This window comes from Butyricimonas sp. DFI.6.44 (genome assembly GCF_022132345.1).
GTDB classification, from domain to species: Bacteria; Bacteroidota; Bacteroidia; order Bacteroidales; family Marinifilaceae; genus Butyricimonas; species Butyricimonas muris.
Genome location: NZ_JAKNJD010000006.1, coordinates 230,687 through 288,357 on the forward strand (window position 1 = coordinate 230,687; position 57,671 = coordinate 288,357).

The window sequence follows — 57,671 nt, forward strand, 5'->3', positions numbered from 1 at the left end:
GTAATCTTTCCCGGGGGAAGCCTGCCCGAAGTGCAAGGTCGAGAGATTGTTCCCGGTCGAGTACGCGGAACCAGCAAGGTGTCTTTTCCCAATAGCGGCGCATCTTGCCGATGGTTTGTACCCCGGTAAGGGCGAGTAGGTTGTGGGTGTGGTGTTGTTCAAGGTAATCTATGGCGTCGTCGAACGAGTCGCACCATACGAGCGATTCGTCCCGCTCGGGATAGAGTCGCTCTAAACGGATGACGGGGATGTCCAAGCGTTCGGACACGGCGGCTATATTGGCGTGCAGCTGAGAGGCGAAGGGGTGCGCGGCATCCACTATGAGCTGGATGTCATGGCGGGTGCAAAAGTCTTGCATCTCGCTTGTATCCATGCCCCCGGCAACACGGGTACCGTGTTTACACTCGATTTGTTGCGTGTCGCTTTTGGTCGAGTAGTAATAGGGGGAGCCTGCCTCGTCGAGTACCCGGACAGCCGTTCTGCCTTCTGTTGTTCCGCCGAATATGAGGACCATGATATTTTAGATTTATGATTTACGATTTATGATTATCTAATTTCTGAACAGGTGTTTGAACTGGTGTGAGTATAGTTTTGACAGTCCCTCGCGGTTGTCGATGGCATCGCCGACGACAATCATGGTGGTGAGGGTGAGGTTGTTCTCTTTCACGATACGGGCGAGGTCTTGCAATTGTCCCCGGAAGATGCGTTCGTCTTTCCACGTGAGGTGGTAGCATGCTGCCACGGGAGTGGTTGGCGGGTAGTGTTGCAGGAGTTCGCTTTGTACTTGGTCGACAATGGAGGCACTGAGGAAAATACACATGGTGCTTTGCGAGCGTGCCAGCATATGCAGTTTTTCTTTCTCGGGCATGGGGGTACGTCCTTCGCCTCGCGTGAGGATGATGGTCTGCACCTTTTCGGGTATGGTGAATTGCGATTGCAGGGCGGCAGCGGCGGCGAGGAAGGAAGAGATACCGGGTGTGATGTGGTAGTCCATGCCGTACTCGTCGAAGAATGCCATTTGTTCCTGTATTGCCCCGTATATGCACGGGTCGCCCGTGTGAAGGCGCACGACGAAGAGTCCCTTGTCGTAAAATTCTTTCATGAGGCTGAATTGTTCCTCGAGTGTCATTGAGGCGGAACTGCGCACGGTGGCACCGGGTTTGGCGTAATAGGTCAGTTCCACGGGCACGAGGCTTCCGGCGTAGAGGATGAGGTCTGCCGCTTCAAGGAAGTTTTTGCCTTTCACGGAGATAAGTTCCGGGTCACCGGGTCCGGCACCCACGATTTCGATAAATCCCCGGCGTTCAGCCGCCCGGTCGAGAGCCACGGCAAAGGTGAAGTCGTTGCCCTCGGATAGCTTGTGCTTTTGTTTTTCCAGTAATAACCGGGTGTTCGAGGCGCTTTTCAATGCGCAGGTTTCCGCCACTCCCGGCACGGAGGTGACTTCCGTTACTTTCTCCGAGGGATTGGGGACTTCTATATCTTTGAGTTCGTCTGCCGTGTAGACGTGCAGTGAAACTCCGGCTTTTCGGGCAATATCGTGAACGAGGGGCTCGTCTTTTTTCAGGTCAATCGTGGATACACTCGCCAGAGCCAGAGGAGAAAGTCGTGCCGATTCGAGCGCGTGGAAAATGTTTTCCGCTACTCCCTCGGGATTGCACTCTTTGCGGCAACCGACACCCAAGTGGAGTACTGTCGGGCGGTAGTACAACGCGGGTATCGGGCTTTCGTGCCGGAACGGGGTAACGGCAACGAGGAGTTGGAATTTACCGAAGTCGATATCCTCGAAATGGTAGAATATTTTCACGTGTTCCGGTGCGGTACGTTCCAGATAACGGGTGCCTTTGTCCCGCGTGTCAAGGAGCAGAGCCGTGGGACGGGTGTTGACGAATGCCGTGATGATGTCGTTCATCGGTGCGGTCGTTTCGGTCTTCCATCCCTGTTCTTTGCCAAGGGTGTCGAGTGCCCACAAGCCCGTGTTGTCGCTTTGTGTCGTGATGACAGCTTCGGCACCCAAGATGTTGGCTACCCGGCGGGTGAGTTGGTTGGCTCCCCCGACGTGTCCCGACAGGACGGAAATGACGTGCCGCCCCGTGGTGTCGATGTTGATGACTGCCGGGTCGGTGTATTTCGACTGCACGGACGAGGCTATGGCACGGACGCATATACCGAGGGCCCCGATGAAGACGAGGGCATCGTACCGGGAAAAATGTTCGGACACGAAAGCGGTGATTGACGTGATGCCGGTGCAATCCGCCTGTTCTCCTTTGGTGAAAAGTTCAGTACCGGGCAGTTCTTGCCGTATGGTGCGGGCGATTTGTAAGCCTTGTTCTGAGGATATGATAATAGCAATCTTATTCATGTGCTGATGTTTTTTGTACTTGTATGATATCTATCGGGTTGTGGGTATCTACCGCGAGGCGATGTTCTCCCGTGACGGGAAAACCGTGTCGGGCGGCACCGCGGATGAAGAGTTCTTTGCTTTCGGGTGATACCGAGTTGAAAACGATAACGCCGCCGGGTGTGATAACCTCGTTCAGGCGGCAGATGATTTCTTCCATTTTACCCCCGTGTCCGCCGATAAATACGGCATCCGGGGGCGTGATGCCGGAGAGGTCGGTCGCGGTGAAGTCTCCGATGTGTACCTCTATGCCGGGTGTGCCGAAACGGGCGGCATTGGTTTTCATGAGATGCTCTCCTTCCGGGCGTTGCTCGAAAGCTACCACCTGAAGGTGGGGGAATTGGAGTTTTGCCTCGATGGAAACGGACCCCGTGCAAAAACCGATGTCCCAGAGCGTGTGGCGTTCCCGCAAGTCGAGCATGCCGAGCGTGAGCAGGCGGACGGGCATTTTGGTAATCATGCGGGTGCGTCCGTCGAGTAGTTCAAACTCGCTTTCCGGGATGCCGAAAGGACGGGGGTGCGCGTGAGTACGTTGCAGGATAACGCAATTGGGAGCGACGAAACGTTGTCCTATTGCCTCATCCGGCGAGAGGGTGCGTACGCGTTCGTGTTCGTTGCCAAGGAGTTCACCCGTGTGCATCCGGTAATTGTCGTACCCGTAAGCCAGCATCCGGCGGGCAATGGCATCCGGGGAGTGTTGCTCGTCGGTAAGCAGACCGATTTTCTCGTGTCCCTCGATTAGTGCCCGGTCAAATTCATGCCACGGTCGCCCGGTGAGGGAAACGACGTGCATGTCGTGATAGGGAAGCACGAGGCGGTGTGCCAGTATCTGCAAGGAATTGAAGTAGGGGTATAGCCGAATGCCCGCTTCCGGGAGCCGTTTGCGTATGGTGTTGGCGAAGCCGAAGAAAAGCGGGTCGCCGGAAGCGAAAACGACAATCTCGTCCTCACCCTCGTATTGCCGGAAGACGTTGTCGAGCGGCACCGTGATGTCTATCCAGCGGTAACCTTCCGGCAAGAACGGGCGCACGATGCCGTGGTGACGTTTCCCCCCCGAGAATACAGTATGCGAGGAAATAAGCCCGAGTATTTCCCGGGAGAACTCCTGTTGTCCGTTGTCGTCAATTCCTATAATTGTAAAGTTCATAAAATAATTGAAAATTGAAAATTGAAAATTGAAAATGAAGGAAAACTTCATGGCAATTTTCAATTATCGGTTATAATTTAGAAATGCAGTATTGTCATTTTCAATTTTCAATTCTGCATTTTCAATTGTTTACACGTCCCTTCCCGGTCGCAGTCCTTCCGCGTCGTCAAAGCAAAGAATGGCGTTGACGAGTGTTGCGGCGAGGTTGCTTCCGCCTTTGCGTCCCTCGATGATGAGTTTCGGGATGTTGGTGAACGATTTCAACATATGTTTGGATTCCCGCACGTTGACGAAGCCCACGGGTGCGCCGATAACTCCGGCGGGGTGTGCTTTGCCGAGGCGCGTGAGTTTGCATAGTTCCATGAGTGCCGTGGGGGCGTTGCCGAACACGTAAAGGGCGTCCGGGTGTTCTTCCGCGGCAAGACGTATGCCTGCCTGCGTGCGGGTGATTTTCAGGCGGGATGCCATTTCGGCGACACGTTCGTCGGAGAGATAGCATTTCACCTCGATGCCCAACCGCTCCAAGGCTCCCTTGCGGATGCCGGAAGCTGCCATGGTGACGTCGGTAACGATGGTGCGTGTTTTCCCATCGTGCAAGAGGGCGTGGAGGGTTTCCACGGCGTTGTCGTCCGTGTAGAGGATGTTCTCCATGTCGAAGTCTGCGGTCGTGTGGATGGCGTGCAGCAATGCCCATTTTCGCCCGAGGGGTATATCTTTATTCTGTAATTCCGATTCGATGGTGCGGAAGCTGCGCATCATGATTTCCTGCCCGATGCCCACTTCGTCGGTGCGCTGTTCCCGGTAATAGCCGCGGGGAGTGATGATTTTGTCGTCCCACGTGTAGGATTGCGAGTTGCCGATAATCACGATGGTGAACATATCCACCTCCTCGGGGTCGAAGTCGGCTATCGTGGTAATCTTGATTTCCTGTTCATCCCGTCCCGCTTGACGCACGAAACCGACAGGGTTTTCCGGTGAGCGGTATTGGTGGAAGATTTCTTTCAGGCGATGGAGTTGCCAGTAGCGTCCTTCGCTTTTCGGGTTATAGACGGCAGTCACGAAGTCGGCGGAGGCGGCTGCCTCTATCCGGCGTTCGATTTTCTCCCAAGGTGTCATGAGGTCGGAGAGGGAGATGATACAGAAGTCGTGCCCGATGGGTGCGCCGAGTAGCGCGGCTCCTTTCTGGAAGGCACTTATCCCCGGTAGTATCTCCACCTCGACGGGACTCGCTTTTTCGCGTTTCATCTCGAGGACGAGGGGTGCCATGCCGTATATACCGGCATCGCCGGAGCTGACGACGCAAACGGTTTTTCCCTGTTCGGCGTACTCGAAAGCGAGCGCGGCACGGTCTTTCTCTTTCTTCATGCCCGTGTCGATGCACTCGGTACCCGGGTGGATGACGGATTGGATGAAGTTGAAGTAATATTTGTACCCGACAACCACATCCGAGCGTGTGATGGCGGCACGGACCGCGGGAGTGATGTCTTCTTCACTGCCCGGTCCGATGCCGACGACGTATATTTTTCCTTGGTTCATTGTCATAATTTTGAAGTATCGGGCAAAATTACACTTTTACCGGCTGGATTGCAAATCAAATCCGGTCTAAATTCCGGAGTAAACAGCGGGGAAAAAGGTATGATATTCTGGTGTTTTATTAAATATCTTTTGGAGTTCTTCTAACCCCGTCAGAAGAACTCCAAAAGAACTTCAAAAGAACTTCAAAAGAACTCCCCTGTTTCCTCGCCGTCTTATGGTGATTTACAAGCAAGTGTTAATAGAGGTGAATTTATCTCTTTCGCCTCTTGCACAACCGGATGATGTATTTCACCGAGAGCACGATTCCCGTGAATGACACGGCGGCTCCGCCGAGAAGGAGTGTCCAGATAACGATGGTCCACAACACGGGGCGTTCGACGAGGAACTTGATGTCCAGCGTGTGCAATCCCCGGTAGAGCCAGCGTTTCCAGCGTCCGTTCGTGTCGTAGTGCGCGGGTTGGAAGGATTCGAGGTTATAGTAATAACAATCCTTCGCCTCGTTGTCGAGTTCGACCTTGTACGCGGGTAACGGCAGCGGGCGTCGGCGGGAAATGTAATAATTGTCATACTCCTCCATTTTTGTCACCGTGTAGGGGACGGTATCCCGGGTGAGGTGTTTGATGGCGGCGTAAACCATTTCTTCCGTGATACGGAAGGGACGGATGCTGTCGGCAGAGGCGTCGAGGGTAACGGTTTCCCGCTCTGTCCTCAATTTATACAGGGGTATGCCTTCGTAATGCGTCCATTCCACTTGTTTCACGGGACCGTGTGTCCGGCTGACGGCGGCAATAGCGTCGCGATAGTCCAGCGTGTAGGTGTCGGGTGAGGGAGTCCCCCTGTCCGGCGTGCCTTGCCGCACCATGCCCCGGGGTTTCTGTTCGCCGAACAGCCACGAGGGAAGCGGTGCCATGGACATGTATCCGCTTAATATCCACGTGAAGACGAATATCCCGAAGAAGAAGCCCGTGACGTGATGCCACTTGAACCACGGTTTCTTGTAGGGGGTGCGAAGGAATCCTTTCCGGCGGTTCAACCAGTAGGAACGAATGCCGAGGACGAATCCCGTGCAGCACATGAACATCCCGAGGTAGCAAGACCAGTACATGAATTGCGTCCACAAGTTCTGGTTTTCCCGAATGACCGTGAAATATACCCAGTGGGGTATAGCCCCGAACCATGCCCAGAGTCGTTTGCCGGAATCCGTGAATTGCAAGATATTGCCGCTTCGGGAAGAGATGTACAGTTGATATTCTTCCGGTCCGTCATAAAAGAATTTGTACACGGGCAGTTCCCGTTTGTTGTGGGCAAGCGGTATCCATTGGTCGAGGGCGTGCAGGGTGTCTACCCGGGTAATGTTGTTGTTCGGGCACCAGTTTTTTGCCCGCCATTCACAGAGGGCGTAATTCACGACGGGTGCCGCGGCATTGGTGTCGGCGTATAAATCATGACTCTTCCGCCGGTTCCCGAAATGGAACACGTTTTGTCCTTCCGGGTTGTCGAGACTGATGCCGCCCGGGCGGACATCGGCAGGCAGGCGGCGGAGCGCGTCTTGCATGTCGGGTAATGACGCGGTGTCAAGGGCTTGCTGGCGGGCGAAGCGTTCTTCTTGGCTTACACGGGGAAACGAGTGGTATATCATCACGATTCCGGAGATAAACCACGAGAAGCACAGGATACAGAGAATTAATCCCAGTATCCTGTGGATATGGATGAGTAATCTTGTAATCATGTGATTAGTCTATATCGTCGGTCTTCTCGTATTTCTTTTTCTTCACGATGATGTCTTCCCGCTGGTGGGTAGAGGCGAATTTAGCGTGACGGATGAACAGGTCTTGTATCGCCTCGTTTTGTCCCAGCCCCTCGAGGATAACGTTGACTTTATAACCTTTCTTTTCCAGTTCCTCTTTCCAGTCCCCGGCAATATCGTTTTTGGCATGGTCGCCCGCCACGAACATGAAGGGGACAAGGGTGACTTCCTGTGCCTTGTTGGCTTCCAGTTCTCGGATAACGTCATCCATGGCGGGATAGCCTTCGATGGTTCCCACGTGGTAATTCTTGTGGCCTTGTGCTTTCATCACGTAGTCGAGCATCCCGTACGTGGAGTTTGCCGGGTGGTAAGTGCCGTGGCACACGAAGACACAATCGCCTTTCGCTTTTCCCCGGAGCGAAGCGGCAAGGGCTTGCACGGTTGCCTTGTAGTCTTCCGGGGTGTAGAGCAGGGCGTTGCCCAGCCGGATGTCCTTGAATTTGTCGCGGTAGAGAGCCACTTCCTTGCGCAAGGCTTCCATCTCGATGCCCTCGATAATGTTCGTGGGTTGGATGATGAGGTGGGTATAGCCGTCCGCGATGAGTTGGTTCATTGCTTCCACGGGATTCGGTTTCACGATACCTTTTTCTTTCAAACGGCGCATAATCATGCGGGAGGTGTAGGCTTCCCGGACTTCGATGCCGGGGAATGCCTTTGCCGCTTTTTTATTGATTGCCTCGATGGTGAGGACGCGGGTGTCGTCGTGTGTTGTCCCGAAGTGAACCATAAGAAGGGCTATTTTGTCATTCGGTCCGAGGGTTTTGAATATATCGGATTCCTTGAAACCTTCGCCATGACCGAAGGCGGATACGCTTGTCAATAAAAGAAAGGCTATTAATATGTTTTTCATGATATCGGTTTTATTTCGTGAAACGGATTACAAGACTGGCGAAGAATGTTCTGCCGGGGTTCAGGGTAGCGTAGTTCACGCCGTTCGGGCGGTCGTCCGTCCAGTCGAAGAGGTTGTCTATCCCGGCGTTCAGTTCAAACAGGAAGTTACCCACGGGCGCGAAAGTATGCGTGGTGGCAAGGTTCCAAAGTTGGTACTTGGGAGCACTGGTGTCGGTGATTTTACCTGTTTTGGAGTCTACCTTGTAGATGTATTTCGAGCCTTGTATTCTCCCGTTGACATTCACGTGCAGGCGGTATTTGTTCCACTCGTGAGTCCAGCCTCCCCGGAAGGTGGCGGCGTGTCTTACCGATTCGCTTAGGCGGCGTCCTTCCCCGTCGGCAGCGTAAACGCAGTTGTAAGCCCCCGCGGCGGAGAATCCGGCTCCGAGGTAACTGTTCACGGAGATGTCGAAACCTTTGATGCTGGCTTTGTCGAGGTTGTGGTACACGTTACGGGTTTTTATTCCATTGGCTTTATCTTCGTCCGTGGCCCCGATGTCGTATTTCTCGATAATGTCTTTCACGTCATTGATATACCCGTTCGCGGAAATATTGAGGTATTTCCCGGTATACTCCACGTTCACGTTATAATAATTCGCTTTTTCCGGTTTCAAGTCGGGATTCCCGATGGTGATGGCTCCCCGGTTCTCGTAGTCGTAGTATAGTTCCTGTATGCTGGGAGTTTTGAATCCGGCGGCATAGGAAGTTCTGAAGTTGAACGAGCCGAGCGTGTACATAAGGGCAATCTTCGGGGTGAAGCGGTTCTTGAACATCTCGTTGTAAACGTAACGGAAACCGGGGAGGATTTGTAGATTCTTCCATACACGGATTTCATCCTGCGCGTATACGGCGAGCGTGTAGATTTCTTTCGGTTCGTCGAGGCTGCCGGGATTTTTCATGTAGTCGTTAGCGTATTCCGTACCGAGCGTGAGTTTGTTGTATCCGCCCACCCGGAATACGCCTTTCAGGTTCCCGTTGTAATATTTTTGGCGTTTGGTCAATTCTTCATCCCCAACCCGGAATGTCGTGTCTTTTTTGTCAAGTTGGGCAACTGTGTAGAGTTTGTTGTACTCGTAATTGTCCATGTAAAGGTCGAGGGAGATGTACGCTCCATCGTTCATGAAGTATTTTCCGCCCAAGCCGAAATTATAATCCATGTAGGTAAGGTCGTATTGGTACGCCCCGTCGTTTTTCTTTTCTTGTACCGGACGATTTACTTCCCGGTTGAAATAACTTCCTTGCGCGTAGAGTTTCAATTGCTCGTTGGGCGCGTAAGTGAAGTGTTGGGTAATAATATTGGAATGGAATTTACTGGATGATTCACTTCTCGTGGGGATAACCGTGTCGCCGCTGATTTCATTGGGGTTTAATTGCCATCCGCCCATCTGCCGCCTTTGGTAAGAGGTGGAGGAAGTAAATTTGCCGAAATTCAAATCAACACCGGCATTTTGCGAGAAGCTGGATTCTCCCCCGAAACGGGTTTTCGACTGCACGCTAATCGGGTCTTTCGGTTGTTCGGTGATAACGTTGATTACCCCGGCGATAGCGTCCGAACCGTAGAGGGCGGAAGCCGCACCTTTCAATATCTCGACGCGTTTCACCCGTCCCATGTCGATACGCGACAAGTCGGTATTGTTGGAAACATCTCCCGCCACTTTCTTCCCGTCGACGAGAATCAAGATGTATTTATTACTCATGCCGTTGAGCGTGAAGTACGAGCCCATGACCGTGGGGCGAATATTGAACGCGGGGTTCAGCAACAGGAGGGCGTCCTCGAAGGAGTTTACTCCTGCCTGCCTTAAGTCCGACCCGCTAATCACTTCTACCGGGACGGGCGAATCTTTCAATCGGCGGTGGGTTCCTGTTCCCGTCACCACGACCTGATTCAAGTTTACCGGGGTGGCGAGTAACTGGAATAATATGTCACTTTTGTTTCCGTTCACTTTCATGGAACCGACCTCGTAGCCGGAGTAGCTGGCACGAAGCGTGTAAGTCCCGTCGGGTATTTTTTCCAGAATGAATTCGCCCTTGTTATTCGTGGCGATACCGATGCTTGTTCCCACCAACCGAACATTTGCCCCGGCAAGGGCTTTACCGGTTTTGGCATCTACAACTTTCCCCTTTAAGGTGATTTCTGCAAAAGCGATGCTCGCTAATGCTACTACGAATAATGTAGTCAGCGCTACAAATTTCTTCATGTAAGATTAAGTTTAAAAGTTCATAATGGTACTCCTGACCCCGGGAATACGCTATTACCTGTTTTGCTTTGGCAGGTCTCCTGACTACGCCTAAGAAAAGTACCTTCCCGTCCGCGAGGACAGTGGTGCAAGAACCTTTCTTTGAATCCCCTCCCGGGGAAACGGGCATCACAGTAGCGGGCACTGTGTCGGATTCTAACCGACTTCCCTCTTGTGCGCTAATTGGATATTAACACATCACCAAAGACTCCGCGAATGTATGCAGATTCCATTAAAAAATACAATGAAACGGGGAAAAAATTAATTAATAATTTGTAGGGGGATTAGTGGTAAAATAGGATATAGAGAAATTACATCTCCTTTGATTGTGTTGAAAATCTGAGTGTTGTAAAGAAAATAAAAAAGTCATGCAAGAAATGCATAATATAGAAAAATATATTACTTTTGCCCCTGTTTTGGTGCGGAACCTTCGCTCATGAAGGCGACGCTTAATAGGGAATCCGGTGTGAATCCGGGACTGTACCCGCAGCTGTAAGTTCCTTTACAAGGGATTTTGTACTTCAAATGTCACTGGTGTAACCACCGGGAAGGCAACAAAATCCGGAACAAGTCAGAAGACCTGCCGAACGATGATAACCATAGCTTTCGGGAGAAAAAGCGAGAGGGAAAATACGGATTTTACCTTGAAACTCATGTTACCCTAAAGACTATGTTAATAATGCTTTATTCATTATTAATATATAGTTTGTATGAAAAAAGTTGTTGTATTGGCATTATTGCTGTTCGCGTGTGTCGGCTCGCTTTTCGCCGAGGATGAAGACAAGCGCAAAAAGAAAAGTATCACGGATACGATTTTTCGTATCGATGAAGTAAGTGTGCTTGAAAAAAGAAAACGTATCGATTTGTTGGGGTTGGATGTACCGTTGCGCTTTGTCCCGATAACGGTAAGTAAACTTTCCGGGCAGATGCTGGAGCGTAAAGGTATCGTGAATCTGGAAGATGCCGTGAAGTTTTTGCCCGGGATTATTCACAAGACAAATCAACTGGGGGCGTTCCAACGATTCTCTATCCGGGGACAAGGGAGCGCGCTTATCATGATCGACGGGATGCGGGACGAGCGAACGGTTAGCCAGAATGTTCCTTACGGGGACTTGTCATCCGTGGAGTCCATCGAATTAATAAAAGGACCCGCTTCGGTGTTGGCGGGACATTCTGCCATGGGAGGGGTTTTGAACATCGTGCGCAAGAAGGTAACACCGGATTTTTCAGCTAATGCCCGGATTAGTTATGGTAGTTGGGAAGAAAAACGGGCTACATTGGGTTTCGGGGGAAAGTTGGTGGGACCGCTTGATTACCGGGCGAATATCCATTATTCCACGGGCGACGGTTACCGGCGCACGAACGCGAATCGATTCTCCCTTTATGGGGTTTTAGGTGCGAATGTCGGCAAAGTAGGGAGATTGGAAGTGAGTGGCAGTTACGCGGATGATAAGTACACGACTGAAATAGGGGCCGCACCGACCGTGCGTTATGATGTGTACGAAGTCGGTAAGGATACCGGGCCTTTTATGAAGAACGGAGAACGGCATCCTTATGCCGATTATCACGAGATATATAATGATTATGCGAATAATCGGATGAAGCGTAAAGTATGGGACGTGACGGCACGGTACACTCACGTGATATCCGAGAACATGACATTGCGAGAGAGGTTTACTTATTTCCATAGCGATTTGGATTATTGCTGCGTGGAAGGATTGGGGTACCGGACTTCGGAGGAATCTATTTATAAATGGTATTATACCTCGAAAGGTAAAACGACCTATATAAATCTGGATTCTGTGGTGCGAAATAAACCGTTGAACTTTAACCCGGATCATAAACAATTGAGTAATGTGCTGGAATTGACAGGTAACGTGGAGACCGGATTCGTGAAACACCATTATACATTGGGGTGGTCGTATTTCGCGTTTGATTTTGTACAGTATAACGGGTACGGGAGTGATGATTTGTGGGGACCCGGATTGGGTGCTGTGTTGGCATTGAAGAATCCGCAACTGGTACAAGGCTGGTGGGATTCCAAAATTTCAGCTGCAAGTCTGAAAACCGATAGAACGCATGCCGTGTATTTGCATGATGTGATGGAATTTAGCGACCAATGGAAGGTGATGTTGTCCGGACGCGTGGATTTTTATAACTATAAAACGGCAACAGCAAAGGTTTTGGACGGGAAACAGGACTACAAGAAGGAGAACCGTTCGGAATGGAATAAAGTGAAGACTTCCGCTTTCACGTATCGGGCGGGAGTGGTGTATTTCCCTGTGCCGGAATTGTCATTTTATGCTTCCGCTTCTTCTTTCTTCAATCCGGTGGTGAAGTTCTATAATCCGGATATTATGTATTTGGATAGAAAGGGGAACGAGTTCAATCCCGACACGGATGGCGGAGAAGTGTTTAAGCCGGAGAAAGGAATTTCGGCAGAAGTCGGGGGGCATTACACGTTGAATGAATGGGTGGATGTCAACGCTTCAGTTTTCTACACGAGTCGCTATAATATCGTGAAGAGTTTGGGAGATACTACTGTAGTGGTCGACGGCAGCACCGTGACGAGGAATATTCAAGGGCAAGTAGGTCGAGGTATGTCAAAGGGATTTGATTTTGAGATTGTGGTTCGTCCTCTTCCGACGCTTCGGTTTACGACGGGATTGAGTTGGGCGGAATATCGTTTGCGACAGATAGCGGAGAGCGGACGATTCTCGAAATACAAGGAAGAGAATAAGAATGTGCGTGAAACAGGTGTGCCTCGTACAACTTTTTACGCGTATGCCGATTACACGATTCCCACGGGGGTGTTGAAGAACTTGTCGTTCCAATTAAGCGGAAATTTCAAGGATAAGGTGTTCTCCGATATCAAGGAACGAATTTACACTCCGGCGTTGTGGCTGATGGATGCGGGAATATATTACACGATTAAAGGGCATGTGAATCTGGCTTTGAATATTAATAATTTGTTTGACAAGGAGTATTTCGAGAAAACAACTGTACTGGGAAAACCCCGGAATTATCAGGCATCCGTGTCATATACTTTTTAGTTTCGCCGAAGGCGAAAGTTACAGGTTGGCAGGTTACAAGTTAGTATTTGATTTGTAACCTGCTAATTTGTTGTTTATGAAATCTGTGGAAATATTTTGCGGGGTAGACGTCAGAATGCAGACTTATTGGCTACTTTTGTCAAAAAATAGAATAGTCATTATAATATAAGAATATGAAAAAGTTTGTATTGTTTTTATTTGTTTTGGTCTTTGCTGCCCATGCGGGTGTTTACGCGCAAGATACGGTAAAGCAGGATACCGTGAAACCTGAAGGGTATAAGTTTACGGATATTAAGAGATTGCCCGCTACTTCCGTGAAAGATCAGTTTCGTGCCGGGACTTGTTGGTCGTGGTCTACGGCTTCTTTTCTGGAGTCGGAGATGATGCGACAGGGAAAAGATTCGGTTAATCTTTCGGCTATTTATTTCGTGAAGCATGCTTACAGTGACAAGGCGGACAAGTATGTGCGTTTGCATGGTGTGTTGAATTTTGCCGTGGGTGGTGCTTCGTCGGATGTTATTAACATGGCGAAGAAGTACGGGATTGTGCCTCTTGAGGTGTTCAAGGGTTTGAATTACGGGGAGCCGAATCATGTGTTCGGGGAGATTGACGCCGTGTTGAAAGCGTACGTGGAAGCGGTGGTCGAGAATAGAAATAAACGTTTGAGTACGGCTTGGAAGAAAGGGTTTGATGCTATTTTGGATGTTTATCTTGGCGAGGAGCCCGAGAAGTTCGAGTACAAGGGGAAAGAGTACACTCCTCGGACTTTTGCCGACGAGGTGGTGGGCTTGAACATGGACGATTACGTGAACCTGACCTCATTCACGCACCATCCTTTCTACACGGAGTTTGCCTTGGAGGTGGAAGACAATTGGTCGTGGGATAAGGCTTACAATATTCCGTTGAACGAGTTGATGCGGGTTATGGAGAGTGCGATTGATAACGGGTATACCTTTGTTTGGGGTGCCGACGTGAGCGAGAAAGGATTCGCCACGAAGGATGCCGGGGTGGCGGTGGTGCCCTCGACCGACACGAGAGAGATGACCGGGGCTGAAATTGCTAAATGGGAGAAATTACCTAAAGAACAACAGACGATGGATGCTTTCAAACTGGCTCCGGCTCCCGAGAAAAAGATTACCCAAGAGATGCGACAAGAGGAATTTGATCGTTACCAGACGACTGATGACCACGGTATGCACGTTATCGGCAAGGCAATGGATCAGAATGGAACCCCTTATTTTATCGTGAAGAATTCATGGAATAAATACAATAAGTTCGGTGGATATTTCTACGTTTCTTATCCTTATATGGCGTTGAAGACGATGGATATTCTGGTACACAAGAACGCGATTCCGAAGGACATCAGAAAGAAATTAGGGATTTAATGTAAGTTTATTATAAATGAAACCGCCTCGTAATGGGGCGGTTTCTTAACAAATTTATGAGAGGTGTTTATTATTTCTTCGCGGGATGTAAGTACCAATCCGGGTTCTTTTCTCCCTTTGAACTTGCCCAGCTTTTGAATTTAGGATAAAACTCGTCAATATGTACAGCTTCTGTCGGAACCACGTAATCTGTTATCGGTAGGTCTATGGCGAAAGGATAATCGTTGTCGCTCACGTAATAATTCGGTCCGATAAGATTGCCATCTTCGTCGAGGCTACTATGGTCTTGATATCTTCCGAAATAGGTCAGATCAGCAAGATCGGTAGGGGGATAGTTCGTGAGGTGTACTTCCTGTATCGGGTTTTTACCGTTTTTATTCGGGCTGACACGGATAAATGGATTGTAGAAATGGGGATCTTGCATAGTTTCGGATGTCAATCCTTTTGCTTTTATTGTCACTGTAATAGGTCCGCTTTTCACGGCTTGTTCCATGTCATCAAAAAGGATAAATGTGGCATTCGTTTGCCCTGATTCCATGTTGTTAAAAATATTCTCGGCTTTGCTGCCGCCATTTTCAATTTTAACGTCAGACACGCTGGCTGTGAGAATTCCAATTTGATACCCGAATCCGCTTTTGATTTGTCCGCCTCTGTGTACCGGGGTGTAAATATCTTTAAGTTCGGTAACGTTATTGTTCTCATCGACAGTGAAGCTTCTTTCGTAAGTAATGACAACGTCATTCATGTCGTAATCACCTTTGTTTGGCCACAAGTCTTCAAATGCGAGAGTCCCTGTTCTAACAGTCGTAACGGGAGGAAATTCCTCCGGTTTTGTGGTCGGTTTGTCTGAAATATCAATATCGCCGTCTTCGTTTGTTAAGAAAAAGAGAACGTCTTTATAATCGTAATCTACGCCGCTCCTGTTATCACCATCTTCAAATCCAAGGATGATGTTTTTGGTTTCTGTATCATATAAACTTACACAACGTTTCTCCTCCATCATATTGAATTCGTTATTTGAGAACCAGTAAGATTTCCCCGAAAAATCTACACCTCCTGAATAATTGAAACCATCACTGATGATAAACCATCCGATAGTAGTACCTTTGGGAAAAGTTTCTGTAGCGTTACCATCTTTATCGTAGTATTTTAAGTTCATTCGCATACCATATTCTAAAGGAGGCCACAGCGAACACTTGGGGAATGCGATGTATTTAGGTAGTTCCATAAATTCTTTGCCATCTTTGGGGGCTTTTCCCGTTTCATAATAGTAGTATCCCAACGTGTTTTCGTATTGAGCTGCTTCCCCTGCAAATACTAAAGTTACACGTGTATCCTTGAGCACGTTAATATTTACTTCCTCTGTTGGTTTGGCATATTGTGAGTTATTTTTACCGGGAAGCAATGTGCTCTGAATACGGTTAAGAATACCTTGGGCGCTGTAAGATTCGTCAGTAGTGATTTTCAGTAGGTTATCAGGAAGTCCGTCACTATCCCATGAATTTATTGTTTTGACGTTATATGGGTTATACGGGTCAATTTCTCGGGCAAGTTGTTTGCTTGCTTGTTTTGCGGATTGATTCTTTTTCAAACTTGCGATATAGTCCTCTGAATTAAACTTTATACCGGATTCAGTGACATCAATTTCTACGCAGGTCGGTAGACCGTATGATTCGGAATAAAGATAAACCTTGGAAGTAGCTATCGGTAGATTAATCTTCCCGGTGCGTTTGCTATTTCCATCGGTATAAGTTGTCAAGAGAGAGTTTACTCCTTCTTTCTTTTTAGAAACTCCGTTTTCAGTTTCCAGTGGGTTCTTGTCGTAAACTTCAAATACGGCTTTGTTGCCTTTAATACCATAGTCCACTGCTATTGGAATAACTTTTGTTGTTGCATAGTCAAAAGCATCCTCTATCGGGGTGTTTTTGTTGGGGTTGTAGACATCTTTTTTACATCCTGTAAAAAAGAAAGTACATGCAAATAGACACAGCACATACACGCTTAGTTGTTTTTTGATTTTCATCCTCTTTCGGTATTGAATATTTTTACAAAGGTATATAAAGAATATTCAAAAATATGTCTATATAGGTATATTTTGGAAGATGTTTAATATAAAATATAGAGGATAAGTATTTTTTAACCTTCCCAAGTGAGGAATAGTCTATTATTGGGATGATTCACTATTCAATGAATGATTGTGCTATGTTTGTTTTGTGCGTTAAAAATAAAGGAGAAGTTGAAAAAGATTTTGTAAGTTACAAGAAAAATATACTAGGGTTTGAATTTGCATTGTATCTTTGCAATAAACAAATGATGGATGATTATGCGTAAACCTCAAGTATTGATTGGTGCGGCGACTTCCGGCAGTGGGAAAACGACTTTCACGTTGGGATTATTGCGATTGTTGAGGAACAGGGGAATGAAAGTGCAGCCGTTCAAATGCGGTCCGGATTATATTGATACGAAACATCACGCGATGGCTGCCGGAGAGGAGGCTGTTAATTTGGATACTTTTATGGCTTCTTCCGAACACGTGCGGCAGCTATATGCACGTTACGGGACGACATGTGACGTGTGCGTTACAGAGGGCGTCATGGGATTATTTGACGGGTATGATAAGATGAAGGGAAGTAGTGCTGAGATTGCCGGTTTGCTGGGGATTCCCGTGGTGCTGGTGTTGAATGCCAAGTCGACGGCTTATTCCGTGGCACCCGTGTTATACGGGTTCAAGCATTTTTATCCGGGGATTCGTGTTGTCGGGGCTATCTTTAATTTCGTGGCGTCGGAGTCGCATTACGCTTACCTGCGGGGTGCTTGCGAGGATGTCGGGATTGAAGCTCTGGGGTATATCCCCAAGGATGAAGGGATTGTGATTCCTTCCCGTCATTTGGGATTGTCGATTGACGGGAGTTGCTGTTTTGACGAGTTTGCCAATCGGGTGGCGGAGGTGATAGCTAAAACCGTGAACGTGGAGCGGTTGTTGGAGATTTGTACGACGGATTTCCCGGCATGTGGAGTGAACGGGGACGCGGAACGGGGAGAGATGAAGATTGCGGTCGCGCGGGATGAGGCTTTTAATTTCATGTACCGGGAGAATATCGGGGCTTTGGAGCGAGAGGGGGAGGTCGTGTTTTTTAGCCCGTTGCATGATACCGTGTTGCCGGAAGCCGATTTGATTTATTTGCCGGGCGGGTATCCCGAGTTGTTTCTTGCCGAATTAAGCGGAAATGAAGAGATGAAACAGGCTCTTCGTGCTTATTGCGAGGCGGGAGGGCGTGTGTTGGCGGAGTGTGGGGGAATGATGTATTTGTGTGAATCTATTGCCGGAACGGATGGTGTCGCTTATCCCATGGTTGGGGTTTTGAGTCGGGAAGCGACCATGGAACCCATGAAGTTGAAGCTGGGGTACCGGGAAGTGGTCTTGAACGGTAAGGCGATTCGGGGGCATGAGTTTCATTATTCCCGCGTGAAACCGGGGACGGAAGAGGTGGTTCGCGTGGGAGAAGTGTACAATGCTAAAGGGGGAAGGGTGGATACACCTGTTTACCGTTACAAAAATGTAATAGCGAGTTACGTCCATTTTTACTGGGGGGAGTGCGGGATGGAACGATTGTTGAATATGGCGTTACGGGATTCGGAATGACAATTTGTCCCGTGGCGGGTATTTTTGACAGAGGGCATCGCGTGGCATATGTTTTGTTCAGCTTTATTCGGAGAATAGAATAAACTTTAAATAAAAGAGATATGATGAAAGAGAATTTAGTGAAAGCGTTTAACGCTCAGGTGAATGCCGAGATGTGGTCTTCTAACTTGTATTTGTCAATGTCCGTGTATTTCGCCCAGAGTGGGTATCCCGGGATGGCATCATGGATGAAAGCACAGTCTAAAGAGGAGTTGGAGCACGCTTACGAGATGATTGATTTCGTGATTAAACGCGGTGGAAATATCGAGATTGGGCAAATCGACGTGGTACCCGTGGCATGGGGGACGCCGTTGGAGGTGTTCGAGCATGTCTATGAACACGAGTGCCATGTTTCTAAATTGATTGATGATTTGTTGGATGTCGCTATCAAGGAAGGTGATAAAGCCGCCCAGAATTTTATCAATGGATTCGTGAACGAACAAGTGGAGGAGGAAGATACCGCGCAAACAATCGTGGAGCGTCTTCGGAAATTGGACGGGCACAATCTTGTGTATATGGACGATAAGTTGGGGGGACGGAAATAGGGCTGTAAGGTCCGTAAAGTCTATAAGGTCCATAAAGTCCGTAAAGTTGAGCCTTAGATTCTTGAAGTTTTTGGTTTAATAGACCTTATGGACCTTACAGACCTTACGGACGAGAGGGGGTGCGCCCCCTCTTTTATATGATGGAATAAATGGTGCAAATCAGTAAGATGGTAACGAGGCACACGGTTTGATTGATGCGGGCGGCTCGTTTGTAATCCCTGCCGGATAGTTCCCGGTCGTTGCTGCCGATATAGGGTTTTTCGACGAGGATACCGTGGTAGATGTTGGGTCCGCCGAAGCGGCAATTCAAGATGCCTGCCATCGCCGATTCGGGGTAGCCGGAATTGGGACTGGCGTGTTGCCGGGCGTATTTTCGAATGAAGCTGAAAATGCCTTTTCGATAGCCGGATAAGGCCATCAGGAGAGCTGTCAATCGGGCGGGGATGTAATTCAAAATGTCGTCGAGATGCGCGGAACAGCAGCCGAAGTCCTTGTAACGGGCATCTTTGTACCCGAGCATGGAATCGAGGGTGTTTACCATTTTGTACATCATCATGGCGGGAAAGCCGCCCAAGGCGTAGAAGAATAGCGGTGCGACGACTCCGTCGCTGAGGTTCTCCGCCATCGTTTCCAGTACAGCAGTGTATATCTTTTTCGGGGGCAATTGACTGGTGTCGCGTCCCACTATCCATGAAAGGCGTTTTCTTCCGGCTTCCAATCCTTGCGTTTCGAGCGTGCGAATCACTTCCCCGCCTTCTTGAATAAGGCTATGGTTTGCCAGACCGTAGAAGACGAAAACGGAGGCAACGATGTAATAGACGGCGGGATGAATGAGCCAAGAACCCCACGCGAGCACTCCCCCCGTGCAGAGTGTGGCGAGAGGCAACCCGATAGCGATGAAACAACCTTTGGTTTTCCGGTGGTTCCCTTTGTTTAAATGTCGTTCGCACCAAGCGATGATATTCCCGAAAGCCACGATGGGATGGGGCAACTTTCTCGGGTCGCCGAAAAGTAAGTCGAGCAGGTACCCGATGACGAGGGGAACGATTATAATTGAAAATTGAAAATTGAAAATTGAAAATGAATTCATTTTAATTCTAAATTTTTTAGCGCGTTCACGAGCATTTGGTTTTTCTCTTCGGAGAGGGTGTTTATCCGGAAGTAGTGTTCATCCAATCCGCGGAAGTTGGAGGCGTCCCGGATTAGAATCCCGTGTTGTTCGATGAGATGTTGTTTCAGTTGCCTCGTGTCGAATTTCGTGTGCACGAGGAAGAATGAAGTACCTGAATTCAACGGGATGAAACCGGGGAGGTTGTCGAGTTGGTTGACCAATTGCTGTTTTCGTTTCATCAGTCGGCTCGTGTCGGGGAGTAGGTATTTCCCGTTTTTAAGTAAGAATTTACCGACCTCGATAGCCAGCGAATTGACGCTCCACGGGGATTTGAAAGCCCGGACGCGTTCTATCAAGGCTTCATTTCCCAGCATGTAGCCCAAGCGTAAGCCGGGGATGGCGAAATTCTTGGTCATGGAATGTATTATCAATAGATTCGGGTAGCGGGACAATAGCGGTTCGCAGGTTTCTGCTGTCGGGGCGAAGTTGATGAACGATTCATCCACGACAAGCGTCATGTCCGGGAATTGTTGCAGGATGTATTCTATTTGTTCTTGCGTCCAGATGTACCCGTTCGGGTTGTTCGGGTTACAGATAAACATCAAATCTCCCGCGATGGGTTGGAAGTTTTCCAAAGGGATGAATGAGAGTTGGTGTTTGTATAATGTACAAGCGTCTTCGTATTCGCTGAAAGAAGGTACCGGTAGTATCGTCTTTGCCCCCTCGAAAGCGTGGGCGATGAGGTAAAACAGTTCAGTGGCGCCGTTCCCGGCAATCACGTTGTGCGGAGTCAGGTTGTGGCTATTTGCCACCTCGTTTACAAAGGACTCGGCAGCGGGTTCCGGGTAATGGAATATCGTGTCGATTTGTGTCTTGAGGACGGAGCGGATGATATCCTCGTCCGCGTCGTACCATACATTCGTGGAGAAATTGGCTTTAATATTTGTTCCTGTCTGAAACAGGTCGTCACCATGTCCGTTTAGCATTGTTATTTGGTTTTAAGTGTGGAATATATATAGTCCATGTCAACACACGCTCGCACGTGCCGGGCTAGTTTGTCATATTGTTGTTCCTTGAACTCGGCGTAGTCGAATGTTGTAGGCGAGGCTTGGGTTAGACCTGCCGCCAAGTCATTCAGTACGACGTTGTTGTCCAAAATGCCGTGAAGGTAGGTACCCCAGCATTTGTCGCTGAGCAGGTAGCCGTCCGCCTGTTCGTCGGGTAGCCGGTTGAGAGGCGATGCGGATGCCCCGTCGAGCAGGACGGTGCGTCCCATGTGGATTTCGTACCCTTGGCAAGTTTCCGGGTAATCGCGGAAGTTGAATTGGCGTTGTCGTGTGACTTTCTCCGGTTCCATGACCGTGACGAGTGGAAGGATACCCAAGCCCGGTATGGCGGGTATGTCGCCTTCAATCTGGTCGGGGTCCTCGATGCGGGCGCCCAGCATTTGGTAGCCGCCGCAGATGCCGATTACTTTTTTCCCGTCTTTGTGGGCACGAATGATTGCCTCGGCGATGCCGTTTGCCCGGATATTTTGTAAATCCGATATCGTGTTTTTGGTGCCGGGCAGGATGATGATATCGGCTTTACGGATTTCGTCGGTGTTGTTCGTGTAATAAGCGTGGAATCGCTCATCTCTTTCCAGCACGTTGAAATCCGTGAAGTTGGACATCCTTTTCAACAGTACGATAGCGACGTTGATTTTCCCGCTTTCCGCTTTTGCGTGTTTGGTTTCCAAGGAAACGGAGTCTTCCTCCTCGATATAGATATCCCGGAAGTAAGGGATGACCCCAACAACGGGTATGCCTGTCAATTCGTGCAGTAAGCGGCGTCCTTCGTCGAAAAGGGAGCTGTCCCCCCGGAACTTGTTGATGATGATTCCTTTCATTTGGCGTTTTTCTTCTTCCGACAGTAGGGCGATGGAACCGTAGACGGAACCGAAGACGCCGCCCCGGTCGATATCTGCGACCAAATAGGTGGCGGCATCGGTGCGCAGTGCCATGCGCATGTTGGTGATATCCCGCTCCCGGAGATTTAATTCGGATATGCTGCCGGCTCCTTCCAGTACTATCGGGTTGTACCGGGCACGCAAACGCTCGTAAGCGGCATAGGCTTCGTTGAATAATCCGGCTTTGTTGTCGGACATGAAGTATGCTTTCGCGGACATGTTGCCGACGGGCTTCCCGTTTACTACCACTTGCGAGTTCTGGTCATTCGTGGGTTTCAGTAGCACGGGATTCATGTCGCTTTCCGGGGCTATACTGCACGCTTCCGCCTGTACGGCTTGGGCTCGTCCTATTTCCAACCCGTCGGGGGTGGAGAAAGAGTTTAAGGACATGTTTTGTGCCTTGAAGGGGGCGGGATGATAACCGTCCTGTTTGAATATACGGCAAAATGCCGTGTTGATGATGCTTTTTCCCGCGTCCGAGCAGGTACCGACAAACATGATAGAGCGAAGAAACATGTGTTAATTTTAGATTTTAAATTTTAGATTTTAGATTCCAGCCGCACGAACCGACGCTTATTCCGTGATTCTTTTCATTTTCAATTTTCAACTTTCAATTGCTTTTTTTCTTGTAAAGAAAAGCTTTCCATTTTTCCTCTTCCGAGCCTTCTTTATCCATATCCCAGCGTGCCATGGTGAAAAGTAAATCGGACAGGCGATTCATGAAGCGGAGGATGAGGGGGGGGACTTCGTCTGTACGGTTTAGTGTCCATAAACGTCTTTCGGCTCTCCGGGCGATGGTGCGTGCCACGTGGCATTGGGCTGAAATCATGGTTCCGCCCGGTAGCACGAAATGTGTAGAGGGATGTTGCATTTCGTTATTCATCCGGTCAATTTGTTGCTCGCAAAATGTATCCAGAGCCTCCGGGAGTTTGTTCGGGTTCTGTGTCCGGATAGCGGAAGGGGTTGCCACTTGTGACATGACAATCATTAACGAGCGTTGAAGGTACGCTAATACTTCTTGGCGTTCGTCCTCTTCGTTCAAAAGAGCCCGGATGACACCTAGCGACGCGTTCAGTTCGTCGAGCGTTCCGTTTGCCTCGATGCGGATGTCATCTTTATCTACCCGGCTACCCCCGTGTATTCCGGTGGTTCCTTTATCTCCTCCTTTCGTGTATATCCTCATAATAATTGAAAATTGAAAGTTGAAAATTGAAAATGGGATTTCCAATTCTCGATTATTGTTTATATTTTATAATAAACCCGGGTTGTGTTTTCCATGATAGGGAGGTCTATCATGTCGATAGGGCGTTTCCCTTCAAGGTATGCGATGATAGCCCGGTTGAATGCCCCGTGACCGATGGCGACGATGCGTTGATTCGGGAAGTTCTCTTGCAGGTAATGGATAAAGTCGATGGCACGTTGAAAGAGAGCCTCGACGGATTCCACGCTGGGGGGAAGATGTAGCCAATCGACATCGTCCAATTGCTTCCCGGTATATACCCCCCAATCCATTTCCCGTAATAAGGGAGTTTGCAAGGGTGTTAGTCCGTGATGTTTTGCCACGGCGAGTGCGGTATCATAGCTTCGTGCCAAATCACTGCACACGACAGCGTCAAGTTGTTCATCCTTTAAGTCTTCCGCCAGATTCTCCGCTTGCGCTTTGCCCAAAGGGGAGAGTGTGCCGGGAAGTTGTCCTTGCAGGATATGTTGTTGATTTTCCAGTGTTTCCCCATGTCGGGAGAGTATAAGTTCAATCATCACTATTTTTTATTATCCACGATACAAAAATAGTAAACAATTTCATTTCTCACGGTATTCCCGGGGTGATTCTACTGTAATACTACCTTTACACGCTTACAACTCTCTTGTTGCACCGTTATTTTGCCCTTTTCCGGTGGAGGTGTAAGCGGGTGAAATGTGGGGTGTAAGCACCATGAGGTAGGATTACCGTGGGATAACCCAAGGATTACAGTTCTTTCTGCATGATAATGACGTCGAAGTCTTCCCCGAATTTATGTCCCACTTTTTCAAGTTGCGCGCAACGTTTAAACCCGTATTTCTCGTGAAACGATATGCTTTGAGGATTCTTGGATGAAATGTCGGCGAGGATTGTCCGGATACCCCGTTTTTTCGCGTCGGTTTCCAGTATATCCAGACTCATTTTGCCTGCCCCGGCATGCGTGTAATGGGGGAGGATAAAATAACTGATTTGTGCCGTGTGTTTGAACGTGGGGAACGGGTGATAAGCACTTAAATAGCAGAACCCCGCGATGGCTCCCGTGTCTGAATCTTTTATGGCGTAGGCGGGATAGTCTTGTATTTTCTCCATTATTTTTTCAAAGAAGATGTCCGGCAATCGGGTTTCGGAAAAGGCCGCGAAACTGTTTTCAACGTAGTAATTGAAGATGTCCATAACCTCTTTCTGGTGTGTATTTCCTAGTTTTTCAAATGTGATGTTCATTGTGATTCAGGATATTGGTTTGGTCAAAGTTATAGAAAATATTGTATATTTTTCGGGGTAATACTTTGCTTTTCTTGAAAAAATAGAGAGATTTGTTGTCTTGTTAAGTCTTTCGGTGTTTCCCGGAAGGAAATGAAAAGATGTAATATGGAGAAAAGTGTGCGGTTAAGATATTTATTATTGACATTGGGGATTGTTGTGTTGGGATTGCTTTCCCGGAAGACGAGTATCTGCTCGATCGACTTCGTGAGAATGTATGTCGGGGATGTGCTTTGGGCGATGATGGTGTATTTCGGTTGCCGGTTGTTGTTCGTGAGTTTGAAAAAAAGTGCGTCTTTTGGTGTTGCGTTGAGCTTTTCTTACTTGATAGAGGTTAGTCAGTTATATCATGCACCTTGGATAGACTCTATCCGGGCGACGACGTTGGGAGGGTTGGTTTTGGGTTTCGGTTTCCTGTGGAGTGATATCGCGTGCTATACGGTGGGAGTGACTCTTGGATTTTGGGGGGATTCCTTGCCGGGATGGGGGCGAAAATAAATGTTTTATATTTTCCGGAATAATGTTTTGAATTTCTTGAAAAAACAGAGAAATTTGTCGCTATGATGAAAAGAAAACTAATATTGGTTACGGGCGGACAGCGTTCCGGGAAAAGCAGGTACGCACAAGAATTAGCGTTGCATTTGTCCGAAAAACCGGTTTATCTGGCTACTTCAAGGGTGTGGGACGAGGAATTTAAAGAGCGGGTAAAGCGTCATCAACAAGACCGGGGAGCGCAATGGACGAATCTGGAAGAGGAGAAGTTTATAAGTAAATGTGACGTGCGGGGGAGAGTGGTTGTCATTGATTGTGTGACTTTGTGGAGCACGAATTTCTTTTTTGATAATGATTCGGACGTGGATAAATCGTTGGAAGAGATAAAAGAAGAGTTCGACCGGTTTACCCGGCAAGAGGCGACGTTTATATTCGTGACCAACGAGATTGGGATGGGGGGAATAGCTGTTGATCCCGTGCAGCGCCGTTTCACGGATTTGCAGGGATGGGTGAACCAGTATATCGGTCGTGCAGCCGATGAGGTGGTGTTGATGGTGTCCGGTATTGCCATGAGAGTGAAGTAAATAAAATATAATCCGAATTGAATATCGGAAGTGCGCGTGCATTTTCAATTTTCAATTTTCAATTTTTAATTGTATGAGAAGTTTTGTTATAAAAGAAACGGATAAGGCGATTTTGCCTGATTTGATTGATAAGATAAATAATTTGACGAAACCGAAAGGGTCGTTGGGATTGTTGGAGAAGGTTGCGGCTCAAATCGGTTTGATACAGCAAACTCTTTCCCCGGAGTTGAGAAAACCGCAGAATATCATTTTTGCCGCAGATCATGGTATCGTGACGGAAGGGGTTAGTTTTTCCGCTCCCGAGGTGACGGCACAGATGATATCCAATTTCATCAAAGGGGGCGCCGGGGTGAATATGTTTGCCCGTCAACACGGTTTCGGGATTAAGTTGGTGGATTGTGGGGTGAACTGTGATTTTGGGCCTATGGAAGGATTGATTGACCGGAAGATTCGGAAGATCACTTCGAATTATTTGCACGAGGCAGCCATGACTGAAGAGGAGTTTGACCGGGCAATAGAGATTGGCGCGGAGATCGTGGATATGGTGTATGCTGAGGGGACGAATGTGGTGAGTTTCGGGGAGATGGGAATCGCGAATACTTCAACTTCTTCCCTGTGGATGACTTACTTGACGGGGATTCCTTTATCGGATTGCGTGGGAGCGGGTAGCGGGTTGTCACGTGAAGGTGTGGAACACAAGTACAATGTCTTGCGTCGCTGCATGGAGAATTACAAGGGTGACGGTTCTGCTAAAGATATTCTTCGTTATTTCGGCGGATTCGAGATGCTGGCTGCCGTGGGAGGAATGCTTCGGGCTGCCGAATTGGGGATGATTATTATCGTGGACGGTTTTATCATGACGAATTGTGTGTTGGCGGGACGGGCTTTGTATCCGGCATTGACGGATTATTGTATCTACGGGCATCAGGGCGACGAGTGCGGGCATAAACTTGTGCTGGATTACCTGAAGGCGGAACCTCTGTTGAATCTTGGTTTACGCTTGGGGGAGGGAACCGGGGCAATCTGTGCTTATCCTTTACTGGTTTCAGCCGTGAACATGATAAACGAAATGGCTTCTTTTAAGTCCGCGGCGGTGACGAAGTACTTTAAATAATTGAAAATTGAAAGTTGAAAATTGAAAATGAGAGTGAATCACGGAATCTGAAATCACAGAATAAGCGTTGGTTCGTGCGGCTGGAATCTAAAATCTAAAATCTAAAATTACTATGCGTTCTCTTTTGGCGGCAGTGATGATGTTTACGCGTTTACCATTATGGAGATTGGTCAACGTGGATAAACGCTATTTTGCGGATGTGATTAAGTTCTGGCCGTTGGTGGGATTTTTGACGGGGGCGACAACCGGCGGTGTGCTGTGGTTGGCGGCACAGGTGTTGCCGTTGGGGGTGGCTTGTGTGTTGGCGATTATAGCCAGAATATTATTGACTGGGGCTTTGCACGAGGACGGGTTAGCAGATTTCTTTGACGGCTTTGGGGGAGGAACTTCTAAAGAGAAGATTCTGGCAATTATGAAAGATTCCCATATCGGGTGTTACGGGACCATAGGTTTGGTGCTTTATTTCATGTTGTATTATGTTTTATTATCGAGTTTCGACCCCGCGATGATTTTTCCTATCGTGATAGCCGCCGATTGTTTTTCCAAATTGTGTACAGCGGTAATGATAAACACGTTATCTTATGTCCGCAAGGAAGAAGAGAGTAAAACAAAGGTGATTTACAGTAAGGTACGAATACTTATTTTTGTTCTCGTGGGGGCTATCACGATGATTCCCTTCTTTTTTCTAAAAGATGCGTCATTCTGTTGGGCAGTGGTTCCCGCTATATTGGCGGCTGTTGCTCTACGCTTCTTCTTTAAGGCAAAGATAGGAGGCTATACCGGCGATTGTTGCGGGGCTTCCGTCTTGATTATCGAACAGGTATTTTACTTGGGAGTACTCGTGATCTGGTGTCGCTATCAATTTTTGTTTTAGATACATATTAATTTTATGACTGATATTAAGACTACAATTATAGCTTTGGAAAAACAAGCTTTAGAGTTATGGAATAACGGGAATCCCGACGGGTTTATCGAGTTGTCTTCTGATGATGTCGTTTATTTCGATCCTGCTTTCGAGAATAAACTGGAGGGTAAAAGAGCCTTGGAAGAATACTATGCTCATGTCAGGGGGAAGATTAAAATCGACTTGTATAAAATGATAAATCCTGTTGTGCAGGTATCTCCGGGAGTAGCCGTTCTGACTTATAACTATGAGGCTCATCGGGAGGGTAGGGTATTCAGAATGAATTGCACGGAAGTTTATAAATTGAACCCGTCCAATCAGTGGAAAATAATACACACACATTGGTCTTTTGTTCAGCCTGATAAGGTCTTCAATTCTTGAAGATCAAGTTTAAGGATTGATATTTAGTTCTCTATTTTGATTCGGATAATGTGTCCGTCTGTTTGTTGAACTTGCAAGGTGCCGTCTTCTCCGATCGGGTAGACGGTTTTGTACTTGCAGGGAACAATCTCTTTTCCGTCCGTGTTGATATAGCCCTCTGTGTTTTGATGCCTGACAATAGCGTATCCCTCGGGGGTAAATTCTCCGATATAGGTGTACTTGCAAGGAATAAGTTCTTTGCCTTCGCTATTTCGTAAGCCGACCATGAATTCGTCATCCATGACGAGCAGGCGTCCGAGGTCCAGACTTAGCCAATAGATGTCTTTGTATTTACATGGAAGCATGACTTCACCCCTGATGTTGACCATGCCGAAGTGTTTGTTTTGAGAAATGCGGTACAGGTTACCTCCCAATTTCCCGACGGATTCGTAAATACAAGAGAGTAATTCGTTGCCTGAACTATCGACAAGCCCGTATTTTTGACTTTTTTTTACGCGAAATAGTCCATTCCCGAAATCTTGAATGTCCTCGTACTCGGCAGGGACGATTTCTCTTCCGGAACGATTCATGTACCCGTATTTCCCGTTTCGTTTGACGGGAGCGGTTTCGTAATTCTGGAAGTCTTCTATCCGGTCATATTTACATTCGGTCAGTTCCCTGCCGTCCCCGCTCATAAGCCCGAATTTATTGTCCCGTTCCACGCGTATTAGTTTGCCCTTGAATAGATTCACTCTCCCGTCGCATAGCGTGAGGGAGGTATATTGGCAGGGAAGAATTTCTTTCTTGTCTATATCGAGAAGTCCATGAAGGGAATCTTGTGTCGTGAGGTATAGAATCGGACCGAATTTACGGATTTTATCGTATTGGCAAGGAAGGATTTCTTTCCCTTTTTTGTTGATGAACCCGAATTTTTGTTCCCGTTTCGCGAGAGCGATACCTGTAGAATCGAACTCTTCGATGTCGTCGTACAGGAAGGGAATAACGGTTTGATCGGTAAGGGTGATATAGCCGTATTTATTCAGTTTTTTCGCTTTGATAATCGTGTCTTCTCCCGGAAATTCGATTTCATCATACAGGCAGGGAATAATTTCTTCGCCGGTAGTTGCGATAATTCCTTGGCAGCGGTTGAAATAGACTTTTGCCACGTTGTTTTGGAAAGATTCCGCGACATCGTATTTCAACGGGATAACGATATCGCCGGACATATTGATGTACCCGTATTTGCTGCCCATTTTGACAGCCGCCAAACCTTCTTGGAAGTCAAGAGCGTGGTCATATTTGTAGGAAATGATTTCTTCCCCCTTCTCGTTGATGAACCCCCATTTGCCGTTAGCAAGTTGGTGGGCGTATCCCGTGAAGTTGTAATTATTTTGGCATGAACATACAATTACTATGTAACAAACGCTTAGTATAAATAAAATAGAACTTTTCATTGTAGTTAGATTTACTTCTAATCGAATCAAAAATATAAATTAATTGGCAAAATTCTAGCAGGATAGGAAAAAAAAGACGATTTTTACAAAGTGAAAGATTGTATTATGGAAGTAATTTTGGTAAGACATACGAAAGTGAATGTCGTGCCGGGCATGTGTTACGGGAATACGGATGTGGATGTGGCTTCTTCGTTTGAAGAAGAGGCGGAGCGTGTACGGCAGGCATTATTAAAGCATGAGTTTGACGCTATTTATTCGAGTCCTTTGCAAAGGTGTCGTAAACTGGCTCTTTATTGCGGGTACGAGAATATGCTGTTGGACGAGCGATTGAGAGAATTGAATTTCGGGAGTTGGGAAGGACAGCGTTGGGACGAGATTCAGGATCCCCGGTTGCAGGAGTGGTATGACGATTGGTTAAGTATGCCGGCGGGAGGGGCTGAAAGTTTTTTACAACAATACAACCGGGTTTCAAGTTTCATGGATGATTTGAAAGAAACGAAAAGCCGGAGTGTCTGCGTGTTCACTCACGGGGGAACAATCCGGGCGGCATTGATTTATGCCGGGAAGTATAATTTTAATCAAGCTTTCACGGACGATGTGGATTACGGATCTCAAATCAGGATTACAATATGAGAAATATTGTTATTGTTTTATGCCTGTTATTCACGGTGAATCTTTTTGGTGAACAGAAAGAAAAAGAGGATGAATATATTCTATTGATTAGTTCGTATAGTAGTCGCTATCCTTGGCCGAAGATGATAGAGAATACTTTTCGTGACGAGGTGGGAAGAGTGGAAGGAAGGGTTAAAGTGTATAGCGAGTATCTGAATTGCGACAGGTTTTCTTCCTCTGAAATATGGTTGGAGAGGATGAGGATGATTATTCGGAATCATGCTTCCCGTCCTCCTAAAATTGTCGTACTGATAGCCGACGGGGCTTGGATGGCTTACCGGAAAGCCTATTCCGGGGAATGGGGGGATGTAAAAGTACTGCTTGGCGGGGTCAAGGATTGGGGAATGGATTTTGACCGTTACTGTGACAAACAACATTTGTCCGCAAATGATTTCGTGGCAACGGCCGATTTGTGCAAGCGGTATAACGCGACAGGATTGACGGAGCGCGTGGGGGTGAATAAGACGATACATATGATGAAACGATTGTTCCCGGATACGAAGAATGTTGCCCTTATCGGGGATAATTGTTTTTACGGGATATTTGCCTCTTTACTTGCCCAGAAGTTTATCCCGGGAGAGCATCCGGAATTGAATTATATACCGTTGGACGGTCGTTTCCTCACGACGGATTCTTTGTTGCGGCGTTTACGGCAATTACCGGAACACACGGGTATCGTGTACGCGTCATGGTTGCAGGATGTTACCGGACAGACGAATGATTTCGAGAGAATGAACGACAACATTCTCGCGCTGGTGGGGCAGCCTGTGTTTTCTCTTTCCGATTGGGGCGGGAAAGGCGACGATTTTATAGGTGGTTATTATTATTCGTCCATGAATTACGGGCAACGGTTAGCCGGAATTGCCGTCGAACTGTTGCATGGGGCTGAGCCGGAAGATATACCGTTACACAATGCCAGTGATGATTTCGGGGCGCATCTGAACAAGAGTTTGGTCGTGAAGTATAACTTGGATCCGGCAGTCGTGGGAGAACCGGTAACTTATTTCAACGTTCCTCTTTCTTTCTGGGAAGAGAACAGGAGAGTACTGCTAAATGCGTTGATCGGTTCGTTGGTTTTTGTCTTGGCGGTAATGATCGGTTTCTATTTTTACCGGACAAAGAACTATTTGAAGTGGCAACGGAAGTTAAGCGAGAGTTTGAAGAGTTCTTTGGAGAACCAGCTTCATGTTTCGGAGACGCTGGAAACTTTTTTACAGGAGAAAACCGAAGCTGAAGCGGTGAATCAAATGTTGTTGCGGATGTTGGAGGAATATAATGCCGACCGGGCGTATATATTCGAACTGGACCGTTCCGGGCAATATTGTGACAACACGTACGAGATTGTGGCGGAAGGTATTGAACCTCAAAAAGAATACTTGCAACATATACTTTTGGCAAACTCGGGAAATTTTTATTCCATGGTATGGCAGAATGAGTTGCTTGCCGTGGATGATTTAGAGGCTACCCGCGGAAGCATACCGGAGGAGGAGTGGCAGATACTGGCGAATCAGGGTATTCAGTCTATTCTCGTGGCTCCTTTACATTCGAACAATCGTACATGGGGATTCGTGGGTGTCGATTTCGTGCGGGAAAAGAAGGTGTGGACGGAACAGGATAAATTGTATCTCAGCACGTTGTCGCATGTTTTATGCATTGGCATGTCCCACTATCGTTCGGAAATACTTCAAAAAGAGAGTGAATTGCGTTTCGGTTATCTTTATCGCAATACATCCTTGGCGATATGCCTTTTTGACGCTAAAGGGGTTTTGCAGGAAGTGAACGAGTGTTTCCTCGAGGCGACGGGAATCATGAACAAAAAAGACTTGTTGGGACTATCTCTCTATTCTCTTCGTTTCCTTTCCGATGAGCGTTGGAAAGTGCTGGACGGAACGGGACAACTGGTAATGGATTACGTGTTCTCTCCCAAGGCATGGAAAGAGGCGTACGGGATTTATTCCCGTCGGGTTTCTTCCTGTTATTTCACGGTTCACGTGAAAGAACTGAAAGATGAGGTTGATAATACTCTCGGGTATATGATGGTTTGGATTGATAACACGGTACTGGTGGAGGCGAGGGCGAAGGCCGAAGAGTCCGACCGTTTGAAATCTGCTTTTATTGCCAATATGTCGCACGAGATACGAACTCCCTTGAATGCTATCGTCGGTTTTTCCGAGTTGCTTACCACGGACGAGGAGGTGGAAAAAGAGGAGAGGGACGAGTATATCAAGTTGATACGGACGAACACGGATTTATTGTTGCAGTTGATAAACGATATTCTCGATCTGTCGAAAATTGAAGCCGGAGTGTTGGATTTTGTCCCGGAGAAAGTGGATTTGGAGTTACTTTTGTCGGGCATCGAGGCATTGTATAAGATGAAAGTCAGGGAAAATGTGAATGTTGAGTTTGTGAGTAAACATACCGGATTGCAGTTTTTGTTTGTCGATAAAAACCGGTTGAGTCAAGTGATATGTAATTATTTGAATAATGCCTTGAAATTTACCGCGAAAGGACATATTTATTTCGGGTATGAAGTCCGTGAGAATGACGTGTATTTCTTTGTCGAGGATACAGGTACCGGAATACCGCGGGAGAAACAGGAGTCTATCTTTCAGCGTTTCGTGAAATTGGATTCTTTCAAACAAGGTACGGGACTGGGACTTTCAATATGTTCCACTATCGTGGAGAAATGGAAAGGGCAGATTGGTGTAAAATCGGAAGAGGGACGAGGTTCCACGTTCTGGTTTACCGTGCCGAGATTATAGAGAGGAGTGTTCGTATGCACTGTTCTCTGCTTTCTTTTTTTCTGCACGGAGTTTTTTGCGCAATCCTTTCTCGACGGCAAGTACAAGGAAAACGATTAGAAATAGTATTGCGACGTTGAGCCACGTGCGGAAACTGGACTCGTAGAAGTCCGTCATGGCAAATTTAGCGATTGCGGCCAAGATTAATATATACAGACACGTGCGTACATTCCGCAGCTTCTTTTCCGTGGAAGCAATGATGTCATTATCGGAAGATTCCTTTTCTGTTTTCATGGCCTTGTGGTTTAGTACGTAATTATATTTCTGTAAAGGTATGAAATTAATTTTAGATATCAATCACGTGAAATTGCACTTATTCCCGTGTGTTGTAGAATTCCCGGTATCTTTCAATTGCATCCTCAAGCAATGCTTTTTCGATTTTCGGTTGACGTTCAAAGAAAGTGGTTTCTATTTTTATCTGGCTTCTTTGAGCAATCTTTTTCCAATTCCCGACAATTCTGCCGTTATACAAGATGACGGGATAGAATATGCCATTGTTAGAGAATGCTTTCGGGTGGTGAACGGGGTCTATCACTGTGCCTCGCTCTTTATAGCTGATGAGGTATTCGTCATAGGAAGGCAAGAGATGAAGTTGTGGTCGCATGGAAGGTGCGTTAGAGCAGGATTCATGCACGTGTAACTCGAAAGAGCCGTATTTTTCCACGTGCAACTCCGATTTGATGGTTTCTATCGCTTGTTTGGCTTCCGAGATGAGCAAACCGGACCACCAAGTGAAATCTTCTAGGCTGGCAGGAGAATGGCTTCTGAAATAATAGGTAGCTAATTTAGCCAGAGCTTCTTCTTTGTGTAGCTCTTTTACGGGGGGAATACGTTCTTCCAAGAGAGCGTAAGTCGGTTTTTGTTTCCTATCAACACCGCTGCAAATGATACCTTCCGATTCAGAGCGGTTCAAACAATATTTCAAGAATATGGGATTACCGCTATGGCTCATTTGCACAAGAGTTTTCTCCAGTTCTTCCTTGGTTAGGCTCTTGCCTTCAAGAATTTTCTCTATGTCCTGTTTACATTTTTGATATTCTTTCTCGCCGATATTTATTTGGCTGCACCATGACTTGAATGCTGCTATATTACGTTGTTTGCATAGTTTCAGCATCCAGCGTAAATCTTCTGCCGCGACAATGTGCCACGTGGGACGCATGACATGGGTACGGATGATTTCTCCTTTTTGTAGAGCCTCTTCAACGACAGATAAAGAACCTGATTTTAGTCTTATTCCGATAGCCCATTTTACCATCGGGTAGTTTTGAGCTTGTATCGCACCCATCCATGTCACGAGTTCTTTCGGTGTTTCGAATCGTGAATTTGTCAATTGTTGGCATTGCAGACGGATGTTTGTCAACATATGTGGGTTTGTTAAGTTATAAGGTTTATAAAGTTCATAAAGTCTTTACCGCCACAAGCATCTTACTGAAAAAACTTATATACTTTATAAACCTTATGAACCTTATGAACTATTCTATCGTTTTACTTCTTCTTTTACGTTCGTTTTCGTCCAGGTAAATCTTGCGAAGGCGCATGGCTTTAGGGGTGACTTCCACGTATTCGTCTTCTTTGATATATTCCAGTGCTTCTTCCAAGCTGAATAATATCGGGGGAGCGATGTTCGTTTTCTCGTCCGAACCGCTGGCACGCATATTCGTTAATTTCTTGGATTTGCAGACGTTGATAACAATATCGTCTTGACGTGAACTTTCGCCGATTACTTGTCCGGCATATACTTCGTCGCCCGGGGTAATGAAGAATTTACCTCTATCCTGCAATTTGTTGATCGCGTAGGCAAATGAATCTCCTGTTTCCATGGCAATCAGCGACCCGTTGATGCGCATCTCGATATCTCCGGCGTAGGGCTCGAAACCTTTCAGACGATGTGCCATGACAGCTTCTCCCGCGGTAGCGGTCAGCAAGTTACTTCTTAAACCGATGATGCCTCTGGAAGGGATATCAAAAGTCAGGTGTACCCGTTCGTCACGGTGTTCCATGTTTGTCATGGTTCCTTTGCGGCGGTTGACCATCTCGATGGCTTTACCGGAAACCTCTTCCGGGAGGTCGATGGTTAATTCTTCCACGGGTTCACATTTCACGCCGTTGATTTCCTTGATGATTACTTTCGGTTGTCCGACTTGTAATTCATAACCTTCGCGGCGCATGGTTTCGATCAATACGCTCAAATGAAGGACGCCTCGCCCGAATACAATAAATGAATCGGCTGATTGCCCCGGCTCAATTCGTAAAGCAAGGTTTTTTTCCAATTCCCGGTCTAAACGGTCTTTGATATGGCGGGAAGTCACGAATTTTCCGTCCCGTCCGAAGAATGGCGAGTCATTGATCGTGAACAACATACTCATGGTCGGTTCGTCAATGGCGATGGGTGCAAGAGCTTCCGGGTTCTCGAAGTCCGCGATGGTGTCCCCGATCTCAAAGCCTTCGATTCCCACGAGTGCACAAATTTCTCCACATTCAACTTCTTCCACTTTCTGTTTGCCCATCCCTTCGAAGGTCATCAGATCTTTAATACGGGTTTTTATTTTGGTGACGCCGTCTCTTTTGCAAAGCGTGACGGGCATACCGGATTTCAACGTGCCCCGGGTTAATTTACCGATGGCAATCCGTCCCACGTATGAAGAATACTCCAAAGAAGTGATTAACATTTGGGGTGTCCCTTCCTGTACTTTCGGGGCGGGAATATCTTTGATGATAGCGTCCAGCAATGAAGTAATGTCTGTTGTCGGTTTGCGCCAATCCGTGGACATCCAACCTTGTTTCGCGCTACCGTAAACAACCGTGAAATCCAATTGTTCTTCGGTGGCATCCAACGAGAACATCAAGTCGAACACTTGCTCGTACACGAAGTCCGGGCGGCAATTTGTTTTGTCAACTTTGTTTACAACTACAATAGGTTTTTTACCTAACGCGAGAGCTTTTTGAAGCACGAAGCGTGTTTGCGGCATCGTTCCCTCGAAAGCATCAACTAACAATAAAACTCCGTCAGCCATATTTAATACCCGCTCCACTTCTCCACCAAAGTCGGCATGTCCGGGGGTATCAATAATATTTATCTTGTAATCTTTGTAATGAACTGAAACGTTCTTTGCCAGAATGGTAATTCCTCTCTCTCTTTCTAAGTCATTGTTGTCAAGGATTAAATCTCCCGTGTTTTCTTTTTCTCTGAAAAGGTTTCCTTGAAAGATCATCTTGTCAACCAAAGTTGTTTTTCCGTGGTCAACGTGTGCGATAATCGCGATGTTTCTAATTTTCTGCATTTTGCTCCTATGGTATTAAATCCAAATAGGGCGCAAAGGTAGTGTTTTTTTCATAGAAAAGGGGCTCATTGAGCCCCTTTTTTTATTCTACCCTGTTGGCACTTCCCAAAACGTTAATGGTTTTGTGCTTGTATAATTCTTTTAAAGCATCTCTTGCCGGTCCTAAATACTTGCGGGGGTCGAACTCTGCCGGTTTGTTGGCGAACACTTCGCGAACGGCTGCGGTCATGGCAAGACGACCATCCGAGTCGATATTGATTTTGCAGACAGCGGAAGTGGCTGCTTTACGTAATTGTTCTTCCGGGATACCTACCGCGTCTTTCAACGCACCGCCGTATTTGTTGATCTTGGCAACTTGATCTTGCGGAACGGATGATGAACCGTGAAGAACGATGGGGAATCCGGGGATTCTTCTTTCGATTTCTTCCAGTATGTCAAAACGTAATGGAGGCGGGATTAATACCCCGTCAGCGTTACGGGTACATTGTTCCGGTTTGAATTTATTCGCCCCGTGAGAGGTACCGATGGAAATAGCTAACGAGTCAACACCCGTTTTCTTCACGAAATCTTCCACTAAGTCCGGGCTGGTGTACACGCTCGCGGCGGCAACTACGTCGTCCTCGATTCCTGCCAATACCCCGAGCTCTCCTTCCACGGTAACGTCATATTTATGAGCGTACTCTACTACTTTTTTGGTGAGTGCCACGTTTTCTTCATACGGGAGGGCTGAACCGTCAATCATCACGGACGAGAAACCCATCTCGATACAGGAAACGCACAATTCGTATGTATCGCCATGGTCAAGGTGAAGACAGATGGGGATATTACATCCTAATTCTTTAGCGTATTCTACCGCTCCTTGTGCCATGTAGCGTAGAAGCGTTTGATTGGCGTATTTACGCGCACCGCTTGATACTTGTAAGATAACAGGTGATTTCGTTTCCACGCAAGCACCGATGATAGCCTGCATTTGCTCCATGTTATTGAAATTGAAAGCCGGGATAGCGTATTTGCCTTCCATTGCTTTCTTGAACATTTCTCTGGAATTAACCAGTCCTAAGTCTTTGTAATTAACCATAGCTGATATGTTGTTTATATTTCGTGCATCAAAGTTATATATTAAAAACAGACTTTCACAAGGAAATGAGAGAAAAATTTCAAACGTTTGCGGAGATTGAAAATTCTTTGAATTTTCAAGTTGCGGGTTGAGCCTACGGCTCTGCAAGTTACAAGTTGCAGAGTCGTAGGTTGAAGTCACACGGACAAAAAAATAGAGTGGTTTACCACTCTATTTCTTGCAGCCCGTGTGACTTCAAATAATCATTCGCCCGGCTGAATTGGTGGTTACCGAACCAACCGCCCCGGTTTGCCGATAAGGGGGAAGGGTGGACGGATTTTAATACCAGATGACGGTTCGTGTCGATGAAAGCACCTTTACGTTGTGCGTATGAGCCCCAGAGGAAAAACACCAGATTGTCTTTGCGCTCCGCGATGACTCTGATAACGGCGTCCGTGAATGTTTCCCAACCTTTGTTCTGGTGCGAGCCGGCTTGATGTGCCCTCACGGTCAACGTGGCGTTGAGCAGGAGTACTCCTTGTTCTGCCCAGCGTTCCAGATTTCCCGAGGTAGGAATAGGGGTACCCAAGTCGTTTTGTATCTCTTTGAAGATATTTTGCAAAGAGGGTGGTTGCTCGATTCCCTCGGGTACGGAAAAACAAAGCCCGTGTGCCTGTCCGGGCCCATGATAAGGATCTTGTCCTAGAATGACAACCTTTGTCCGGTCGGCAGGACAGTGGTCGAAAGCGTTAAAAATGAGTTTGCCGGGAGGGTATATTTTCGTGGTGCTATATTCTTGTTTCACGAATCGAATCAATTCTGAAAAATAAGGCTTTTCAAATTCATCTTTTAATAATTCCTTCCAAGAGGGCTCGATTTTCACGTCAACCATAACTTTAAAATTTTAGATTTAATGATTTTAGATTTTAGATTCCCACTGCACGAGGCGAACGCTCTTGATTGCAATTTAAAATCTAAAATTTAAAATTAGTAAGTTTTTATCTCAAATAATTTCGGCCAGTGTTTTCCGGTAACGTAAATCGTGCCCTTCTTTTCATTGTAAGCGATACCGTTCAACACGTCGTCGTTTTCGTCTAACTTGGCTTTCTCCGCGGGAGTCAGCATATTCGGTAACAATAGTTCTTCTGTTACTTCCCCTGTTTCCGGGTCGATAATCACGATGCGATCCGTGAGCCATTCGTTTGCCCAGATAAAACCGTTGATATATTCCAATTCATTCAGGTTGGTGACCGGACCTTTGCTATCGTAAACCTCTACTGTTTTTATCACGGTGAACAGTTCCGGGTCTAGGTGATACAAACGGTGTGTCCCGTCGCTCATGACGAGCTTGTCACCCATGGTGGTAAGTCCCCAACCTTCCTGCATGGAATAGTCGAAGGTGGTCAATAACGTGAAGGTTGTCAAATCGTACACGAACGCTTTTTTGGATGTCCACGTGAGTTGATAAATTTTATCCTTGTACACGGTGATTCCTTCCCCGAAATAACGGGCATCCAAGCTCAGGGATGCTAACGTTTTGTTGCTTTCCAAATCAATCTTGCGTAGCGTGGACTGACCTTTTATCCCGGTTCCCTCGTACATGATTCCGTCGATGTAGACCAAACCTTGGGTGGAGGCGTCTGTCGCGTGGTTGTATGTCTTGACTAATTTGTAATTCAGTCTTTTCGGTGCTTTATCCGGCTTCACGATAAATGACTGGGTGGCGACTCCTTGCTTGCTATCCGGGTGGAAGGCGATAACTTTCAGCGTGTTCGTACCGCACTTTTCTTTCGGGAGCTTGAATATGTATTCTTTCGTGGTACTGTCAAGCGTGGCAATCTTTTTCTGGTTAAAAAAAAGGTGTGCCGAGTCGATCTTGTAGCGTTTGTTATTGGCGTACACTATTTTCAACTCTTGGTTAAATTGACAGGTATCACCTTTCATGGGATAGACAAATTGTACGCTTTTCACGTATTTCGGACCCGTGCCGCGTGCTTCTTCCGTGGTGGAAGAAACAGCCGTGTCCCCGGTGTTTTTGGCTTTATTTGTCCCCTGACAGGCAGCAACCAGAAGAATGGATAATAATATGTAATAGTAGCAAGAAGTCATAATATGCATCGTTGAATTATTCTAGTTCCCATTCGTAACCGTCCTTCGTGTCCTTGATCTGAATCCCGGCATTCTTCAATTCGTCCCTGATTTTATCCGAAGTTGCCCAATCTTTGTTTGCCCTTGCCGCCTTTCTGACATTCATCATGGCGTCGATTACCTTGCCAAGGGCTTGATTGCTGGCGCTGGAATCCGTTTCACCCTTCAATCCGAGGATGTCGAACACGAAGCTGTCAAATAATTCCGTTAAGATTTGCAGGTTTTCGGCATCTATTTTTTCATTTCCGGCGGCGATAGAGTTAATCACGCGTACCCCATCGAACAAATGTGCGATTAGAATGGGCGTGTTCAAGTCGTCGTTCATGGCATTGAAACAATTGTCCCGTAATGTTTTTACATCCACGGTATTCTCGTTTGATGCTTTCAATTTATGCAATTGCACGATGGCGGACATCAGGCGCTCGTATCCTTTTTCTGCCGCTTTCAGTGCTTCGTTCGAAAAGTCAAGCGGACTACGGTAGTGAGCTTGAAGGATAAAGAAACGCACGGTCATGGGCGAGTAGGCTTGTTCCAAAACGGCATTATCTCCGGCAAAGAGTTGGTCCAAGGTAATGAAATTGCCGAGTGATTTACCCATTTTCTGTCCGTTGATCGTTACCATATTGTTATGCATCCAGTATCTCACGGCAGGATGTCCTTGCGCGGCAGTGCTTTGCGCGATCTCGCACTCGTGATGAGGGAATTGCAGGTCAAGACCGCCCCCGTGAATGTCAAACGTGTTGCCAAGGTATTTCTGGCTCATGCAGGAACATTCCAGATGCCACCCCGGGAAGCCCACTCCCCACGGGGAAGGCCAGCGCATAATATGTTCGGGAGTCGCTTTTTTCCATAGGGCGAAATCCACGGAGTTCCGTTTTTCTTCCTGTCCGCTGAGTTGTCTTGTATTTACTAGTAACTCGTCTATTTTTCGTCCGGAAAGAATCCCGTAGTGGTATTTTTTACTGTAACGCTCCACGTCGAAATAGATATTCCCTTCGCTCTCGTAGGCATATCCTTTGTCGATCAGGGTTTTGATTAATTCCTGCTGTTCGATGATATGTCCCGATGCGTGAGGCTCTATACTGGGAGGGAGCGTGTTCAGTTGTTCCATGTTCTTGTGATAACGGTTCGTGTACAATTGCACGACTTCCATGGGTTCCAACTGTTCCAACTTTGCTTTCTTCGCGATCTTGTCTTCTCCGTCATCCTCGTCATTCACGAGGTGTCCCACGTCCGTGATATTGCGGACGTATCTCACCCGATAACCTAAATATTTGAGATAACGAAACAACAAGTCGAACGTGATGCCCGGGCGGGCGTGTCCTAAATGTGCGTCCCCGTACACGGTAGGCCCGCAGACATATAATCCCACGAACGGGGGGTTCAACGGTTCAAACAACTCTTTCTTTCGACTTAGCGTGTTGTATATCGTCAACTTGTTTTCCATAATTCTAAAGTACTATATTGATATGATTCAACAAAAGTATGAATTTTATAATTGAAAATTGAAAATTGAAAATTGAAAATGAAGAAAATCGTGAATTATTGCCCGATTTCCTGTCTTCCTTCCTATGTCCGTGATGGGTTGCCTACCTCTTCCCGCTCTTATGATGACAACATAAATGTAGCAACTTGCCAGCATATTCGCTTCCCGTCGATGATGCTACGTTCGTGCTACGTTCATGCTACGTCCATGGGGGCAGGAAGGGGTAGCCTTCGGGTAGCCCGGGGGTTATTGAGGTTTATATTTCAATGCCTCGGGGATCGTGGCCTTCAATTTCGCGATACGGTTTTGGTCAGCGGGATGGGTAGAGAGAAATTCGGGTTGTTTGGCACTTCCCGAGCTTGCCATTCTACTCCAGAATGCCACAGCCTCGTTAGGATCGTAGCCTGCCATGGTCATGAAGATCAAGCCCAAGCGATCGGCTTCATACTCGTGTTTCCGGGAGAAGGGCAGAGTGACGCCTAAATTCGTGCCCATGCCGATTGCCGCAGCGAGCAATGCTTTGCGTGTATCGGATTGGTCGTGCCCGAGAATTTCCGTTGCGGCAGCTTGACCGTATTGTAGCAAGGTTTGCTGGCTCATTCGCTCGTTGCTGTGATGTGCCACGGCGTGAGCGATCTCGTGTCCCATGACGACCGCTATCCCCGCGTCCGTCTTGCAATAGGGAAGGATGCCCTCGTAAAACACGACTTTCCCGCCCGGCATGCACCACGCGTTCGGTTCGTTGCTGGCAACAAGGTTAAATTCCCATTGAAAGTTGGCGAGCTGATCCTGCATGCCGTTAGCGGCAAGATATTGTTCTACCGCTTTCGAGATTCGTGCCCCCACGTCTTTGATGCGTTTTTTGTTTACCGCGTCAGTGGATAGTTTGTTTTCCTTTAAAAAGCTACTGTATGAGGTTAGGCTCATGGATACCATTTCGTTTTCGGGGAAAAGGATAAGCTGACGACGCCCCGTGATAGGTACGGTGGCGCATTGCGCGAAAAGTAACAGTATTATTACCGGTAATGCGATACGTGAAATTAATGTTTTCATATTCTAGCCAATCATTATGCAAATTCGTCGGCGATTAATTCATCGGTCGATGAATTTGGTATTTGAATGCAAATATACGAAATAATTTATCGTTAATGTGAGTTTGATTTGAAATAAGCATATGTGGTAAGTTTAGAATAATCTTATTGTGTTTTTGTGGCATGTATGGCTAAAAGGTGAATGGGGTGGAAAATATTTGAATGCAGAATAGTTTGCTTTCGTGTATGCAGGAGTAAAAAATAAGTAAATGATATAATAAAAATATTAATAAAATAAAGATATTATTGTTGGATGTTCGGTTATTTAGCCATATCTTTGAAAGAATGTTATTTGAAAATAGTAGAAGAATGGGTTAGTTTGGAAATTTATTTATAATAGGAATGAGGGACGGCTTATGGACAGGAATAATATTTTTACAGAGGCTTTATACGGGGTTAAAAACGGGTATCGAAGTACCCTTTTCCGAATTGTTGTTATTTTAGTTGTCTGTGGGAGTGTGTTTTGTCAATTCATTCCGTTGTTTGGAGAGGATTATGTGATAAATTATCAGTATCATTCTTACGTGGGGTGGATATCACAAGCCTTGCCTTCGTCGATGGCTTATAGGACTGCTTATTTTTTTAATGTTATACAATTATTGCTTGTAATCGCATTTGTTAATAATGATTTGAGAGCTTTCAAGTTTAGCGGTATGGAATCGATTCGAGTCAGACCGTTTAGTAATGAGGAAATTGTGTTGGGGAACTTTGGGGGAAAACTGTTGCTTTTCACGTTGGTAAATTTTTTGACCTTGGGAATCTCGATTTTAATTAATGCGACTTTCTATCCGCATGCTTTTGATTTCGGCATCTATCTTTTTTATTGGTTGACCCTTAATTTGCCGGCGTTGGTCTTTTTTCTCGGGGTGTCTTTTTTCGTGATTCGAGTTGTGCGTCAGCAAGCGTTAAGTTTTGTAATTTTATTTGTGTTCTTTTGGGGGCTTATTTTTTGGGGAGCGGGTTGGTTGAATGGTTTATTTGATCCTTATGCCCGACATATTCCCAATATGTTTTCTGATTTCACGGGACACGTCGGCATGGGGAACTATTTGTTACAAAGGAGTTTTATCTTTTTTACGGGGATAAGTTGTTTGTTGCTATCAATTATTCCTTACCCGAGGATTCCGAATCGTGTGTTCGGGTATAGGAGTGTGTTGGGGCGTGTTTGTGTGATTTTTGTATTTGCCGCGTGTTTGGGATTGTGGTATATGTCTTTGTATAATAGCGTCGGAAATAACCGGGAGAAATACAAGCGTATTTATTCGGAATATGAAAAATTCACCGGGGTAAAGGTCGTGCAGAATGATTTGCAGGTGAAGGCTCTTGAAGAAAACGGGATATCCGTGACGAGCCGGATGATTGTCGAGAATAGAGCGCCGGTGCCGCTACCGCTTGTCATGTATTTGAACCCAGGTTTAAAGATTTTATCTCTTGAAATAGACGGAAATCGTGTCGATTTCCAAAGGAAACAACAAGCTATTGTCACGGATAAAAAATTGGAAGCGGGGGAAATGGCGGAAGTGTTGTTTCGGTACGAGGGGGGTATCGAGAAGGATATATGTTTTCTTGATGTGATGCCTGAAAAATATTATTCTGAAACGATAAATAATTATGGTATATATTATTTCGGGAATGTTCCTGCTTTTTGCGAGCGGGATTACAAGTTGTTTACACCGGAGTGTATGTGGTATCCGGTTTGCGTACCGCCTTACGGGGTATCCGGTTTGCGTGACGTGAATTTTTCCCGCTATTCTTTGCAGGTAGAGCACGAGCCCCGTTTAAAGGCTATATCTCAGGGGAGTACTGTTCAAGAGAAAGATGGGGTGACGATATTCGCGTTCGAGCATAATATGCCGGGCATTAGCTTATGCGTGGGTAATTACGAGAGGCGTGAAATAACGGTGGATTCAACTCGAATGGCTCTTTATTATTTTCCCCGTCATGATTATCTTCTTGAAGAATACGAACATTTCTCGGAAGAATGTTTGTTGGACGAATTGGCGTACGCGAAGAGTAATACTTTTGAGCTCTCCGGGTGCATTAGAACTCGGAAGTTTTCTGGAAGAAAAAGGAACTATGATCCGACGCAACAATATCCTTATCGTTGGTTGACATTGGTGGAGGTGCCTTGTGGTTTTTACAGTTTCCCTAGTTTGATGCAATTGTCGGGGGAGCGTGTGCAGGGGGGAATGGTTTTTTTGCCCGAAAAAGGGTTTTCGATAAAGAATTACCCGGGAAAGGTTTTTGAAGATGAAACAAAAGATTGGGATACGAGGGTAGGCATGAAGTTAAGCAGTGAGATTAGCGAGAGCATAGGGAAAGGAAGTTGTAATATAAAGCCCCAACTCGTGGGGAAAACAACGTTTATTTATTCTCGTGAATACCCGTTGATTCATGATGTGTTAATGCGTATGGCTCGGGAGGAGGGGATAATGGATGACAGTAGGGATTACATGGCTGATTATGGCGCTATTGAATATTTGGAACACGCTAGTTTGAAGGATGCCTTGGGGGATAGTACGTTGGAACCGGAAATTCTTCAAAGTATTATTCGTAAAAAATGTAAGGAATTGCGTGCTTATATTGCGTTGCAGGTAGGAAAGGAACAATTTCGACAATTTTATGTCGATTTTTTAGGGAAATATCTTTTCGAGGAGGTGTCGTTGGAAGATTTTCTAGAGCAATTTTCTCAAACATTTGATTTTCGTTTGGATTCGTTGGTGGAAAATTGCTATAACACGAATCGATTGGCTATATTGGATGTACGCGATGCCCGGGTAATTGAGGTCAAGAAAATGGACGATGTGTTGTATAGGATGTATGAATTCAAAGTGTTTAACAAGGGTGACGTGGCAGGGATTATCATGTGGGACAAAGCTCAAGGATGGGTTATTCCGCCTCGGATGGCAATGGAGATTCATGTCGGTTTCCCTTATAACGGAGCTAACCCCTATTTGGAGATGCCTTTGGCTCAAAATATTCCGTCGGTAATGTACTTAAAGGAAATAGAAATGAGTCAGGTAGATACCACGACGAGGGTCTTTCAAGTGGATACTTCTTTATTTTACACGAAGAAGGAGGAGATTATCGTTGATAACGAGGATTCTGGTTTCCGGCTCGTGAAGGCGAAAGATAATTTCATCACGTCTTTATTTCAAAAAGGGGAAAATGATAAAAGGTATTATAATGTTTTCATTGAGGACGCTTGGTTGCCGGTGATTAGTAAAAGTTTTTATGGTTTCCCTATCCGAAGCGCGTTATATAAAGCAGCCTTATATGGTGCCGGTTCTGGAAAACAAAAAGTGGAATGGAATGTTGTTTTACCGCAAGAGGGGAAATATGAGGTGTTCTTTTATTACACGGAATACTTGTGGAACTGGAAAGGGTGGGGGTCGCAGGTAAAGGAACTTTCACGTTATTACTCGGTTTTCGATGGTAAAAAAGAATACGAGGTAACTCCTACTTTGACGGAAGAAGATGACGGAAGTTGGGTTTCTTTAGGCGTGTATGATTTTTCCCGTAAGGCGAAAGTAACATTGAGTGATAGAGTTCCGGATAGCGAGATACAGCAAACGCTTGTGGCGGATGCCGTGAAGTGGGTGAGGGTAGAATGATGTGTGTTGATAATGATTTTTGAAGAGAATTGAAATGGAGGTTGATAAATAAAGTATTGAATATAAAAAAAGAATGATAATATTTTGAAAATAATATTTTGTAGGTTATATTTGGAAAAATATGATTAACTTAAAATGCAAATTTATGGGGAAGAAATTTTTATTTTTATTGGTTTTAGTTCTTTTGGGGACTTATAATACAGAGGTTAAAGCAACAAGTGAAAGGAGTTCTGCAACGGAGTTGTTGGCTGCGGAGGAAATGGTTGCTCCATTTTTTGCAAAACCTCTTGAAAATGTTACAGCACGAGAAGGTGAATATGTTACAATGGAGGCTAGGGTAGGAGGATCCCCACTTCCAATTGTTCGTGTTTTCAAAGGTGATGTTGAAATTATACCTTCCGATAAAATCCAAATCACAATTCTTTTAAGTATTGTGACAATTACGATAAAGGATGTGCGTAAGGAGGATGCTGGGGAATATGTGATGGTATTAGTAAATGCGGCTGGGACTGTTAGAAGTAGTTGTTATTTAACTGTAATAGATTAGTTCGTTATAATGAATGTTTCTCCTTGAAGTTATTATGGTAGTTTTGGATTATTACGATGTAAGTTTAGGGGAAACATTGTTGTAGTTGTAAATTATTGAGTGAATATAGATAGTTCTAAAGATTGGGAAGTCTATTATGAATAAAAGTAACCTCTTTACCGAAGCCATATACGGGTTCAAAAGTGCTCGTAGGAATATCCTTTTTCGAATCTTGGTCATTTTGGCTATTGTCGGAATTGTTATTTGTCAGTTTACTCCCTTGTCCGGTGGAATAAAAAGTTTGTTTAGTTTTTCCGTGGATTGGCTCTCGCAGGCTTTGCCTTCGTCGATAGCTTATAAGACGGCTTATTTTTTTAATATTGTCCTGTTGTTTCTTGTGGTTGGGTTTGTTGCCAATGATTTAAGAATATTCAAGTTTAGCGGTATGGAGCCGTTACATGTCCGGTCGTTGAATAACGAGGAGATTGTATTGGGAAATTTCTTGGGGAAGTTACTTCTTTTTACCATAGTGAATTTCTTGGTGTTTGCGATCTCGATTTTGATAAACTTTGCTTTCTATCCACAGTCTTTTGATTTGTCTGTTTATTTGTTTTATTGGGTGACACTTAATCTGCCGACGTTGATATTTTTCCTCGGGATTTCGTACCTCATGACACGGCTTGTTCGTCAGCAAGCGTTGAGTATGTTGATTTTATTTGTGGCGTTGGGAATACTCTCGTACTGGGGGGCGGGGTGGCTAAACGGTTTGTTTGATCCTTTTGCCCGGAATATTCCCAATATGTTTTCCAATTTCACGGGACACGTGGGGATAGAGAATTATTTATTGCAAAGAGGCTTTATCTTGGTGGTAGGATTAGGTTGTTTGGTATTATCAATTATTCCTTACCCTAGGATACCTAATTGCTTGTATGTGTTTAAAAGAAATTTCAGTGTCGCTTGTGTTGTTTTTCTTGTTGCGGGAAGTTTGGCGTTTGTATATGTGTATCGACATGGAAGGACTGAGGATAACAGGAATGTGTATAAAGCGGTGTACGAGGAATACGGGAATACCCCGGCTGCAAGAGTTGTACGGAATGATTTATACGCAAAAGATTTAGGGGGTGGTATCTCGGTGACGAGTCGGATGTCTGTAGTGAATAGTTCCCTTGAGACTATTCCGCTTGTGATATATTTGAATCCGGGTTTGAAGGTGGTATCATTTGAAATAGACGGGGAGGCTATTGCTTTCCAGCGGGAGCGTCAAGCTATTCTCCCGGAGAAAAAGTTGAATCCCGGAGAAAAGGTTGAGATATCTATGCGTTACGAGGGAGGGATTGAAAACGATATATGTTTCATGGATACTGATCGGGAGAAATATTATTCCTCGTCGGTGAATAGCTTCGGGATATATCGTTTTGGGTATGCACCTGCTTTTTGTGGAAAAGAGTACAAGTTACTTACCCCGGAATGTATTTGGTATCCGGTTTGTGTGCCACCGTATGGGGCGACGGGAGTACGGGATGTGAATTTCACGAGATACTCGTTAAAGGTGGAACATGATTCTCGCTTGGTTGCTATTTCTCAGGGAAACATGATTGAAGAGAGGGGAGGAGAAACGATATTTACTTTTCATCACGATATGCCGGGAATTAGCTTGTGCTTGGGAAATTACGAGAAACGGGAGATCATGGTGGATTCTACTTGCATGACGCTTTATTGTTTACCCGGGCACGATTATCTTTTGGGGAATTATACGGATTTTCCGGAGAAAGATTTAGTAGATCAATTGAGGTATTTGAAAACGAACGATTTCGAAATGAACGGGTGTATTCAAACTGCTAAATTTAAGGCGAAACGTTTTGCCGAGAGTAATGTTTATGACCCGGTGCAGCAATACCCGTACCGTTGGTTTACCTTGGTGGAGGTTCCTTGTAATTTTTACAGTTTTCCCGGGATTATGCAGTTGGCGGGGGAACGAGTGCAGGGAGGAATGGTATTTTTCCCGGAAAAGGGATTTTATATGGACGGATTTTTTAAGGAAAGGTTAAAAAGGTCTTCAAATGAGGAAGATGTCATTGGTGAAAGCATGATTCCCGCTACATTGAGTAACGATGTCAAACCAATATTAGATGGAGGTTGTGATATAATGCCACAGCTCCTTGGAAAGACCGCGTTTATTTTCTCCCGGGAATGTCCGATTATACATGATGTTTTGGGGCAAGTGGCTCGTGCTCGATTTTACACGATCGCGGAAGCTTTCGCGGATGGTTCCTATGCAACTTATCCGACGATGAAATATTTGAGTAGCCATAGTTTGGAAGAGGCTTTGATAGACAAAATGTTATCACCGGAAATACTTGCTAGCATCATTGAACGAAAAAGTAAGGAATTGTACACCAGAATCAAGATGGAGGTGGGAGAGAAGCAATTCCAGCAATTTTATGTTGATTTTTTGGCAAAGCATTTATTCAAAGAGGTTGCCGTGGAAGAGTTCTTTCAACAGTTTTACCAAACGTTCGGGTACCCGTTGGACTCGTTGGTTCGAGGCTGGTACACGGCAAACCGGTTACCTTTGTTCGAGATACAGGATGCCCGGGTGGTAAAAGTAAAACGAACGGATGACGGTATGTACGGGTTGTACAAATTCAAGGTGTTTAACAGGGGAGAGGTCGCTGGAATTGTTTTGTCGGATGAGGGGCAGATGTGGGTTATTCCTCCCCGGGAAGGTCGGGAAATCTGTGTCCGTTCTGAAAAGAATATGGTCTATGCTACTCGTGGTTTTTATCTGGATATGCCTTTGGCAATGAATCTTCCCGATAGAACAGAATTGAAGATTGTTGAAATGAAGGAAGAGGATGTGGACACTACAACCGGGGTTTTCAGTGTGGGTACTTCCTTGTTTTTCACGAAGGGGAATGAAATCATCGTGGATAACGAGGATCCCGGTTTCAAGATCGTGAAGGCAAAGGATAATTTTATTACTTCTTTATTCCGAAAGGAGAAAAGTGATGAGAAGTATTATAAATATTTCAAGGGGATAGACGCGTGGTGCCCGACAATAGGCGAAAGGTTTTACGGGTTTCCTATCCGAAGTGCATTATACAAGATACCCGGAATCGGGAAGCAAAAAGTGGAATGGAATATTGTCTTGCCCCAAGAGGGGAAATATGAAGTCTTCTTTTACTACGCGGAATTATTCGAGGGGGGATATGGGCAAAATACGGCGGGGAAGGTTCGTTATTACACGGTTTCCGATGGCGAAAATGAATATGACGTTACGATCACCCCAAGTGAGCATGAACAGGCGACTTGGGTATCTTTAGGTGTGTTCGATTTTTCTAAAGAGGCAAAGGTGACTTTGAGTGATAGGACGATAGATGATGGAACACCATCAGCAATAGGTGAGGGTTTCGTGGCGGATGCCGTGAAGTGGGTGAGGGTAGAGTAATAGAAGACAAACAATGAAATAAAGCGAGGCTGCTCAAAATGATGAATGGGCAGCCTCGTGTTATTTGTTCGAGAATTATAATTCTGCTAACTGTTGCTCGATAGCTTTGATTTTGGCTTCGGCGTCAGCTTGTTTTTTGCGTTCGTTTTCGATGACTTGTGCGGGGGCTCCGCTCATGAATTTTTCGTTATTCAGTTTCTTCATGACGGAAGCGAGGAACCCTTGGGCGTAAGCCAGATCGGCTTCCAGTTTGGCTCTTTTTTCTTCCGTGTCGACTTCACCCATGGCGGGGATGAAGTATTCAACGGTGTTGCTGATAAAACTCCATGCGCCTTTGACGGTTTCGTCCACCATTTCAACGTCGCTGATGTTACCCATTTTAATGATTACGCTTTCGAAGCGTAGCGGGTAGCGGTCGTTGCTTTTTACTCTTAACGAGATGGCATCTTTGAAAGCAACGTTATTTTGTTTGCGGATGGTACGGATACCCGCGATAACTTCTTTTGTGTTTTCAAATTCGCTCAGGAAGTTTTCATCATAGCTGCCGGGTTGAGGTTGCACGGAAATCATGATGCTCTCGCCTTCTTTGCGTTCCCGTAAGTTTTGCCATATTTCTTCCGTGATAAACGGCATGAAGGGATGGAGTAATTGCAACATCTCTTCGAAGAGATAAATAGTCTTCTCGTAAGTTGTCCGGTCAATGGGTTGTTCGAATCCCGGTTTGATGATTTCCAACAACCAAGATGAGAACTCGTCGCGAAATCCGGTATATACCGTCATTAGAGCTTCCGACAAGCGATATTGGTCGAATTGGTTGTTCAATGTTTCCTTACACTTGTTAAGGTATTGTTCAAACCAATCGAGTGCCAGCTTGGAATGTTGCGGTTGTTCGATGTCCGCTACTTTCCAGTTGCTTACCAGACGGAAGGCGTTCCACACTTTCGTCGTGAAATTGCGTCCTTGCTCCGGCAGACTCTCGTCAAATAATAAATCACCACCGGCGGGTGCGCATAAAAGCATACCTACCCGTACGCCGTCTGCCCCGTATTGATTGATGAGGTCAAGAGGGTCGGGTGAATTACCGAGTGATTTGGACATTTTGCGATGCAATTTGTCGCGTACGATACCTGTCAGGTAAAGATTTTTGAACGGTTTCTCGTGCCTGTACTCGTAGCCTGCCATAATCATGCGTGCCATCCAGAAGAAAAGAATATCCGGTCCGGAAACTAGATCCGTGGTCGGGTAATAGTAATTGATGTCCTCGTTGTCCGGTTCCAATATGCCGTTGAAAACGGAGATCGGCCATAACCACGAGGAGAACCAAGTATCAAGACAGTCTTCATCTTGACGCAATTGATCGGCGGGGATGTCTTTCCCGAATTTTTCTCTTACCAGTTTTGCCGCTTCTTCTCTAGTATTGGCTACCACGTAATCGTTGCTATCCGGCAGATAGTACACCGGAATCTGATGTCCCCACCATAATTGACGGCTGATGCACCAGTCTTTCACGTTCTCCATCCAGTAACGATAGGTGTTCTTGAATTTCGATGGTGTCAAGCGAATGTCGTCGTTCATCACGGCGTCTAATGCCGGTTGAGCCAAATCTTTCATTTTCAGGAACCATTGCATGGAGAGCTTCGGCTCGATAACCACGTTGGTACGTTCGGAGTAGCCTACTTTATTATTGTAGTCCTCGATTTTTACCAGATTACCTGCTTGTTCCAATGCCGGGATGATTTCCTGACGCACGACAAAACGATCTTTGCCCACGAAAAGTTGGGCGTTCTCGTTCAGTGTTCCGTCGTCATTGAAAATATCGATGGATTCAAGATGATGCTTGAAACCGATTTCATAGTCGTTAATATCATGGGCAGGCGTGATTTTCAACGCACCGGTACCGAATTCCATATCCACGTACTCGTCTTGGATAATCGGGATGACACGATTCACGAGCGGCACGATACAATTTTTACCTGCCAGATGGCGGAAACGCTCGTCGTTCGGGTTCACGCACACGGCGCTATCCCCGAGAATGGTTTCCGGTCGGGTGGTGGCAATGGTGATGTACTCGTTGTCCGAGCCTTCTATTTGGTAGCGGAGGTAATACAGTTTGCTGTGTTCCTCTTTGTAGATTACTTCTTCATCAGACACGGCTGTTTTGGCTGACGGGTCCCAATTCACCATTCGGATACCCCGGTAGATCAATCCTTTGTTGTAAAGGTCTACAAATACGCGAATCACGCTTTCCGAACGGATTTCATCCATCGTGAAGCAGGTTCTGTCCCAATCGCAAGAGGCACCGAGGCGTTTCAATTGTTCAAGGATGATTCCCCCGTGTTTTTCTGTCCATGCCCAAGCATGTTTCAAAAATTCTTCCCGGGTAAGGTCCCGTTTCTCTATGCCTTCGCTTTTCAATTTGGCAACCACTTTGGCTTCCGTGGCGATAGAGGCATGGTCTGTTCCGGGAACCCAACAAGCGTTCTTTCCTTGCAAGCGAGCCCGTCTGACGAGTACATCCTGTATCGTGTTGTTCAACATATGTCCCATGTGCAGGACTCCCGTGACGTTAGGCGGGGGAATAACAATACAATACGGAGTTCTCTTTTTATCAACAACGGAATGGAAAAAACGATGTTCCATCCAGTATTGATACCATTTCTCTTCGCTTTTTCGCGGATCGTAGTTTGTTGGAATCATTTTGTTTTAAATTAAAATTTTAGATTCGTAAAAAGGGGCTTTTCAAAAAGCCCCCTTTGGTCCGTAAAGTCTATAATGTCCGTAAAGTCAATGTTTATAGGTTTATGCCCTCGTGTCAATTGTTGCCCTTATGGACTTTATGGACCTTATGGACCTTTGACTTTTATTTATTCTTCTGATTTTCTAATTCTTCGTCCTTTTTTCTTTTGTGCATCAAGGAGAGCGTCAAGGTCTGCTTTTTGTTGCGAGCCGTCGTAGTCACAGATGTATTTATCGATGAGGATACGACCACAGTATTCACAGACGATAATTTTCTTCCGGGAACGGATATCCAATTGTCTTTGTGGCGGAATTTTGTTGAAACATCCGCCGCAAGCGTCACGATCCACGGTTACAACAGCCAGACCGTTGCGCGCGTTGGAACGAATACGACGATAAGCGGTCAATAGACGATCGTCGATAGTTGCAGCCAATTGTTCGGATTTTATTTGTAAGGATTCCTCGTCCTTGTGTGTTTCGTTGATAATGTCGTTCAACTCGTTTTTCTTGGCTTCGAGGTCGGAAACCTTATCCTCGTAACGCTTTTTGGATTCTTCCATTAACGCGTCTTTTTCCGCTTTGGCTTTGGTCGCTTCACGGATTCTTTTTTCTTGTAATTCGATTTCGAGTTTCTGGAATTCGATTTCTTTGCTCAACGCATCGTATTCACGGTTGTTACGTACGTTGTCGAGTTGCTCGCTATATTTTTTTATCGCTTCTTCTGCTTTCTTGATTTCTTGCTTCCTCGTGGAAGTCGTTTTATCAAGTTCGCTTAATTCAGCCTTCAAGTTTTCGATACGTGTTTCTAGCCCCGCGATCTCATCTTCAAGGTCTTGAACTTCCAAAGGTAATTCTCCTCGAAGAGTTTTGATTTTATCGATCTCGGTGTCAATTCGTTGTAATTCATACAGGTTCTGCAGTTTTTCTTCAACTGTCAGCTCTTGCATTTTCTCATTGTTATTCGTCACCATATATTATAAATACTTAATCGGATTTGTATTAATCTCTGAAAACTGAACCGCAAATGTAGATATTTTTTTTGTAAGTATCTCATAAAATATCTCTTTTGTGAATTGTTCGCTTTCATAATGTCCTATGTCTGCTATCATAATCCGGTTTTCCGTGAGAAAGAAATCATGATATTTGAAATCACCGGAGATATAGATATCCGCGGCATTCGCTAGAGCCCGGTTGAAAAAAGAGGCTCCGGCTCCGCCACAAACAGCAACTTTACGGATAGAGGGTGTGTGAGGTCGCGTGTAGCGTAGCCTGTCACAGTGGAATGTTGCTTTCACTTGTCGGAGAAATGCCATGCTTTCGACCGGAGTTTCAAGTTCCCCGATAATGCCGAAGCCGTTGCCTTCCGAGAGGTCGCCTTCCGGTTGTAATATTTGCCTGTTATGCAAGTGTAATTTATCTGCCATGCGCCCGCTGACACCATTGGCAACGACATCCATGTTCGTGTGGGCGGCGTAGATCGTGATGTCATGTTTGATAGCGGAGATAACGCAGCGTTCCACGTACGTGGCAGGTGTAATGTGTTTCAACCCGCTGAAGATAAGCGGGTGGTGCGAGATGATTAAGTTGTGACCGTGGATAATGGCCTCGTTCACGACTTCCTCTGTTACGTCAATGCATAAAAGCACGGAAGTTAATTTCCGTTCGGGATCTCCACAAAGTAACCCGGAATTATCAAAACTCGCTTGGAATTTTAGCGGGGCATATTCTTCTATTAGCGCAATAATTTCTTTAATGTACATGGTCTTGCTGTTTTTATGATATTAGCTTGTGAAATTCATAAATCTAAAATCATAAATCTAAAATTATTATGGCAGTTGATTTTTGATAGATAACAGTTCTTCTTTTATGTTTTTCAGCCGTTTCACGACTTCGAAATGAAGTTCGGTTTCTTCTTTGCGGTTTTTCAACTGTTGTTGCGCACCTTTCAGTGTCATTCCTTTTTCCTTCACGAGGTGGTAGATCAGATGAAAGTTGTCTATATCTGCTTTCGTGAACTGGCGGTTCCCTTTTTTGGTCTTGTGGGGTTTGATTACATCAAACTCTTTTTCCCAAAACCGGATGAGGGAAGTATTAACCCCAAACATCTCGGCTACTTCTCCGATAGAGTAATACAGTTTTAATGCTTCTTCTTCCACCATAATAATTGAAAGTTGAAAATTGAAAGTTGAAAATGAGATTATTTTCAGATTTCAATACCAGTGTTATACAATCTTTAAATCTAAAATCGTAAATCTACAATTTGTTAGTCCATGCTTTGTCCCGTGTTGTTCGCTATCTCTACTAACTTTTCGAACTCGTCAGGGGAGAGGTCGTTGAAGTAGAAATTGATAGGATCTACGGGTTTTTCGTTTTTCCGGACTTCGTAATGTAAATGAGGGCCGGTAGAGAGTCCGGTATTACCGAGGTAGCCGATGACATCCCCTCTCTTGACAGTTTGTCCTTTCTTCACGACAATCTTTTCCATGTGGGCGTACATCGTTTTGTAGCTGAAACCATGATCAATGATAACGTGACGACCGTACCCTTTGTCAAACTGACTTTCCACGACAAGGCCGTTCCCCGTGGCATAAATCGGTGTGCCTATGGCTCCTGTGAAATCCATGCCGGCGTGAAACTTCATCGTTTTGTATATAGGGTGCATCCTGTAGCCGTATGAGGAGCTTACTTGATGAGCTTCTTTTAACGACACGGGTAAGATTGCCGGAATGGATGCCAGCATTTCTATTTTGTTTTTAGCCAGATTTTCGATGGCATCAAAAGATTTGCTCTGGACAAAAATGGCTTTGGACAGTTCGTCGATTTTTTTAGCTGTCCCGATAATCAAATCGGAGTTATCCAGATGTTTCAGATGTTCGTATTGGTCCACTCCACCTGAGCCGGCGCGCCTGATGGTGGACGGTATCGGTTCCGTCTCGAAAATCACCCGATAGATATTGTCATCTCTTGATTCCATGTCTTTCAGAACATTATCAAGGTATTCTACCTTGTTGCTGAGAAGGCTGTATTGGGTAAGAACTTCTTCGTATTTGCGTTTTAACTGTTTCTCTTTCGGGGAATCAATGAATGCATACACGAGGTATAGCATGACGATGGCCAACGAGAAGCTGGAGAAGAATTTTTTGAACAACCGCCAAGTTTTTTTCCTTAGAGTTGATTCTATTTTATCAAAAGATAGTGTGTCCGAATTAAAATGATACCCTGCTTTTCGCATAGTTACTCAATAAAAAATAGTATTTCCGATGCAAAGTTAAAGAAAAAATCTAATTTTGCAACTTGGGAAATCAGGCAATCAATATGATTACATGATATTTCCGTTTGAATGTGAGAAGTAACATTCGTTGTTTAATGGTGGATTTACTAAATATTGAGTGTATGAAGTCGGCAGAGATTAGACAGAAATTTTTAGATTTTTTTGAGAAGAAATCACATACGATAGTACCTTCGGCACCGATGGTCATCAAGGGGGATCCCACGTTGATGTTCACGAATGCCGGAATGAACCAGTTCAAGGATATTATATTAGGTAATGTTCGTCCGAAAGCGACTCGGGTGGCGGATTCGCAGAAATGTCTGCGGGTATCGGGAAAACATAACGATTTGGAAGAGGTCGGGCATGATACTTATCATCACACGATGTTCGAGATGTTGGGGAACTGGTCATTCGGGGATTATTTCAAGAAAGAGGCAATAGCTTATGCGTGGGAGTTTCTGACGGAAGAGATGAAGTTGGATAAAAACCGATTGTACGCCACGGTTTTCGAGGGGAACAAGGAGGATCATCTTGACGCGGATAATGAAGCCTTGGAGTATTGGTTGCAGTATTTGCCCAAGGAACAAATATTGTACGGGAATAAAAAAGATAATTTCTGGGAAATGGGGGAAATGGGACCCTGCGGTCCCTGTTCCGAGATACATATTGATTTGCGCCCTGACGAAGAACGCAAGATTAAGCCGGGGCGTGACTTGGTTAACAAGGATAATCCTTTGGTGATCGAGATATGGAATCTTGTGTTTATGCAGTATAACCGGAAAGCGGATGGCAGTCTGGAGAACTTGCCGAGCCATCACGTGGATACGGGGATGGGCTTCGAACGTTTGTGCATGGCGGTACAAGGGAAAACGTCCAATTACGATACCGATGTATTTACCCCGATTATCGGGGAGATAGCCCGGTTGAGCGGCAAAGAATACGGAAAGGACAGTGCGGCGGACGTGGCTATGCGCGTGATTGCCGACCACTTGCGTACGATAGCTTTTTCTATCACGGACGGGCAGTTGCCCTCGAACGTGAAAGCCGGATACGTGATCCGTCGTATTTTGCGGAGAGCCGTACGCTACGCGTATACTTTCTTGGATCAGAAAGATGCTTTCATGTATAAATTGGTGCCGATGCTGATTGAAGTAATGGGACTGCATTTCCCCGAATTAGTGTCACAACGGGTACTGATCGAGCGTGTGATTCAAGAAGAGGAAAATGCATTCTTGCGCACCTTGGATAAGGGTATCAAGTTGTTGGATAAGATTATAGAGAAAACCAAGGCGGAGGATTATTTGACCGTGCCGGGTAATGTGGCTTTCGAGTTGTACGATACTTACGGTTTCCCGTTGGATTTGACCGAATTAATTCTGAAAGAACACGGGCTGGTGGTGAATCGCAGGGAGTTTAAGGCGGAAATGGAGGCGCAGAAAGAGCGTTCGCGTTCAGCTGCGGCTGTAAATACGGATGATTGGGTGGAGTTGATTTCAGACGACACGCAGGAGTTCGTGGGATATGATTACACGGAAACGGAAGTACAGATTACACGCTATCGCCGGGTGAGTACGAAAGGGAAGGCGTTTTATCAGTTGATATTCAATATAACACCTTTCTATGGAGAGAGCGGGGGACAGGTAGGTGATCGCGGTTGGTTGATTTCCGAAACGGAAAAGATAAATATTCTGGATACGCAGAAAGAAAACGGGTTGACGGTGCATCTCACCGATCGTTTGCCGGAAGACTTGACTCAAGTCTTTACCGCCAAGGTCGATTTGGATAAACGGGTTGCCACGGAGAATAATCATACATCTACACATTTGTTGCATTATGCTTTGAGAAAAGTGTTGGGAACTCACGTGGAACAGAAAGGATCGTTCGTGAGCGACGAGTATCTGCGTTTTGACTTTTCGCATTTCCAGAAAGTGACAGACGAGGAGTTGGACAAAGTGGCAGCTATCGTGAACGAGGAGATACGGAAAAACTATCCGCTGGAGGAGAGTCGGGCAATTCCGATCGGTCAGGCAAAGAAAATGGGGGCGATGGCAATATTCGGAGAGAAGTATGGCGATCTGGTACGTGTGGTGAAATTTGGGGAATCTGTGGAATTGTGTGGAGGTACACATGCCCATGCCACGGGACAGATCGGTTTCTTTAAGATTATGTCCGAAAGTTCAGTGTCTGCCGGAGTTCGTCGTATAGAGGCAATTACCGCGGCGAAAGCGGAAAGTTATATATTGAACACGTTCAAGATGCTGAAGCAAATGGATAGCATGTTCAAATCCAATCGCGGGATATTGGAGAATATCAAGGAATTGATGGACGAGAACGAGGGACTGAAAAAGGACGTGGAGAAATTCACTCAAGAGAGTTTGAAAATACTCAA

Annotated in this window: 43 protein-coding genes and 2 riboswitches (2 of these 45 running past the window's edge); of the genes, 15 read left to right on the top strand and 28 right to left on the bottom strand. The window is 46.0% G+C overall.

The genetic code is table 11. The features are described from left to right. The 7 genes from cbiD to L0M98_RS10230 form a co-directional block, all read right to left on the bottom strand. A protein-coding gene (cbiD, locus tag L0M98_RS10200; RefSeq protein WP_227215702.1) for a cobalt-precorrin-5B (C(1))-methyltransferase CbiD crosses the window boundary here: on the bottom strand, window positions 1-514 show its start. Its footprint begins 1,268 nt before the window's first position; only the first 514 of its 1,782 coding nucleotides appear in the window; it begins with the start codon at window positions 512-514; the stop codon falls past the left edge of the window. Between the two features lie 36 nt (window positions 515-550). Next, entirely contained in the window at window positions 551-2,362 is a 1,812-nt protein-coding gene (gene cobM, locus L0M98_RS10205; RefSeq protein WP_227215701.1) for a precorrin-4 C(11)-methyltransferase, read from the bottom strand. After that, the gene (cbiE, locus tag L0M98_RS10210) at window positions 2,355-3,548 is read right to left on the bottom strand and encodes a precorrin-6y C5,15-methyltransferase (decarboxylating) subunit CbiE (RefSeq protein WP_227215700.1); all 1,194 of its coding nucleotides are present in this window, start codon (window positions 3,546-3,548) and stop codon (window positions 2,355-2,357) included. The genes cobM and cbiE overlap by 8 nt, the downstream gene beginning before the upstream one ends. Before the next feature lie 129 nt (window positions 3,549-3,677). Continuing rightward, window positions 3,678-5,084: a precorrin-3B C(17)-methyltransferase gene (gene cobJ / locus L0M98_RS10215; RefSeq protein WP_227215699.1), complete on the bottom strand. Its 1,407-nt coding sequence runs from the start codon at window positions 5,082-5,084 to the stop codon at window positions 3,678-3,680. A gap of 250 nt (window positions 5,085-5,334) precedes the next feature. Then, entirely contained in the window at window positions 5,335-6,813 is a 1,479-nt protein-coding gene (locus tag L0M98_RS10220; RefSeq protein WP_227215698.1) for a PepSY domain-containing protein, read from the bottom strand. A 4-nt stretch (window positions 6,814-6,817) separates the two neighbouring features. After that, entirely contained in the window at window positions 6,818-7,741 is a 924-nt protein-coding gene (locus tag L0M98_RS10225) for a sirohydrochlorin cobaltochelatase (RefSeq protein WP_227215697.1), read from the bottom strand. A 10-nt stretch (window positions 7,742-7,751) separates the two neighbouring features. Beyond that, on the bottom strand, window positions 7,752-9,980 hold the full coding sequence (locus L0M98_RS10230) for a TonB-dependent receptor (protein ID WP_227215696.1): 2,229 nt from the start codon (window positions 9,978-9,980) through the stop codon (window positions 7,752-7,754). Window positions 9,981-10,033: 53 nt separating this feature from the next. Further along, window positions 10,034-10,240: riboswitch (cobalamin riboswitch) on the bottom strand. A 179-nt stretch (window positions 10,241-10,419) separates the two neighbouring features. Beyond that, window positions 10,420-10,621: riboswitch (cobalamin riboswitch) on the top strand. A 108-nt stretch (window positions 10,622-10,729) separates the two neighbouring features. Here L0M98_RS10230 and L0M98_RS10235 point away from each other — a divergent pair. After that, the gene (locus L0M98_RS10235) at window positions 10,730-13,072 is read left to right on the top strand and encodes a TonB-dependent receptor (protein ID WP_227215695.1); all 2,343 of its coding nucleotides are present in this window, start codon (window positions 10,730-10,732) and stop codon (window positions 13,070-13,072) included. A gap of 173 nt (window positions 13,073-13,245) precedes the next feature. Then, complete coding sequence (locus L0M98_RS10240) at window positions 13,246-14,457, top strand: aminopeptidase C (RefSeq protein WP_227215694.1); 1,212 nt, start codon at window positions 13,246-13,248, stop codon at window positions 14,455-14,457. Window positions 14,458-14,527: 70 nt separating this feature from the next. Here the strand turns inward: L0M98_RS10240 and L0M98_RS10245 are convergent, their stop codons facing one another. Beyond that, window positions 14,528-16,480 carry an LruC domain-containing protein gene (locus tag L0M98_RS10245; protein WP_227215693.1) on the bottom strand — a complete coding sequence of 651 codons (1,953 nt, stop codon included), beginning with the start codon at window positions 16,478-16,480 and terminating at the stop codon, window positions 14,528-14,530. 300 nt (window positions 16,481-16,780) lie between these two features. Here L0M98_RS10245 and L0M98_RS10250 point away from each other — a divergent pair, with 300 nt between their 5' ends. Together L0M98_RS10250 and L0M98_RS10255 are read left to right on the top strand one after the other, a co-directional pair. Next, complete coding sequence (locus L0M98_RS10250; protein ID WP_227215692.1) at window positions 16,781-18,100, top strand: cobyrinate a,c-diamide synthase; 1,320 nt, start codon at window positions 16,781-16,783, stop codon at window positions 18,098-18,100. A gap of 101 nt (window positions 18,101-18,201) precedes the next feature. Next, window positions 18,202-18,684: a ferritin gene (locus L0M98_RS10255; RefSeq protein ID WP_186974528.1), complete on the top strand. Its 483-nt coding sequence runs from the start codon at window positions 18,202-18,204 to the stop codon at window positions 18,682-18,684. A gap of 133 nt (window positions 18,685-18,817) precedes the next feature. On the opposite strand, the gene cbiB is transcribed toward L0M98_RS10255, so the two are convergent. The 6 genes from cbiB to L0M98_RS10285 all read right to left on the bottom strand — a co-directional run bounded on the left by cbiB (window position 18,818) and on the right by L0M98_RS10285 (window position 24,204). Further along, on the bottom strand, window positions 18,818-19,774 hold the full coding sequence (cbiB, locus tag L0M98_RS10260; RefSeq protein WP_227215691.1) for an adenosylcobinamide-phosphate synthase CbiB: 957 nt from the start codon (window positions 19,772-19,774) through the stop codon (window positions 18,818-18,820). Then, window positions 19,771-20,781: a pyridoxal phosphate-dependent aminotransferase gene (locus L0M98_RS10265; RefSeq protein ID WP_227215690.1), complete on the bottom strand. Its 1,011-nt coding sequence runs from the start codon at window positions 20,779-20,781 to the stop codon at window positions 19,771-19,773. The genes cbiB and L0M98_RS10265 overlap by 4 nt, the downstream gene beginning before the upstream one ends. 2 nt (window positions 20,782-20,783) lie before the next feature. Further along, the gene (locus L0M98_RS10270) at window positions 20,784-22,259 is read right to left on the bottom strand and encodes a cobyric acid synthase (RefSeq protein WP_227215689.1); all 1,476 of its coding nucleotides are present in this window, start codon (window positions 22,257-22,259) and stop codon (window positions 20,784-20,786) included. Window positions 22,260-22,353: 94 nt separating this feature from the next. Then, window positions 22,354-22,926, bottom strand: coding sequence for a cob(I)yrinic acid a,c-diamide adenosyltransferase (locus L0M98_RS10275; RefSeq protein WP_227215688.1), 573 nt, complete (start codon window positions 22,924-22,926; stop codon window positions 22,354-22,356). 59 nt (window positions 22,927-22,985) lie between these two features. Then, window positions 22,986-23,507 (bottom strand): histidine phosphatase family protein, encoded by a 522-nt coding sequence (locus L0M98_RS10280; RefSeq protein ID WP_186974968.1) that lies wholly within the window; start codon window positions 23,505-23,507, stop codon window positions 22,986-22,988. Between the two features lie 202 nt (window positions 23,508-23,709). Further along, window positions 23,710-24,204, bottom strand: coding sequence for a GNAT family N-acetyltransferase (locus tag L0M98_RS10285; protein WP_186974523.1), 495 nt, complete (start codon window positions 24,202-24,204; stop codon window positions 23,710-23,712). A 147-nt stretch (window positions 24,205-24,351) separates the two neighbouring features. On the opposite strand from L0M98_RS10285, the gene L0M98_RS10290 reads away from it, so the two are divergent. From L0M98_RS10290 to L0M98_RS10310, 5 genes are all read left to right on the top strand, one after another. Next, window positions 24,352-24,741 (top strand): ribosomal maturation YjgA family protein, encoded by a 390-nt coding sequence (locus L0M98_RS10290; protein WP_227215687.1) that lies wholly within the window; start codon window positions 24,352-24,354, stop codon window positions 24,739-24,741. Window positions 24,742-24,806: 65 nt separating this feature from the next. Continuing rightward, the gene (locus L0M98_RS10295; RefSeq protein ID WP_227215819.1) at window positions 24,807-25,319 is read left to right on the top strand and encodes a bifunctional adenosylcobinamide kinase/adenosylcobinamide-phosphate guanylyltransferase; all 513 of its coding nucleotides are present in this window, start codon (window positions 24,807-24,809) and stop codon (window positions 25,317-25,319) included. A gap of 73 nt (window positions 25,320-25,392) precedes the next feature. Next, window positions 25,393-26,433: a nicotinate-nucleotide--dimethylbenzimidazole phosphoribosyltransferase gene (gene cobT / locus L0M98_RS10300; protein WP_186974522.1), complete on the top strand. Its 1,041-nt coding sequence runs from the start codon at window positions 25,393-25,395 to the stop codon at window positions 26,431-26,433. A 112-nt stretch (window positions 26,434-26,545) separates the two neighbouring features. Beyond that, complete coding sequence (gene cobS / locus L0M98_RS10305; protein ID WP_099290860.1) at window positions 26,546-27,307, top strand: adenosylcobinamide-GDP ribazoletransferase; 762 nt, start codon at window positions 26,546-26,548, stop codon at window positions 27,305-27,307. A 15-nt stretch (window positions 27,308-27,322) separates the two neighbouring features. Continuing rightward, window positions 27,323-27,718 carry a YybH family protein gene (locus L0M98_RS10310; protein ID WP_227215686.1) on the top strand — a complete coding sequence of 132 codons (396 nt, stop codon included), beginning with the start codon at window positions 27,323-27,325 and terminating at the stop codon, window positions 27,716-27,718. 23 nt (window positions 27,719-27,741) lie between these two features. On the opposite strand, the gene L0M98_RS10315 is transcribed toward L0M98_RS10310, so the two are convergent. After that, window positions 27,742-29,151: a WG repeat-containing protein gene (locus L0M98_RS10315; RefSeq protein WP_227215685.1), complete on the bottom strand. Its 1,410-nt coding sequence runs from the start codon at window positions 29,149-29,151 to the stop codon at window positions 27,742-27,744. A 105-nt stretch (window positions 29,152-29,256) separates the two neighbouring features. On the opposite strand from L0M98_RS10315, the gene cobC reads away from it, so the two are divergent. Together cobC and L0M98_RS10325 are read left to right on the top strand one after the other, a co-directional pair. Further along, on the top strand, window positions 29,257-29,784 hold the full coding sequence (gene cobC / locus L0M98_RS10320) for an alpha-ribazole phosphatase (protein WP_227215684.1): 528 nt from the start codon (window positions 29,257-29,259) through the stop codon (window positions 29,782-29,784). Continuing rightward, the gene (locus tag L0M98_RS10325; protein ID WP_227215683.1) at window positions 29,781-32,585 is read left to right on the top strand and encodes a GAF domain-containing sensor histidine kinase; all 2,805 of its coding nucleotides are present in this window, start codon (window positions 29,781-29,783) and stop codon (window positions 32,583-32,585) included. The genes cobC and L0M98_RS10325 overlap by 4 nt, the downstream gene beginning before the upstream one ends. Here L0M98_RS10325 and L0M98_RS10330 read toward each other — a convergent pair. From L0M98_RS10330 to L0M98_RS10365, 8 genes are all read right to left on the bottom strand, one after another. Further along, window positions 32,580-32,858 (bottom strand): hypothetical protein, encoded by a 279-nt coding sequence (locus L0M98_RS10330; RefSeq protein WP_227215682.1) that lies wholly within the window; start codon window positions 32,856-32,858, stop codon window positions 32,580-32,582. The genes L0M98_RS10325 and L0M98_RS10330 overlap by 6 nt on opposite strands. A gap of 79 nt (window positions 32,859-32,937) precedes the next feature. Then, the gene (locus L0M98_RS10335; RefSeq protein WP_227215681.1) at window positions 32,938-33,987 is read right to left on the bottom strand and encodes a winged helix DNA-binding domain-containing protein; all 1,050 of its coding nucleotides are present in this window, start codon (window positions 33,985-33,987) and stop codon (window positions 32,938-32,940) included. 109 nt (window positions 33,988-34,096) lie between these two features. Next, entirely contained in the window at window positions 34,097-35,905 is a 1,809-nt protein-coding gene (gene typA, locus L0M98_RS10340; RefSeq protein WP_186974516.1) for a translational GTPase TypA, read from the bottom strand. Window positions 35,906-35,987: 82 nt separating this feature from the next. After that, window positions 35,988-36,983, bottom strand: a complete 996-nt coding sequence (locus L0M98_RS10345; RefSeq protein ID WP_227215680.1) for a class II fructose-bisphosphate aldolase — start codon at window positions 36,981-36,983, stop codon at window positions 35,988-35,990. A 202-nt stretch (window positions 36,984-37,185) separates the two neighbouring features. After that, entirely contained in the window at window positions 37,186-37,854 is a 669-nt protein-coding gene (gene ung / locus L0M98_RS10350) for a uracil-DNA glycosylase (protein ID WP_099290853.1), read from the bottom strand. A gap of 95 nt (window positions 37,855-37,949) precedes the next feature. After that, window positions 37,950-39,071, bottom strand: coding sequence for a glutaminyl-peptide cyclotransferase (locus L0M98_RS10355; protein ID WP_227215679.1), 1,122 nt, complete (start codon window positions 39,069-39,071; stop codon window positions 37,950-37,952). A 16-nt stretch (window positions 39,072-39,087) separates the two neighbouring features. Next, window positions 39,088-40,557 (bottom strand): cysteine--tRNA ligase, encoded by a 1,470-nt coding sequence (gene cysS, locus L0M98_RS10360; RefSeq protein WP_227215678.1) that lies wholly within the window; start codon window positions 40,555-40,557, stop codon window positions 39,088-39,090. Between the two features lie 285 nt (window positions 40,558-40,842). After that, window positions 40,843-41,649: a M48 family metallopeptidase gene (locus L0M98_RS10365; RefSeq protein WP_227215677.1), complete on the bottom strand. Its 807-nt coding sequence runs from the start codon at window positions 41,647-41,649 to the stop codon at window positions 40,843-40,845. A 691-nt stretch (window positions 41,650-42,340) separates the two neighbouring features. Between L0M98_RS10365 and L0M98_RS10370 the strand changes: the two genes are divergently transcribed. The 3 genes from L0M98_RS10370 (at window position 42,341) to L0M98_RS10380 (ending at window position 49,275) form a co-directional block, all read left to right on the top strand. Further along, complete coding sequence (locus L0M98_RS10370) at window positions 42,341-45,301, top strand: golvesin C-terminal-like domain-containing protein (RefSeq protein WP_227215676.1); 2,961 nt, start codon at window positions 42,341-42,343, stop codon at window positions 45,299-45,301. Window positions 45,302-45,446: 145 nt separating this feature from the next. Further along, on the top strand, window positions 45,447-45,848 hold the full coding sequence (locus L0M98_RS10375; RefSeq protein ID WP_227215675.1) for an immunoglobulin domain-containing protein: 402 nt from the start codon (window positions 45,447-45,449) through the stop codon (window positions 45,846-45,848). Between the two features lie 136 nt (window positions 45,849-45,984). Beyond that, window positions 45,985-49,275 carry a golvesin C-terminal-like domain-containing protein gene (locus L0M98_RS10380; RefSeq protein WP_227215674.1) on the top strand — a complete coding sequence of 1,097 codons (3,291 nt, stop codon included), beginning with the start codon at window positions 45,985-45,987 and terminating at the stop codon, window positions 49,273-49,275. A gap of 75 nt (window positions 49,276-49,350) precedes the next feature. Here the strand turns inward: L0M98_RS10380 and L0M98_RS10385 are convergent, their stop codons facing one another. The 5 genes from L0M98_RS10385 to L0M98_RS10405 all read right to left on the bottom strand — a co-directional run bounded on the left by L0M98_RS10385 (window position 49,351) and on the right by L0M98_RS10405 (window position 55,159). After that, the gene (locus tag L0M98_RS10385; protein ID WP_227215673.1) at window positions 49,351-51,972 is read right to left on the bottom strand and encodes a valine--tRNA ligase; all 2,622 of its coding nucleotides are present in this window, start codon (window positions 51,970-51,972) and stop codon (window positions 49,351-49,353) included. A 167-nt stretch (window positions 51,973-52,139) separates the two neighbouring features. After that, the gene (locus tag L0M98_RS10390) at window positions 52,140-52,982 is read right to left on the bottom strand and encodes a zinc ribbon domain-containing protein (RefSeq protein WP_099290848.1); all 843 of its coding nucleotides are present in this window, start codon (window positions 52,980-52,982) and stop codon (window positions 52,140-52,142) included. Window positions 52,983-52,985: 3 nt separating this feature from the next. Beyond that, a complete protein-coding gene (locus L0M98_RS10395; RefSeq protein ID WP_227215672.1) occupies window positions 52,986-53,771 on the bottom strand; it encodes a Nif3-like dinuclear metal center hexameric protein in 786 nt (261 codons plus the stop codon). 66 nt (window positions 53,772-53,837) lie between these two features. After that, the gene (locus tag L0M98_RS10400) at window positions 53,838-54,173 is read right to left on the bottom strand and encodes a MerR family transcriptional regulator (protein ID WP_218014302.1); all 336 of its coding nucleotides are present in this window, start codon (window positions 54,171-54,173) and stop codon (window positions 53,838-53,840) included. A 101-nt stretch (window positions 54,174-54,274) separates the two neighbouring features. Next, window positions 54,275-55,159 (bottom strand): M23 family metallopeptidase, encoded by an 885-nt coding sequence (locus L0M98_RS10405; RefSeq protein ID WP_227215671.1) that lies wholly within the window; start codon window positions 55,157-55,159, stop codon window positions 54,275-54,277. 245 nt (window positions 55,160-55,404) lie between these two features. On the opposite strand from L0M98_RS10405, the gene alaS reads away from it, so the two are divergent. Continuing rightward, window positions 55,405-57,671: the 5' portion of an alanine--tRNA ligase gene (gene alaS / locus L0M98_RS10410; RefSeq protein WP_227215670.1), read on the top strand. It continues 361 nt past the right edge of the window; 2,267 of the gene's 2,628 nt are visible here — the first part of the coding sequence; its start codon is at window positions 55,405-55,407; the stop codon falls past the right edge of the window.

Coding starts and splice junctions, on each gene's coding strand:
- cobM (WP_227215701.1), bottom strand. CDS start 2,362: ATGAATAAGATTGCTATTATCATATCCTCAGAACAAGGCTTACAAATC.
- cbiE (WP_227215700.1), bottom strand. CDS start 3,548: ATGAACTTTACAATTATAGGAATTGACGACAACGGACAACAGGAGTTC.
- cobJ (WP_227215699.1), bottom strand. CDS start 5,084: ATGAACCAAGGAAAAATATACGTCGTCGGCATCGGACCGGGCAGTGAA.
- L0M98_RS10220 (WP_227215698.1), bottom strand. CDS start 6,813: ATGATTACAAGATTACTCATCCATATCCACAGGATACTGGGATTAATT.
- L0M98_RS10225 (WP_227215697.1), bottom strand. CDS start 7,741: ATGAAAAACATATTAATAGCCTTTCTTTTATTGACAAGCGTATCCGCC.
- L0M98_RS10230 (WP_227215696.1), bottom strand. CDS start 9,980: ATGAAGAAATTTGTAGCGCTGACTACATTATTCGTAGTAGCATTAGCG.
- L0M98_RS10235 (WP_227215695.1), top strand. CDS start 10,730: ATGAAAAAAGTTGTTGTATTGGCATTATTGCTGTTCGCGTGTGTCGGC.
- L0M98_RS10240 (WP_227215694.1), top strand. CDS start 13,246: ATGAAAAAGTTTGTATTGTTTTTATTTGTTTTGGTCTTTGCTGCCCAT.
- L0M98_RS10245 (WP_227215693.1), bottom strand. CDS start 16,480: ATGAAAATCAAAAAACAACTAAGCGTGTATGTGCTGTGTCTATTTGCA.
- L0M98_RS10250 (WP_227215692.1), top strand. CDS start 16,781: ATGCGTAAACCTCAAGTATTGATTGGTGCGGCGACTTCCGGCAGTGGG.
- L0M98_RS10255 (WP_186974528.1), top strand. CDS start 18,202: ATGATGAAAGAGAATTTAGTGAAAGCGTTTAACGCTCAGGTGAATGCC.
- cbiB (WP_227215691.1), bottom strand. CDS start 19,774: ATGAATTCATTTTCAATTTTCAATTTTCAATTTTCAATTATAATCGTT.
- L0M98_RS10265 (WP_227215690.1), bottom strand. CDS start 20,781: ATGCTAAACGGACATGGTGACGACCTGTTTCAGACAGGAACAAATATT.
- L0M98_RS10270 (WP_227215689.1), bottom strand. CDS start 22,259: ATGTTTCTTCGCTCTATCATGTTTGTCGGTACCTGCTCGGACGCGGGA.
- L0M98_RS10275 (WP_227215688.1), bottom strand. CDS start 22,926: ATGAGGATATACACGAAAGGAGGAGATAAAGGAACCACCGGAATACAC.
- L0M98_RS10285 (WP_186974523.1), bottom strand. CDS start 24,204: ATGAACATCACATTTGAAAAACTAGGAAATACACACCAGAAAGAGGTT.
- L0M98_RS10290 (WP_227215687.1), top strand. CDS start 24,352: ATGGAGAAAAGTGTGCGGTTAAGATATTTATTATTGACATTGGGGATT.
- L0M98_RS10295 (WP_227215819.1), top strand. CDS start 24,807: ATGAAAAGAAAACTAATATTGGTTACGGGCGGACAGCGTTCCGGGAAA.
- cobT (WP_186974522.1), top strand. CDS start 25,393: ATGAGAAGTTTTGTTATAAAAGAAACGGATAAGGCGATTTTGCCTGAT.
- cobS (WP_099290860.1), top strand. CDS start 26,546: ATGCGTTCTCTTTTGGCGGCAGTGATGATGTTTACGCGTTTACCATTA.
- L0M98_RS10310 (WP_227215686.1), top strand. CDS start 27,323: ATGACTGATATTAAGACTACAATTATAGCTTTGGAAAAACAAGCTTTA.
- L0M98_RS10315 (WP_227215685.1), bottom strand. CDS start 29,151: ATGAAAAGTTCTATTTTATTTATACTAAGCGTTTGTTACATAGTAATT.
- cobC (WP_227215684.1), top strand. CDS start 29,257: ATGGAAGTAATTTTGGTAAGACATACGAAAGTGAATGTCGTGCCGGGC.
- L0M98_RS10325 (WP_227215683.1), top strand. CDS start 29,781: ATGAGAAATATTGTTATTGTTTTATGCCTGTTATTCACGGTGAATCTT.
- L0M98_RS10330 (WP_227215682.1), bottom strand. CDS start 32,858: ATGAAAACAGAAAAGGAATCTTCCGATAATGACATCATTGCTTCCACG.
- L0M98_RS10335 (WP_227215681.1), bottom strand. CDS start 33,987: ATGTTGACAAACATCCGTCTGCAATGCCAACAATTGACAAATTCACGA.
- typA (WP_186974516.1), bottom strand. CDS start 35,905: ATGCAGAAAATTAGAAACATCGCGATTATCGCACACGTTGACCACGGA.
- L0M98_RS10345 (WP_227215680.1), bottom strand. CDS start 36,983: ATGGTTAATTACAAAGACTTAGGACTGGTTAATTCCAGAGAAATGTTC.
- ung (WP_099290853.1), bottom strand. CDS start 37,854: ATGGTTGACGTGAAAATCGAGCCCTCTTGGAAGGAATTATTAAAAGAT.
- L0M98_RS10355 (WP_227215679.1), bottom strand. CDS start 39,071: ATGACTTCTTGCTACTATTACATATTATTATCCATTCTTCTGGTTGCT.
- cysS (WP_227215678.1), bottom strand. CDS start 40,557: ATGGAAAACAAGTTGACGATATACAACACGCTAAGTCGAAAGAAAGAG.
- L0M98_RS10365 (WP_227215677.1), bottom strand. CDS start 41,649: ATGAAAACATTAATTTCACGTATCGCATTACCGGTAATAATACTGTTA.
- L0M98_RS10370 (WP_227215676.1), top strand. CDS start 42,341: ATGGAATCGATTCGAGTCAGACCGTTTAGTAATGAGGAAATTGTGTTG.
- L0M98_RS10375 (WP_227215675.1), top strand. CDS start 45,447: ATGGGGAAGAAATTTTTATTTTTATTGGTTTTAGTTCTTTTGGGGACT.
- L0M98_RS10380 (WP_227215674.1), top strand. CDS start 45,985: ATGAATAAAAGTAACCTCTTTACCGAAGCCATATACGGGTTCAAAAGT.
- L0M98_RS10385 (WP_227215673.1), bottom strand. CDS start 51,972: ATGATTCCAACAAACTACGATCCGCGAAAAAGCGAAGAGAAATGGTAT.
- L0M98_RS10390 (WP_099290848.1), bottom strand. CDS start 52,982: ATGGTGACGAATAACAATGAGAAAATGCAAGAGCTGACAGTTGAAGAA.
- L0M98_RS10395 (WP_227215672.1), bottom strand. CDS start 53,771: ATGTACATTAAAGAAATTATTGCGCTAATAGAAGAATATGCCCCGCTA.